The organism is Rhodococcus sp. NPDC003348, from assembly GCF_053589375.1.
On the sequence record NZ_JBSFRT010000050.1, the window covers coordinates 1 to 41,506 of the forward strand.

Sequence of the window (41,506 nt, forward strand, 5' to 3'; positions counted from 1 at the left end):
CCCGCCGTCGCGAGTGCGACGGCGGGCCGTGTCGGTACCCGGTGGTGCGGGCTACTTGCCCTGGAACTTCGGGGCACGCTTCTCGACGAACGAGCGCGGGCCCTCCTTGGCGTCGTCGCTCGCGAACACACCTGCGCCGATCTCGGCCTCGAGCTTGAAGGCATCCTCCTCGTGCATGCCCTCGGTGACCCGGATGGTCTTGAGGATCGCCTGCACCGCGACCGGTCCGTTGGCTGCGATCCGGTCGGCGATCTCGAGCGCCTTGGTCAGCGCCGCGCCGTCCGGGACGAGGTACCCGATCAGGCCGAGGTCCTTCGCCTCGGCGGCCGGGACGGTGCGGCCGGTGAGCAGGATGTCGGCGGCGACGGTGTACGGAATCTGCCGGACCAGGCGCACCGCGGACCCGCCGAGCGGGAACAGGCCCAGCTTGGCCTCGGACACTCCGAACCGGGCGCTCTCGCCGGCGACCCGGATGTCGGTGCCCTGCAGGATCTCGGTGCCGCCGGCGATGGCCGCACCCTCGACCGCGGCGATCAGCGGCTTGGTCAGGCGCCGACCCTTGAGCAGGGCGGGGAGCTTGGTCAGGTCCCAGCCGCCGCCGGCGAACTTGTCGCCGGGGGCGTTCTTGTTCATGTCCTTGAGGTCCATGCCCGCGCAGAACGTGCCGCCGGCTCCGGTCAGGATCGCGACGCGGATCTCGGGATCGTTGTCGACCTGGTCCCAGGCCTGCGTCATGATCGCCATCATCTCCTGGGAGAGCGCGTTGCGCGCCTCGGGACGGTTCATCGTGACGATCAGGACGTGACCACGCTTCTCCACGAGGCAGGGTGCGGACTTGTCCGAAACGTCGGAAATTTCGGCTGTGGTGGAGGACACTTGTAGCTCCCGAATGCGTGTGAGTTGGGTCTCAAATTGACTCTTGCATGAAACGGTAACACGTTCTACTTTGTTGGGCGTGGCCCTTCATATCGCAGACTTTGTCGAGCACTCCATCGACCTGAACCCCGAGCGTGTGGCGCTGCTGGACAGCGACCGCGAGATCACCTACGCGCAGTTGGAGGAGCGGACCAACCGTCTGGCTCACTACCTGCAGGATCACGGCGTGAAGCCGGGCGACAAGGTGGGTATCTACAGCCGCAACACCATCGAGGCCATCGAGGCCATGGTTGCCGTGTTCAAGGCCCGCGCGGTGATGGTCAACGTGAACTACCGCTACGTCGAGAACGAGTTGCAGTACATCTTCGAGAACTCCGACATGGCCGCGCTCGTCGTCGAGCGCAGGTACGTGGACAAGGTCGCGAACGTGCTGCCGAACACGCCACTGGTCAAGTCCGTGCTCGTGGTCGAGGACGGCACCGACCTGGACTACTCGTCCTTCGGCGGCGTCGAGTACGAGCAGGCCCTGTCCGAGGGGTCGCCCGAGCGCGACTTCGGTGAGCGCAGCCCCGACGACATCTTCATGCTGTACACCGGCGGCACCACCGGCATGCCGAAGGGCGTCATGTGGCGTCACGAGGACTGGTGGCGGGTGCTCGGCGGCGGAGTCAACTTCGTCACCGGCGAACGCGTCGAGGACGAGTGGGAGCTGGCCAAGGTCGGTGCCGCGAGCCCGGCGATGGTGCGCTTCCCGATCCCGCCGATGATCCACGGCGGCTCGCAGTCCGCTGTGTTCCACAGTCTGTTCGGCGGCGGCACCCTGGTGATGCACCCCGAGTTCGACGGGCACGAGGTGTGGCAGGTCATCGACCGCCACAAGGTCAACCTCATCTTCATCACCGGTGACGCGATGGCCCGGCCGATGCTGGACGCGCTGAAGGCGGGCAACCCGGAGACCGGCGAGCCGTACGACCTCTCCAGCCTGTACGTGATGGCCTCCAGCGCGGCGCTGTTCTCGCCTGCGCTCAAGGACGAGTTCCTCGACCTGCTGCCCAACCGCTACATCACCGACTCCATCGGCTCCTCCGAGACCGGCTTCGGCGGTCTGAGCACTGTGACCAAGGGTGCCACCCACACCGGCGGCCCGCGGGTGAAGATCGACGCCGCGACCGTCGTCCTCGACGATGAGGGCAACGAGATCCAGCCCGGCTCGGGCAAGGTCGGCCTGCTCGCCCGGCACGGCCACATCCCGCTCGGCTACTACAAGGACGAGGCCAAGACCGCCGCGACCTTCAAGGTGTACAACGGCGTCCGGTACTCGATCCCCGGCGACTACGCCACCGTCGAGGAGGACGGCTCGGTCACGATGCTCGGCCGCGGCTCCGTCTCGATCAACAGTGGCGGCGAGAAGATCTACCCGGAGGAGGTCGAGGGCGCGATCAAGACGCATCCCGACGTCTTCGACTGCCTCGTCGTCGGTGTCCCGGACGAGCGTTTCGGCAACCGGGTCGCCGCGGTCGTGGCCACGCGTGACGGCGCCCGCCCGAGCCTGAACGACATCGTGGCCGCGGCCCGCAAGGAGATCGCCGGCTACAAGGTGCCGCGCAGCCTGTGGTTCGTCGACGAGATCAAGCGCTCGCCGGCAGGCAAGCCGGACTACAAGTGGGCCACCGCGCAGACCGAGTCCCGCGACGCGGACGATCACTACACGAACGGCAACGGAAACTCCTGATGCACAACGATCTTGCCGAGAAGTTCGGCATCAAGTACCCGATCTTCGCGTTCACCCCGTCCGAGCACGTGGCGGCGGCGGTGTCGCGGGCCGGCGGCCTCGGCGTGCTCGGCTGCGTCCGGTTCAACGATCCGGAGGAGCTCGAGGCCACCCTGAACTGGATGGACGAGAACACCGACGGCAAGCCGTACGGCGTCGACGTCGTGATGCCGGCCAAGGTGCCCACCGAGGGCACCGCCGTGGACCTGGACAAGCTGATCCCGGCCGAGCACCGCGCGTTCGTCAACCGCACCCTCGAGGAGCTGGGGGTGCCGCCCCTGTCCGACGACGTCGAGCACGCCACCGGGGTCCTCGGCTGGCTGCACTCGGTGGCCCGCGCGCAGCTCGACGTGGCGTTCAAGCACCGCCCCGCGTTGATCGCGAATGCGCTCGGTTCCCCGCCGAAGGACATCATCGACGAGGCGCACGAGCACGGGGTGCCGGTCGCCGCGCTGGCCGGCGCGGTCGGTCACGCCCGCAGCCACGTCGAGAACGGTGTCGACATCGTCATCGCGCAGGGCTACGAGGCCGGTGGGCACACGGGCGAGATCGCCTCGATGGTGCTGGTTCCCGAAATCGTCGACGCGGTGGGCGATTCCGCCACCGTCCTCGCGGCAGGCGGCATCGGCAGCGGCCGTCAGGTCGCCGCGGCGATGGCGCTCGGTGCACAGGGCGTGTGGATGGGCTCGTACTGGCTCACCGCCGCCGAGTACCGGCTCGGCAGCGCGGCGGACGGCACGTCCGCCACGCAGCGGGCGCTGCTGGCGGCGACGTCGAGCGACACAGTCCGGTCGCGGATCTACTCCGGCAAGCCGGCCCGGCTGCTCAAGACCAAGTGGACCGACGCCTGGTCGGCACCGGGTGCGCCCGACGCGCTGCCGATGCCGCTGCAGAACATCCTGGTCGCGGAGGCGCACCAGCGCATCGCCGCCGCCGAGAACCCGGACGTCGTCGCGATGCCCGCCGGTCAGATCGTCGGCCGGATGAACGAGATCCGCCCGGTCGCGGACACGATGGCCGATCTGGTCGCCGAGTTCGAGGCCACCGTCGCACGGCTGGACAAGCTGGGCGGCTGAACACCCGTAGGGCCACACACCGAGGGCCGGGCACGAGTATTCGTGCCCGGCCCTCGTCGTGGACACATCCGGGCGCGGCTGGGATGGTGGTTGGGGAGGCGAGCACATGGCGACGCACACTCTCGACACCGACTACCTCGTCATCGGAGCAGGCGCGGCGGGCATGGCGTTCACGGATGCGCTCACGGCGGACAGTTCCGCCCACGTCATCGTGGTGGACCGGCGGCACGCGCCGGGCGGGCACTGGCTCGACGCCTACCCGTTCGTGCGACTGCACCAGCCGTCTTCCTTCTACGGTGTGAACTCACTGCCGCTCGGTGGCGACGCCATCGACGTCACCGGCCTGAACGCGGGCATGTACGAGCGGGCGACCGGCCCCGAGATCTGCGGCTACTACGACCGGGTGATGCACTCGCACCTGGTGCCGTCCGGCGCGGTCCGCTACCACCCGCTGTGCGAGTACGACGGCGACCACGGATTCGTCTCGCGCGCGACGGGGGATCGGTACGAGGTCACCGTCCGCGCAGCGGTGGTCGACGCCAGGTACCTGTCGCCGTCCGTACCGGCAACGACTCCGCCGCCCTTCGACGTCGCACCCGGTGTTCGCTGCATCCCGGTGGGCGAGCTCGTGTCGGTGCAGGCACCACCCGGCCGGTACGTGATCGTCGGCGCGGGAAAGACCGCGATCGACGCGTGCGTGTGGCTGCTCGGAGTCGGCGTCGCGCCGGAGCTGATCCGGTGGGTCAAGCCACGCGAATCCTGGTTCGTGAACCGGTATTTCGTGCAGAACGGCGATCTGGTCGGGCGCATCGTCGACGGAGGGGCACGGCAGATGCAGGCCGCGGCGAACGCGACGTCGCTGGGGGAGTTGTTCACCGGGCTCGAGGAGCATGGGTTCCTCCTGCGCGTCGACCGGACGGTGACGCCGACGATGCTCAAGATGGCGACGACCAGCACCGCCGAGGTCGACGAGCTTCGCCGGATCGAGGAGGTCGTTCGGCTCGGTCACGTGCGCCGCGTCGACTCGCACGCCATCGAACTCGACGAGGGCACCGTCCCCGCCGATCCCGACGACCTGTACGTGCACTGCGCTGCCGCGGGCCTGAATCGGGCTCCGGCCCTACCGATCTTCGAGCCGGGCCGGATAACGTTGCAGCCGGTCCGTCCCGGACTGATCCCGTTCAATGCGGCGCTCGTCGGCTACGTCGAGGCGTCGGGTCGAGAGGTCGCGGAGAAGAACCGCCTCTGCCCGACGAACCGACTGCCCGACGTCCCGCTCGACTGGGTGCGAGGCAAGCTCACCGAGATGGCGGCCGAGCGGTCCTGGTCGAAGGAGCCGGATGTCGTGGACTGGCTGGAACGGTCCCGCCTCAACCATCAACGCGGCGTGCGAGGGCGCCGCGACGAACCCGAGATTCGGGATGCCCTGGCGCGCTACACCGACTGCGTGCGACCGGGGGTGGCGAGGCTGATGGAGCTGCTGTCCGGCGCGGTCGGCGACGGTGACGACACGGAACGTCCGCTCACAGCTCCGTGAGGTGCCCAGCGTCCCGGGCGGCCTGCCGGACCTCTTCGTCTGGCTTGGAAATTCCGTTCGTGGCGGTGACCGGGTTCCTCGAGACGTCGGGCATCACCCACAGCGACGACCCTCGGTCCCGATCAGCGGTCGAGTTCGGCGTCCAGTGCGGCCGCGAGGTCGGGGGTGACGGGGACGAAGGTGGTCGTGCCGGCTGCCCGGAACCAGGTGGGGTCGGACGAGTTCCAACGCTGTGCACTCAGGGACCGGCCCAGCACCTTGTACGTCGCGGTCTTCGGCAGGTCGTCGGTGACCCGCACGAAGCTCGGCAGCTGCTTCGGTCCGAGATCGCCTTGCTTGGCGAGGAATTCGGCGAACTCGTCGATGTCGAACCCGTCCGAGGCGACGACGGCCACCGCCACCCGGTCACCGACCTGCGGGTCGGGCACCGCGTACGCCGCGACCTCGACCACCCGCGGGTGCCGGGCGAGGATGTTCTCGATCGGTGCGGTGCCGAGGTTCTCGCCGTCCACCCGCATCCAGCCGGAGCTGCGGCCGGCGAAGTACACGTAGCCGTCGCCGTCGACGTACGCGAGGTCACCACTCCAGTACTGGCCGTCGCGGACCCGCTCGGCCTCGGCTTCGGGATTCTTGTAGTACCCGGCGAAGCTGCCGGTGCCGGTGGTGTTGACCAGCTCACCGGTGGCCTTGTCGGCGTTGGTGATGTGCCCTGCCGAATCGAATTCGGCTACCGGGCAGGGGGTTCCGGTTTCCGGATCGAGCACGGCGATACCCTCCGGCAGTGGGCCGAGGGCGCCGGGCGGGGTGCCGGGCAGCCGGGAGATCAGGACGCCGCCCTCGGTCGACCCGAACCCGTCGACGACCCGGACGTCGAACCGGCGGCCGAACTCGGCGATCGCCGACGGCGAGCCCTCGTTGCCATACACGATCTTCAGTGGATTGTCGGCGTCGTCGGACCGTTCGGGGGTGGCCAGCACATAGGCGAGCGGCTTGCCGACGTAGTGCGCGAACGTGGCTCCGAACCGGCGCACGTCGGGGAGGAATCCTGACGCCGAGAACTTGCGCCGCAGTGCGAAGTTCCCGCCCGCGGCGAGGGCGATCGCCCAGCACGCCATGACGGCGCCGGAGTGGAACAGCGGCATCGACGCATAGGTGGTGTCGGCGGAGGTCAGGCCGAAGCGCTGCGAGAGCATCACGCCCGGTCCGGCAACCATCTTGTGCGTCACGCGGACGGCCTTCGGGTTACCGCTCGTGCCGGAGGTGAAGATCAGCATGAACAGGTCGTCCAGTCCCGGCGTCACGTCCGGCACCGGGCTGCCGCGGTGTGCGGCGAGCAGGGCGTCCCACTCGGGGGTGTCCACGAGGAGCAGCCGGACATCCCCGAGGTCGAGGCCGTCGAGCAGCCGGGCCTTCTCGGAGTCCGTCACCACGACCTGACAGTCCGACCGGGCGATGTCCCCGGCCAGCGCGGCGCCGCGACGGGTCGGGTTCAGCCCGGCCAGCACGGTGCCACCGATCGCGGTGGCCCCGAGCAGGAGCGGAAACTCGGGGACGTTGTCCAGCAGCACCCCCACGTGCGGGGGTGCCGCGGGATCCAACAGCGATGCCAGGGCCGCGGCCGTGTCGACGCACTCGCCGACGTGCTTCGACCAGGGAATCACTGTGTCCTCGAACAGGATTCCGTTCTCCTGGTCGTCCCGGAGGCGCTGCAGCAGATCGGACACCGTGGGCGCGGGGTTGCTCATGTCCGCAGTGTAGGCAGCGGGAGGGCGGGCGACCAGGTGCCTGTCGCAGCCAGTGGGATCGCAACTCACGTGCTGCAGGTGCTCCCGGTCGGCCCGCCGGCGAACTGCTGGTCGAGCCACTGCAGGCCCTGCGCGGCGGAGGGGAGGAGCCCGACGGCGTGGCCGGTGGCGGTCTTCGGGAACAGCGGCGGCAGGTCGTAGCGCTGGTAGTCCACGTCAGCGCCTCCGGCGCACCACTTGGCAACCATTGTGTCGACGCCCGACCTGAGAACCAGGTCGTCGCTCACGTTCGAGCTGACGAAAACCGGAATCGTGGGTGTGATGTTGCCGAGTTCCTGTTGCTTCACGATCGAGGCCCAGGGCTCCTCCGACAGGTGCTCGGCGATGGGCCGGTCGTCACGGGTGTACCGGTTCGTGGGAAGGAACGGATTCAACATCGGGAAGTCGAACACGCACGAGCTCGCGGCACGGGCGAGGACGGCGCGGCCTTCGTCATCGAACACGGCCAGCATCGCGTCGGCGTGCTCGGGATGGGCGGCGGCGAAGCCGTTGACCACCCAGCCGATTCCGCCCGACAGCGTCGACCCGTCCCCGGCGACCGCGAGATCGGCCAGCGACGCCGGTGGGGCGCCGGCGACCGCGCCGACCACAGGGAGTTCCGGCGCGTAGCCGTCCTTCAGCTCCGCGGCGGCGGCGGAACTCATGCCGCCCTGGGAGTACCCCCAGAACCCGAAGCGGGTGCCCTCGTCGATGCCGTGGTCGGTCAACTGCTGTGCGGCACGGGCCAGATCGAGCATGGCACGGCCCTGCGATTCCCTGTTGAGGTACGTGTGCACGCCGGGCGTGCCGAGACCCTCGTAGTCGGTGACCGCCACGGCATAGCCACGAGTGAGCAGCGGGACGATGTGGAGGTACTCGTACTCCTGTCCGAAGGTCATCAGTTTCGACGGAGCGCACTGATCGCCTTGGCCCTGGGTGCCGGGGCCGAGCACGACCGTCGGCCGCGGGCCGTCACCGGACCAGGGGGCGGTCGGAACCAGCACGGTCCCGACGACGGCGACGGGTGTCCCCGCCGCCCCCACGCTGCGGTACATCACGCGGGTGACGGTCGCGTCGATCACGGCCGGCGTACCGGGAACGACGGCCGCCACGGACGGTTCGACGCGCAGGACGTCTCCCGGCTCGCCTGCCGGCAGTGGGTTCGGCGGGTCATAGAGGTCGGTGTGGGTTCCGGGGTCTTCACGGGGTGCGGCGGCGGCCGGAGGTCCGAACGTCAGGGCGGCCGCGGCGACGGCAGCCACCGCCGCGGTGATCCTGCGGCCGTTCACCGTTCGTCCGCGCGGGTGTCGAGGCATTCGACTGCTCCTGTCCTCATCGCCCGAGCGCGGCTTCGAGGGCCGCAGGATCGTCGGGTAGTGCGAAGTGCGAGATGCAGTGGTCCAGAACGATCAGCGTGACGCCCTCCACGGCGACGGGCGGCGCCAGCTCGTCGCAGTGCGTGGCGATGTCCGTGTAGTGCACGCCCGGGGTCGGGACGCCGATGCGATGGAGGTCCCGGAGCAGATCGGAACCGCGGATCAGCTCGCGGCAGCCGGCGCAGAGCGGGTCGACGACGGGCTTCTCCAGCCCGAGCACGAGGTCGTACGTGCCGAGCGCGCGACTCGCATCCTCGGCGGCGGCCAGCCCGCCCATCTCGGTACCGTTCCAGAGCGGCCCGAGAGTGGTGAGTGACCGGATCGCGGCCGCCCCGTACTTCTGCAGATAGCGCTGCACCACAAGAGAACCCGCGCCGTGGGCGATCACGTCGTACGGTCCGTCTCCGGTGCGGGTGACGGTCCGGGCCAGGTCGTCGGCGCCCGCGTCGGCTCCGCGCAACCCCGCGACGGGCAGCGGCACGTCCGTGTCCTCCGGTGCGCCCCACGTCACGGGAACCGCGCACCTGCCGTGATCACGGAGCCGATCCGCGGCGGTGTGCCAGGACGCGGCGTCCCGGCCGATGTCGTGAACGAGCAGCACGCATGGCGCGGCGCCCGCCGGGGTGGCTGCCGCCGGGACGCCGGACATCGCCGCCCCGAGTGTCACCGTCGCCAACAGTGCATGCATTGCACGGATCGACCCGATCACGGCACTCCTCCCGACGCCTCCATACCGAACCGAATGGTATGGGCGCGCGGTCGAATCGACCGGCGAATCGACGAGAACGCCCGCGCTGCTCCGAGCGGCGCGGGCGTTCTCGTCGATGTGGCTCAGGCCGGAACGTCCGCCAGGGCCTGTCCCAGTCGACGGAGCTGCTCGGTCGCGGAGCCGAGCGCGAACTCGTTGTGCTTGGCGGCCAGGAAGTAACGGTGCACCGGGTGATCCCGGTCGAGGCCGACTCCGCCGTGCACGTGGATCACCGTGTGCGAGACGCGGTGACCGGCGTCCGCGGCCCAGAACTTCGCGGTCCGGATCTCCGCCTCGGCCGGCAGGTTCTCGCTGAGCCTCCACGCCGCCTGCCACAGCGTCGATCGCACGCCCTTGACGTCGATGAACGCATCGGCGAGGCGCTGCGCGACGGCCTGGAAGCTGCCGATCGGCCGGTCGAACTGCACCCGCTCGCGGGCGTACTCGGCGACCAGTTCGAGCGCGCGCTCGAGGGTGCCGAGCTGCTGGGCGGCCAGCCCGACCGCGGCGCGGTCGAGGATCCAGCCCACGACCTCGGAGCCGCGCTCGACGCCGCCGAGCACCTGGCTGGTGACGACACCGGACAGGTCGACGATCGACTCGGCGCTGTAGTCGGTGGTGGACTGCCGGTCGATCTGCACGCCCGCCGCGGACGGGTCGACGACGAACACCGCGACCCCCTCGGGGGTTGTGGCGGGCACGAGGATCGCGTCCGCGAACGCGGCCGCGGGGACGGTGATCTTGGTGCCGGTGATCGCCCAGCCGTCGCCACTGCGATCGGCACGGGTGACCGGCTGTGCCGGGTCGTAGTTCAGTTCCTCGGCGAGCGCGACGGTCAGCAACGCGGTGCCCTCGCCGGCCCGCCGGGCCAGATCCCGCTGGCCCTCGTCGCCGAACTCGGCGAGCGCGGAGGCGGCGAGCACGATCGAGCTGAGGTAGGGCACGGGGGAGAGGGGGCGACCGATCTCACGCAGCACTGTGCACTGCTCGAGGATGCCGAATCCGCCGCCGCCCACCGACTCCGGAAGGGCCGCCGCGAGCACGCCGGCGTCGGCGAGGGCCTGCCAGAGCTTGTCGTCGAAGCGGTCCTCGGCGGCGTCAAGCTCGCGCAGGCGGTCGTTGGTGGTGAGCTTCTCGGCGATGCTCCGGGTGAGTTTTTCGAGGTCGTGCTGGGCCTCGGTAGGTGTGAAGTCCACGATGATTCCTTCGGGTGCTGTCGTGGGGATGGGGGCGGGTCAGCGCTTGGCCGGTGGCTGTCCCAGCGCGGTCATGGCGAGGATGTCGCGCTGCACCTCGTTGGTGCCGCCGCCGAAGGTGAGGATCAGCGAGGAGCGGTGCATTCGCTCGACCCGGCCCCGCAGGACCGAGCCCTTCGAGTCCTGGCGCAGGTACGCCAGCGGCCCGAGGACCTCCATCAGCATCCGGTACGCCTCGGTGGCGAACTCGGTGCCGAAGACCTTGCACGCGGACGCATCGCCCTTGCTCGGGGCATCCACGGAGGACACCTCCCAGTTCAGGAGCTTGAGGTACTCGACCTTGGCGTGCACCCGGGCGAGGTTGATCTGCACCCACTCCTGGTCGATGACGCGACGGCCGTCGGCCAGCTTGGTGTTCTGCGCCCACTCGATGGTGTCGCGCAGCGCGCCCTGGATCGGGGCGGCCGAGACCAGCGCGACCCGCTCGTGGTTGAGCTGGTTGGTCATCAGACCCCAGCCGCCGTTCTCCTCGCCGACCAGTGCGGACGAGGGGACCCGGACGTCCTGGTAGTAGGTGGCGCTGGTGTCCGGGCCCGCCATCGTGTGCACCGGGGTGTAGGAGAAGCCCTCGGCGGTGGTCGGGACGATCAGCATGCTGATGCCCTTGTGCTTCTTGGCGTTCGGGTCGGTCCGGACGGCGAGCCACACGTAGTCGGCGTAGGCGATCAGCGAGGTCCACATCTTCTGGCCGTTGATGATGTAGTCGTCGCCGTCCTTGACCGCCGTGGTGCGCAGGCTGGCGAGGTCGGTACCCGCGCCGGGCTCGGAGTAGCCGATCGAGAAGTGCAGCTCGCCCGACGAGATCTTGGGCAGGAAGAACTTTTTCTGCTCCTCGGAGCCGTAGTGCATGATCGTCGGCGCGACGGAGTTGATCGTGAGGAACGGCACCGGGGCGCCGGCGATGGATGCCTCGTCGGTGAAGATCAGCTGGTCGATCGGCGACCGCTCCTGTCCGCCGTACTCCTTCGGCCATCCCAGGGTGAGCCACCCGTCGCGGCCCATCTCGCGGACGACGTCCCGGTAGACGGTGCCGGAGCCGTACTCGCCGGTCTGGGCGGCCAGTGCTTCGCGGCGTTCGGGAGTGATCAGCTTCGCGAAGTACGCACGCAGCTCCTCCCGCAGCTTCTGCTGCTCCGCGGTGTAGGTGATGTGCATCTATCCCTCTCCGGTCTGACACAGGTTCTAGTGGTTGATATCCGAGGCCGGCGCGTTCTGATGACGCGGTCGGCGCCGGCGGGTCTTTTGGCCCGTCACGGCGGGTTTTCCGCATCATTGCACAGGAGTGGAACGGGTTCTAGTCTAATGGTGGATATGACCGGGGACACAGCCCGCGGTTCACGGTTGCAGGCATTCGAATCCCATCAGAGAAGAGGTTCATCAATGGAGGTCAAGGTTGATTTCGACCGGTGTGAGGCCAACGGGGTGTGCGTCGGTATCGCGCCCGACGTCTTCGATCTGGACGACGACGAGAACCTGATCGTCACGCAGCCCGTCGGCGACGATCCGGAGACTGTCGCGCTGATGGAGGAAGCGGTCTCCCAGTGCCCGCGAGCGGCTCTCAAGCTCGAGCTCTGATCATCGAACCTTGCCGCAAACGAGAACACGTTCTAAGGTGACTGCCGTCACGTATGGGGCGGGTGCTCGAGGACGGCCTCGCCGCCGGTTCCGCATCGATTCACGAAGGCAGTGGTGAGATTGGCTAGTCGCGAGGTAGCTCTGGACGGCAAGGTTGCGATCGTCACCGGTGGGGCCTCGGGTCTCGGCAAGGCCGAGGCCCTCGGCCTCGTCCGGGCCGGCGCGAATGTCGTCGTGAACGACCTCGCCGCCGGCGAGCAGGCGGACGCGCTGCTCGACGAGATCCAGGCCCTCGGGGGCAAGGGGGTGTTCGTCCCCGGCGACATCGGCGAGCGCGCCACCGCAGACGCCCTGATGGCGGCCGCCCAGGAACTGGGTGGCGTCGACATCGTCGTCAACAACGCGGGCATCGTCCGCGACAAGATGCTGTTCTCCATGTCCGACGAGGAATGGGACCTGGTGCTCAAGGTCCACCTGCGCGGACACTTCCTGCTGTGCCGCAACGCGGCGGTGCACTGGCGCGCCGCGTCCAAGGCCGCAGGCGCCCCGGTCTACGGCCGGCTCATCAACACCTCGTCCGAGGCGGGGTTGCTCGGCCCGGCCGGGCAGCCCAACTACGGGGCGGCGAAGGCCGGAATCACCGCGCTGACGCTGTCCGCTGCACGCGGACTCGAGCGGTACGGCGTCCGCGCCAACGCCATCTGCCCCCGCGCCCGGACCGCGATGACCGAGAACGTCTTCGGTGACGCCCCGGAAGGTGATGTCGACCCGCTCTCGCCCGAGCACGTCGTCAACCTCGTCTCCTACCTGGCCTCGCCTGCCGCCGAGGCGATCAACGGCCAGGTGTTCATCGTGTACGGCCCGATGGTCGCCCTGATGGCCGCTCCCGTCGTGGAGCAGAAGTTCGATGCGCCGGGTGCCGAGTGGAGCCCGGAGGGCCTGGCCGAGTCGCTCGGAGACTACTTCGACGGCCGTGACCCGGGCCGGATGTTTGCTGCGACCGAGGCCGTCAAGTCGCTCGGCTGACGTATCGCGTCGCGCCGGACCACTGGTACGGCCATTTCGTTCGCGGTTAAAAGTACTCTGAGGGTTTCCGCATTGTGCGGTGTGACCGGCGCTGATATGTCGCAATTGACGCAGTCTCGACCCCGGTGTGCGCACGTGTCCGACGGACGCATGCGCGGCCGGGGTCGAGGGAGCTGCTGTCCGGCGGCGTGAGCTCGGAGTTTGCGGCGGGTGGGGCGGTGCCGTCAGGCGCTCGCCCGCCGTTGTTGTTCTGGGTCGGCGTGTCGGACGCCGGCCGTCCCACCCGGTGAAAGGTGAAGGCAGGCAACGTGAGTCGTTCGAGGATGCGTCGGAGAGTGGCCAATGCGGCCGCCGTGCTCGGTCTCGTGAATGTCGACGACCGACCCTTCGCGGGTGTGGAGGATTCGATGAACACGCATTCGTCCGCGAACCGGTCCCGCCTGGCTGGATCTGCTCTGACCAGCGGTAATGGTCTGGGCGGAGGGCAACTTTGACACGTGAACGTGTTCTATTTAGTATGACCTGGATCACAGACTCCGGGGGGAATCTACACGTCTCTCCGAACCTCGCGTGCGCGAACCGCGGCACGCGTCCGACTTCTGACGAGGAGGAGCGATGAACGACCTCCTTGCCGTGCCGTTGCGGGCCGTCGGCGGCTTCTTCCAGATGTCCGCGCAGGTGTTTCGCGCCATGGTCCAGCGCCCGTTCCAAGGGCGCGAGTTCGTCGACCAGGCCTGGTTCGTCGCGCGGGTATCGATGGTGCCGACCGTGCTCGTCGCAATTCCCTTCACCGTTCTGGTGAGCTTCACCCTCAACATCCTGCTGCGCGAGATCGGCGCCGCCGACCTGTCGGGCGCCGGCGCTGCCCTGGGCGCGGTCACGCAGGTCGGGCCGATGGTGACGGTGCTGATCGTCGCGGGCGCAGGCGCGACCGCGATCTGCGCGGACCTCGCGGCGAGAACGATCCGCGAGGAGATCGACGCGATGCGGGTACTCGGCATCGACCCGATCCAGCGGCTGGTGGTGCCGCGCGTGCTCGCGTCGACCGTGATCGCGCTCCTGCTCAACGGACTGGTCAGCACCATCGGCATCGTCGGCGGCTTCGCGTTCTCGGTGCTGCTGCAGGACGTCAATCCCGGCGCCTTCGTCAACGGCATCACGCTGCTCACCGGTTTCGGGGAGCTGATGATCTCGCAGCTCAAGGCCGGACTTTTCGGCATGATCGCCGGCCTGGTGGCGTGCTACCTCGGCCTCAACGTGAAGGGTGGTGCCAAGAGCGTGGGTGACGCCGTGAACCAGACCGTCGTCTTCGCCTTCATGGCCCTGTTCGTCGTCAACGTCCTGGTGACCGCCGTCGGCATCAAGATGACGGCGGGGTGAGGGCATGGCATTCGCACTGACCGGAAAGTTCCGGGGCACGAGGCGGCGCATCCACAAGCTGGGTCTTGGCGTCGACAGCATCGGTGAGCAGGCGCTGTTCTTCTGGCGGGCGCTGGTGTGGGCGCCGCGCGCGCTCATCCACTACCGCAAGGAGACGATCCGGCTGATCGCCGAGATCAGCATGGGCACCGGCGCGCTCGCCGTCATCGGCGGCACCGTCGTCATCGTCGCATTCCTGACACTGTTCTCCGGCGCCGTGATCGCCGTGCAGGGCTACAGCTCGCTCGGCAACATCGGTGTCGAGGCGCTCACGGGCTTCTTCGCCGCGTTCATCAACGTCCGCATCGCCGCGCCGGTGATCGCAGGCATCGGCCTGGCCGCCACCATCGGCGCCGGTTCCACTGCCCAGCTGGGTGCGATGCGGGTGTCCGAAGAGATCGACGCGCTCGAGGTGATGGCGATCCCGTCCATCCCGTACCTCGTCAGCACCCGGGTCATGGCCGGGATGATCGCGATCATCCCGCTGTACTCGCTGGCCGTCGTCGCGTCGTTCATGGCCAGCCGCTTTGCCACCGTCGTGATGAACGGGCAGTCGCCCGGCGTCTACGACCATTACTTCTCGACGTTCCTGATGCCGACGGACATTCTGTGGTCGTTCGCGCAGGCCATCGTCATGGGAGTCGCGGTCATGCTGATCCACACCTACTACGGCTACAACGCCGGTGGTGGCCCGGTCGGCGTCGGTGTGGCCGTCGGTAACGCGGTGCGTACTTCGCTGATCGCGGTCGTGACCGTGACCCTGCTCATCTCGCTCGCCGTCTACGGCGGGTCCGGCAACTTCAACCTCTCGGGATAGCGCGCATGACCGATTCCACGTGGAAGAAGAAGCTCGCCGCGCTGATCCTGGTTGGCAGCCTTGTCGCAATTGTGGCCGTGGCCCTGACTATGTTCGCCGGCGGTTTCAAGGAAACCGAGCCGGTGACGGTGACCGCAGAACGTTCCGGTCTGGTGATGGACCCCCAGGCCAAGGTGAAGCTGCGCGGCGTCGAGGTGGGCCGGGTCGGTTCCATCGACGAGGTGGACGGCCAGGCCGTCCTGCACCTGGACATGGATCCCTCTCAGCTGCACCTGATTCCGTCGAACTCGACGGTGGAGATCAAGTCCACCACCGTGTTCGGTGCGAAATACGTCAACTTCGTGGTGCCCGAGAACCCGTCGTCGCAGTCGTTGTCGCCAGGAACCAACATTGAGGCGACCTCGGTGACCGTCGAGTTCAACACCCTGTTCCAGCACCTGTCGACGCTGCTGCAGCAGATCGAACCGGAGAAGCTCAACGCCACCCTCGGGGCGATCTCGTCGGCGCTCAACGGTCGCGGTGACGAACTCGGTCAGCTGCTCGAGGAGACCGATTCGTACCTCAAGACGATGAATCCTGTTCTGCCGCAGCTGCAGAAGGACCTCGAGTCGGCGGCGACCGTGACCAACACGTTCGCGGACGTCACCCCGAACCTGATGACGCTGCTCGGCAACGCGACCGCCACCAGCGGCAGCATCGTCGAGGAACAGGCCAACCTGAACCTGCTGCTGATGAACGTCACCGGACTGGCGAACACCGGCAACCAGGTGCTCACCGAGAACGAGGCGAACCTGACGAAGTCCCTGTCGCTGCTCGTACCGACAACATCACTGCTTGCCGAATACTCGCCGAGCCTGGCCTGCGTGATCGTCGGACTGAACAACGTCCGGCCGATCGCCGAAGAACTCGAGGGCGGTAACCAGCCGGGCGTCGCCCTGAGCGCGAGCTTCCTCCCGGGCGCCGCGCCGTACACCTACCCGAACGATCTGCCGAAGGTGAACGCCTCGGGCGGACCGAACTGCTGGGGTCTGCCGGACTTCGATCCGAAGCGGGACGGCAACGCCCCGTTCGTCGTCACCGACACCGGGACCGTCCCGTACGTCCCGTCGACGAAGGCATCGCTCAACGTGCCCAAGATGTTCCAGTGGCTGTATGCGGGCGTCGCGCCGCAGGGAGGGCAGAACTGATGCGGCCCACCACGATCAAGCTGCTCGCCTTCACCACGGTGATGGTGCTGATCTTCGCCGGCCTGGCGGTCGTCTTCAGCCAGTTCCGATTCAGCAGTGCCGACGGATACAACGCCGAGTTCACCAGCGCCTCCGGGCTCAAGTCGGGTGACAAGGTTCGCATCGCGGGTGTTCCTGTGGGCACTGTCAAGGGCGTCGAGGTAGGCGACGACAACCTCGCCGAGGTGAGCTTCGACGTCGACACCAAGTACCCGCTGCTCCAGAGCACCCGGGCCACGGTGCGCTACGAGAACCTGGTCGGCGACCGCTATCTGGAACTGCTCGAGGGGGCCGGGTCGTCCGACACCCTCTCCGACGGCGGCACCATCCCGGAGTCGCAGACCTCTCCGGCGCTCGATCTGGACCTGCTGCTCGGCGGATTCAAGCCGCTGCTGCGCGGCCTGAACGCGGACCAGGTCAACGACCTCACGGGCGCGCTGCTGCAGGTCCTGCAGGGGCAGGGCGGGACCCTGGTGTCGTTGCTCGGCAGCACCAGCTCGTTCACGTCCACCCTCGCGGACCGCGACCAGCTGATCGGTGACGTGATCACCAACCTCAACACCACGCTGAACACGATCAACGACCGGGGCGACCAGTTCTCGTCCACGCTGGACCATCTGCAGCAACTGGTCAGCGGGCTGGCACAGGACCGCGATCCGATCGGTGCGGCGATCCCGAAGATCGCCACCGCCACGGGCGATCTCGCGCAGCTGCTGGAGGGCACCCGGCCCGATCTGCAGGCCACGATCACCGAGGCGAACCGGGTGGCCACACAGCTCGTCGCCGGTCAGGACCAGGTCGACTGGGTGCTCGAGCGACTGCCCGAGGCATACCGCAAGCTGATCCGCACCGGCACCTACGGCAGCATGTTCCAGTTCTACACGTGTTCGGTCAAGTTCAAGTTCTCCGGGCCGGACGGCCAGGAGTTGCACGTGGAGAACCCGTTGACCCCGACTCAGACGACAGGGAGGTGCGCGTTCCGATGAGCAAGCGTGAACGAAACCCCGTGCAGATCGGCGTCATCGGGCTCGTCGTCGCGGCCTCCCTCGTGGTGGCCGGCCTGCAGTACGATCGGCTGCCGTTCATCGCCGGTGGTGTCCGCTACCAGGCGTACTTCGAGGACGCCGGTGGCCTGCTCACGGGCGACTACGTGACCGTCGCCGGGGTGAACGTCGGCAAGGTGGAGAAGGTCGAACTCGACGGCACCGACGTGCGGGTCGGCTTCTCGATGGACGAGGGCATCCGGCTCGGCGACAGCACGCGAGCCGACATCAAGACCAACACCATCCTCGGGCGCAAGTCGCTGCAGGTGACGCCGGAAGGCTCCGATGTCATGCCGGTCGGCAGCTCGATCCCGTTGGACCGCACCAATTCGCCGTATTCGCTCAACGATGCGCTCGGCGACCTGACGACGTCGGTGTCGGAGCTGAACACCGAGCAGCTCAACGATTCGCTCAACGCGGCATCCGACGCGCTGGCCGACACACCGCCGGAGCTGCGGACCGCGCTGACCGGCATCAGCCGGCTCTCGGAAAGCCTCAACTCGCGTGACGAGTCCCTCAAGGACCTGCTCGCCCGGGCCGAAAGCGTGACGGGCATCCTGTCCCAGCGCAGCGACCAGATCAACTCGCTCGTCGTGGACGGCAACCAGCTGCTCGGCGAACTGGACCGGCGCCGCAACGCGATCAGCGAGCTGATCACCAACATCTCGTACGTCTCGCGCCAGCTCACCGGCGTGGTGCAGGACAACGAGCAGCAGATGAAGCCGACCCTCGACAAGCTCAACGAGACGGTCGAGATCCTGCAACGCAACAAGGACAACATCGGCCGCGGGCTCGACGGACTCGCCCCGTACGCGACCGCGCTCGGCGAAGCCGTCAGCAGCGGGCCGTTCTTCATGGCGTACGTCGCGAACTTCCAAGTCAGTCCGATGGTGCAGACACTGGTCGACCAACTGGTCTGGCCGGAGCACGTGCCACAGGACCTCCAACAGTTCCCGCCGCTCAAGACCGAGCTCAAGGACCCGAACCGATGAGCGCCCAGATGAACTCGAAGAAGAAGTGGCTGATCGGCGGTGGGGCCGCCGTCGTGGTCGCGGCTCTGGTCGCCGGAGTGCTGTATTTCTTCCCCGGAATCGGCAAGACCACGATCACCGCCGAGTTCCCGTCCACCACGGGCCTCTACGCGGGCGACGACGTGCGCGTTCTCGGCGTGAAGGTCGGCACGATCGGTAGCATCGATCCGAACGGCACCGGTGCGACCGTGGTGATGAATGTCGATCGCTCCGTGGATATTCCGGCGGACGCGAAGGCGATCATCGTCGCCCCGAGCCTCGTCGCGGCGCGTTTCGTCCAGCTCACCCCCGTGTACGACGGCGGTGACACGATGTCGGACGGCGCCGAGATTCCGGTGGAGCGCACCGCCGTTCCGGTCGAGTGGGACGAGATCAAGACCGAGCTGACCAGGCTGTCCGATGCACTCGGGCCGCAGGGGGCCGCGGACCAGGGTTCGCTGGGGCGATTCATCGACACCGCCGCCGCGAACCTCGACGGCAACGGGGATTCGCTGCGTGCCACCCTGCGCGAGCTGTCCGACACGATGAAGCTGCTCTCGGACGGTCGCACCGACCTGTTCGGGACCATCCGGAACCTGCAGGCGTTCGTGTCGACGCTGTCGGCCAGCAACGAGCAGATCGTGCAGTTCGGTGGTCGTCTGGCGTCGGTGTCCTCGCTGCTCGCCGACACGAGTGACGAACTCGGTGTGGCTCTCACCGACCTGGACGTCGCGATGAATGACGTGCAGCGCTTCGTCTCCGAGAACCGGGATTCACTGAGCGAGCAGGTGGGTCGTCTCGCCGATGCCACCACCGTGCTGGTGGAGAAGCGGCCGCAGCTCGAACAGGTGCTGCACGTGGCGCCGAACGCGCTGGCCAACTTCAACAACATCTACAGTCCGGCGACGGGTTCGATCAACGGTGCCATCGCGCTGAGCAACGCCAACAACCCGATCAACGCGGTGTGCGGCCTGATCGAGGGTCTCGGCACCAATGATTCGGACCGCAGTGGCGAGCTGTGCGCGCAATACCTCGGACCGGTGCTGAACTCGGTCGCGATGAACTACCCGGGTTTCCTGACCAACCCGGCGATCGCCGCTGTCGCCCGGCCGGACCAGATCGCGTTCTCCCCGCCGAGCCTGGCGGGTGAGGTTCCGGCCCGCACGGCCATGACTCCGGCCTCAGGTCCGCTCGCGAACATGCCCACGATCAACGTGCCCAAGGATCTTGGCGCACTGCTCAACCCGGGAGGCGGACGATGACCGCGCGTTGGCCACGCCGTCGCCGGGCGGCGCTTGCCGCGGTGGCGATGGGGCTGACCCTCACCCTCACCGGGTGCGAGTGGAACGGACTCAACTCGATTCCGCTGCCCGGCACCGAGGGCGGCGAGGAGGGCTCCTACACCGTCACGATCGAGATGCCGAACGTGACGACGTTGTCGCAGAACTCGCCGGTCCGGGTGAACGACGTGACGGTGGGGACCGTCAGCGGTATCGAGGTACAGGACTGGCACGCCCTCGTCACCGTGTCGATCAATCCCGGCGTGGAGCTGCCGGCCAACGCGACCGCGAAGATCGGCCAGACCAGCCTGCTCGGTTCTCAGCACCTGGAGCTCGCACCGCCGCCCGGTGTCGCGCCGAAGGGCACGCTGCAGGACGGAGACGTGATCCCGCTCGATCGGGCCGGGGCGTACCCGACCACCGAGCAGACGCTGTCCTCGTTGTCGGTGGTGCTCAACGGAGGCGGGCTCGCGCAGATCAACGACATCACCCGTGAGCTGAACGCGGCGCTCGGCGGCCGCGAGGAATCGATCCGGGATCTGCTGCCGCAGCTCGACCAGCTCGTCGGCAGCCTCGACGCGCAGCGCGGCGAGATCATCTCCGCGATGGAAGGGATCGACCGGCTGGCAGGCACGGTGAACCAGCAGAGTGAGATCCTCACCGCCGCCCTGGACGGGATCCCGCCGGCGCTGGAGGTGCTGGTGGGTCAGCGGCAGAACCTCACCAATGCTCTTGTCGCACTGGGCAACTTCAGTGATACCGCCACCCGCGTGATCAACGAGAGCGGCGACGACCTGAAGGCGAACCTGCAGTCACTCGTCCCGTTGCTGAACCAGTTGGCCGGCACCGGCAACGCGCTGACCGAGGTGCTCTCGCTGATGCTCACGTTCCCGTTCGCGATGAAGAACCTGGACCAGGTGTTCCGCGGCGACTACGCCAACCTGATGATGATGATCGACTTGACCAACCAGCGGCTGGACACGAACTTCCTCGGCGGGACGAGCACGGGTACCCGGCTCGCCGGTGTGGAAGGTGCGCTGGGAGCGTTCGCCGGCGTCGCCGGTGAGGCGGCCAACCCGCTGCAGACTCCCGCGCCGAAGGCCCCGAATCCCGTCCAGGCGGAGCCGAAGCCCGCACCCGCACCGTTGATTCCGGGGCTGCCGCAGATTCAGATTCCCGGCCTGCCGCAGCTAGGAGCGCCGACACCATGATGCTCACGAAGTTCGTCCGCACCCAGCTGGTGATCTTCTCGATCCTCACCGTGATCGGGCTGGCCGTGATGGCCACGCAGTACGTGCGCCTGCCCGCGCTGTTCGGGATCGGGCAGTTCGGGGTGACGGTGCAGCTGCCGTCCACCGGTGGTTTGTACCCGAACGCCAACGTCGCGTTCCGCGGCACCAACATCGGCAAGGTCGAGGACGTGGTGCTCACCGAGGACGGTGTCGACGCGAAGCTCTCGATCGGCAGCGGCTACGACATCCCCGCCGACGTCGATGCCGCGGTCAAGAGCGTGTCCGCGATCGGTGAGCAGTACGTGGACCTGATCCCGCGCTCCGACTCCGAGCCGTACCTGTCCGACGGTGATGTGATTCCGATGGACCGGACCTCGACGCCGCAGGACGTCGGTGCGATGCTCGACCAGGCCGACACCCTGGTCAAGAGCATTTCGAACACCCAGTTGCGCACCGTGGTCGACGAGTCGTTCAAGGCGTTCAACGGCGCCGGGCCGGACCTGCAGCGGCTGATCGACTCCGCGCGACTGTTCGTGCAGGAGGCCAACGCCAACGTCGACGCCACCAAGACCCTGATCGACCAGGCCGGCGCACTGCTCGACACCCAGGTGGTCACGAGCGATGCGATCCGCTCCTGGACAGCCGATCTGGTGACCTTCAGCAACCAGTTGCGGGCCAGCGACCCGCAGATCCGGGACCTGCTCGAGAAGGGGCCGGAGGCCGCGGCGGAGGCCACCGAACTGTTCCAGGAGTTGCAGCCCACCCTCCCGGTGCTGCTGGCGAACCTCGTCAGCGTGGGTGAGGTCGGCGTGATCTACAACAAGAGCATCGAGCAGGTCATGGTGATCTACCCGCCGCTGGTCACCGGGCTGATGACCGCTGCGCTCAGTGGACCGCGCGAGGACGGCGCGATCGCGAACTTCTACCTGCAGGCCAACGATCCGCCGCCGTGCACCACCGGCTTCCTCCCGCCCGACCAGTGGCGTTCCGGCGACGAAGTATCTGTCCCCGACACGCCGCCCGACCTGTTCTGCAAGGTGGCACCGGACGACCCCACCGCGGTCCGCGGTGCGCGCAACTACCCGTGCCAGGAGTTCCCCGGCCGCCGCGCAGGCACGGTCGAGGAGTGCCGCACGGGATACGTTCCGCAGGGCAACAACCCGCCGAGCGGTCCGGTCCAGGATCCGTCTGTACCCTCGTACACGACGGCTCCGGCGTCGTACGACGGAGCCTCGGGAGTGCCCGCCACGGCGCGCCCGTACGACCCGACAACCGGTAAATACGTCGGGCCCGACGGCCGCCTGTACGCCCAGCCCGCGCTGGCGTCGGGTGGAAAAGCAAGAGAGGACACGACGTGGCAGACGATGATGACACGTCAGCAGGGCTGACGCCCGAGAGCAATCCGGCTCCACGCCGGCGGGCCAGCCGCAGCGCCGGTCCTCCGAAGGAGGCTCCGGCGCCCGCGGTCACCGAGCCCGAGGGCAAGGAGGCGCTCGCTCCGGCCGCGACTGCGTTGCGGGACACCGGCGCTGCCGCGACCGGAGGGGAGGCACCCGAGGCCGCTGCGCCGCAGGCCTCGGCCGCCGCACAGGAGCAGACCGCGCACGAGCAGACGGTGGCCGACGTGCCGGCCGTGGGCGAGGACGTCGCCGACGAGGCCGAGCCCGAGGCGGCCCGGTCGCGCCGCGGCCGTCTCGGGTGGGTGCTCGCGGGCCTGCTCGTGGTGGCCCTGGTTGGGTCCGCGGTGTGGCTGTTGATTGAGCGAAACGCCGCGAACGACCGGGACGCACAACGAAATGCGTTCGTGCAGACAGCCCGTCAGACCGTGCTCAACCTGACCACGATCAAGCCGGACACCGCCAAGGAGGACGTGGAGCGCATCCTGGCCGGCGCCAGCGGCGAATTCCGGTCCGAGTTCGACGGACGCGAGGATCCCTTCGTCAGCGTCGTGCAGGAGGCCGGCGTGACCACCGTCGGCAAGATCCTCGAGGCCGGGTTCGAGAGCCAGGACGGCAACACCGGCAAGGTGCTGGTCGCCGCCCGCGCCGACGTCAGCACCCCGGACGGCACGCAGAACGGCCCGCGGGACTTCCGCATGCGGGTCACCGTCACCGATGACGGTGGCACCATGACGGCCTCGAAGGTGGAGTTCGTGCCATGAACGAAGACGAGAAGAAGACGAACGGGTCGACGGTGACGGAGCCCACGGCGACCGGCACGACCGGTGCGGAGCAGTCGGTTACCGAGACTGCGGTTGGTGAGTCGGCGGAAACCGTTGTCGGGAAGTCGGGCTCGACCGCCAAGGCACTCGCTGCCGTGGCCGCCGTGCTGGTGCTCGCGCTCGCGGTCGGCGTCGGCATCCTGTTTACGGGATACCTGAAGGACCGGGCCACCGAGCAGGCCCGCATCGACGCGGTGGCGGCGGCGAGTGACCAGGCCGCGAAGATGCTGTCCTACAACTACAACGAGGTCGATCAGCAGCTGGCCGCCGCGGCCGACGGCCTGACCGGTGACTTCCGGGACGAGTACAACACCCTGGTGCAGGAGACCATCGCGCCGGGTGCGAAGGACAAGAAGCTGACCGTGCAGGCCACCGTGCAGGCCGGGTCCGTCGTCTCCGCTACCCCCGACGACGCGGTGGTGCTGCTGTTCGTCAACCAGATCACCACCAGCTCCGACGCTCCCGATGCGGCCACCACCGGCAGCCGGGTTCGCATGGAGATGCACAAGGACGGTGATCGCTGGCTGACCGGGCGGCTCACCCCGGTGTAGATCCCAGGGACACGAAAGTGGGGCGCCGCAGGAAATATCCTGCGGCGCCCCATTTTTCGTACCCGGGTCAGTCGGTCGGGTCGGTCGACATCAGGGCCTGGCCGGCGACCGAGTCGCGGGACAGAGCGGTGAGGAACGCCTTCGCCCAGCGGTCGACGTCGTGGGCGAGGACCTGGCGACGCAGGGCGCGCATGTGCCGGCGACCGTCCTCGCGCGGCTGGGTGAGCGCCGCCTCCATCTTGTCCTTCACGTCTTCGAGATCGTGCGGGTTGCACAGGAACGCCTGGCGCAGTTCGGCGGCGGCACCGGTGAACTCGCTGAGCACCAGCGCGCCACCGAGGTCGCTGCGGCAGGCCACGTACTCCTTGGCCACCAGGTTCATGCCGTCGCGCAGCGGCGTCACCAGCATCACGTCAGCGGCGACGAAGAACGCGATCAGCTCGTCGCGGGCGATCGGACGGTGGATGTAGTGGACGACCGGCCGGCCGACCTCCGCGTACTCGCCGTTGATCCGGCTGACCGTCATCTCGATCTCGCCGCGCATCTGCACGTACGACTCGACGCGTTCCCGGCTCGGGGTCGCCAGCTGGACCATCACGGTCTCCGCGGGATCGACCCGGCCTTCGGCAATGAGCTCGTGCAGGGCGTCGAGCCTGACGTCGATGCCTTTCGTGTAGTCGAGACGGTCGACGCCGAGCATGATCTTCTTCGGGTTGCCGAGTTCCTTGCGGATCTGCCGGGCGCGGTCGCGGATCGCCTTGGTGCGGGACTGCACGTCGAGCGCGCCGGAGTCGATGGAGATCGGGAAGGCGCCGACCCGGACGGTGCGGAAACCGACCTGCACGACACCGAGTTTCGACCGCACCCCGACGGTGCCGCGGGAGGTCTGGTGACCCAGCAGGCGACGGGCGAGGAACAGGAAGTTCTCCGCCCCGCCGGGCAGGTGGAAGCCGATCAGGTCGGCGCCGAGCAGACCTTCGACGATCTCCGTTCGCCACGGCATCTGCATGAACAGTTCAACCGGGGGGAACGGGATGTGCAGGAAGAACCCGATGGTCAGATCGGGCCGGAGCATCCGCAGCATCTTCGGGACCAGCTGCAGCTGGTAGTCCTGGATCCAGACGGTCGCGCCCTCGGCGGCCGCCTCGGCCGTCTGCTCCGCGAAACGGCGATTGACCTCGACATAGGCGTTCCACCATTCGCGCCGGTACTCCGGGCGGACGATCACGTCGTGGTAGAGCGGCCACAGGGTGGCGTTCGAGAAGCCCTCGTAGTAGTCCGCGACCTCCTGGGAGCTCAGCGCGACCGGGTGCATCTCGATGCCGTCCTCGACGATCGGCTCGAGGTCGGTGTCGGGGACGCCGGGCCAGCCCACCCATGCTCCGCTGTTGCCGCGGAGGATGGGTTCGAGGGCGGTGACCAGTCCGCCGGGGCTGCGCTTCCAGCGGGTGCTGCCGTCCGGCAGCTTCTCCAGATCGACGGGCAGCCGGTTGGCGACGACGACGAATTCCGAAGCGGCTGAGCCCACTGTGATCCTGTTCCATAAGCCGCGCTGCCGGACCGGCAGCGTCGGCGACCTAGTCGATCTTGGCCGAGGGGCCGATGCCGAGCATAGACAGCAACATGCGGCATTCGTCGGCGTCTGCGGCATATGCGGCGACGACGCGCTGCGCCTGTCGCGCGGTTTCGTCGGTGACGGGTTCGAGTTCCTCGTCGGGGATGTCGTTCTCGGTGGTCGTCTTGGTGGCCATGATGCCGGTTCCTCCAGGGGGAAGCTGCGGGACGCGCAGCCGGGGATTTCTGCCCGCGACTCTAAGAGAACGGGGCCCCTCGGCGCCAGTTCCGTCTGGTTTAGGGTTCACTCACTTCTCGGGCCCGGGCGGGCGATGACCACCGTGTCCGGGCGCGGTCAGACGAGCAGCTTGGCGCGCAGTGTGTCGATCGTCGCCTGGTCGATGTCCAGTCCCTCGCGAATGTAGGCGTCCATGCTGCCGTAGATCCGCTCGGCCTGGTCGTAGGCGGCGTTCAGCCAGGACAGTTCGACGGCGTCGTCGCGGCCGAGATAGGCGTTGGATGCCATGAAGTCGGCGCTGATCACGTCGCGGGGCACGCCGAGGATGCTCAGCAGGATCGCGGTGCTCCAGCCGGTGCGGTCCTTGCCCGCGCTGCAGTGGTAGACGGTGGCGCCGTCGGGGTTGTTCGCGATCGCCGTGATCAGGTCGTGGAACGCGACGTCCGATCCGCGGTAGTTGACCATGAACGGATAGCCGATGGTTTGTCCGATGTCCGACGAGCCGCTGGTCGCGGCGTCGATCAGGGCGCGCCCGAGGGTCAGTGGCACGGCCTCGTGGAAGCCGATGCCGTTCTCGAGGCTGACGACGTCCGCGACCTGGTAGCGGATGCCGGCGGGGATCCGGTCCGGGGCCTCCTTGCGTTCGGACGCATTGCGCAGGTCGACGTCGAGGGTGAGGTTCGCGGCGGTCAGCTTGGCCTGGTCGGAGTCGCTGAGGGAACTGAGCTTGTTCGATCGGAACACCAGGCCGGTGCGGACGGTCTGGCCGTCGGAGGTGCGGTAGCCACCGATGTCGCGGAAGTTCCTGGCCTCGTCCAGCCGGATCGCGGCCGCGGAGGGCGGCGGGATCTCGGGAAGTGTCGGCTGTTCGCCGGATGATCCGAAGTTGCTCGATCCCGACTTCAGGTCGCCCCAGTCCACCGAGGCCGCGGAGGCGGTGCCGACCAGCGTTGCGGAGGCGGTGCCGGCGAGCGCGGGGATCGCTGCGATCGCGGCGGCGAGGGTGAAGCCCATCGCGCGTGAGTACCTACGGGTCGAGCGTGCTGAACTCATCGTGCTCCTCGTGGACCGGGAAACTCGGTGCGAGGCTACAAGGGCGCGGGTCCGCCCGAAGGCGTTTCTGGTCGATCGTTCAGCATGCCTTCGCGTGCACCATGCACTGGGTTCGGGCGGGCCGCCGCAGGGTACGGTGACCAGCGTCGTTGCCGTCCTCGGAAAGGTCTGTTCATGCCGCTCGCCACGATCAACGGGATTCAGCTGAATTACCAGGTCAAGGGCTCCGGTGATCTGGTCGTGCTGATCATGGGCACGGGCAGCCCCGGCCGGGTGTGGGACCTTCACCAGGTGCCTGCGCTGGTCGCCGCGGGCTACCGGGTGTGCACGTTCGACAATCGCGGCATCGCGCCGACCGACGAATGCGCGGACGGTTTCACGATCGAGGATCTGGTGGCGGACACCGCCGCGCTGATCGAGCACCTCGGCGGCCCGGCCTACGTCGTCGGCACCTCTCTCGGCGCCCGGATCGCCCAGGAACTGGCACTTTCCCGACCGGAACTGGTTCGCAAGGCCGTCTTCCTCGCCGCGCACGGCCGCCGGGACACGCTGCAGAAGGCGTTGTCCGAGGGTGAGCGGGAACTGGATCGGCAGGGCATCGTCCTGCCCGATTCGTACCGGGCGGCGATCACGGCCGTGCTGAACCTGTCGCCGGCCTCGCTGGTCGACCCGATGGCCGCGCAGGACTGGCTCGACATCTTCGCGTTCTCGAAGGGCGAGTCCTCGCCCGGTGTCCGGGCGCAGAAGAACCTCGACGACTTCGGGGACCGGCTGTCCGTGTACGGCAGGATCACGGTGCCGTGCCTGGCGATCGGATTCGCTGACGACCGCCTGCTGGCGCCGACCCTGGCCGCGGAGGTCGCGAAGGCCATCCCGGGTGCCCAGTACGTCGAGTTGGAAGACTGCGGTCACTACGGCTACCTCGAGCGCCCGGACGCGGTGAACTCCGCGATCCTCGACTTCCTCAAGGGCTAGGTCCGGTTCCGCACGGGCTGGTTCAGGTTCCTCGAGGGCTGGTTCCGGCCCGCGCCTCGCACACGGAACCCGTTGAGTATTAGGGTAGGCTGCGCTACTAATACGGGGGCCTCGGATCGACCGCGGGGCGCTGGGAACAACGGGACCGCCGCGCACCACGGCGAGGATGGACTGCTGCCATGACTTCGACTCGGACGGCCGGGGATTCCCGGTCCGAAGTGTTGGACATCGTCGGGGTCGGGTTCGGGCCCTCGAACCTCGCACTCGCCATCGCGATCGAGGAACACAACGCGACCTGCGCACCCGAGGACCGGGTGCGGGCGCGCTTCGTCGAGCGGCAGGACCGGTTCGTCTGGCATCCGGGCATGCTCCTCGACGGAGCCACCATGCAGATCGCGTTCCCGAAGGATCTGGTGACCTTCCGCAACCCGGCGAGCACCTACAGCTTCTTCTCCTACCTCTTCGATCGGGGTCGGCTGGTCGACTTCGTCAACCACCAGACGTTCTTCCCGACCCGGCACGAGTTCAACGACTACCTGCAGTGGGCGGCCGAGCGCGTCGACGCCGACGTCCGGTACGGGGTGGCGGTCACCGGGATCGGCGGGGTCCGCTCCGGTGACGGCACCGTCGACGAATTCGCCATTGACACCGCCGACGGCCAGACCCTGTACGCCCGAAACATTGCGGTCGGCGCAGGCCTGCGCGAGCGGCTGCCGGAATGGGCAACGCCGTCGCCGCGCTGCTTCCACAATCACAAGTTCCTGTTCCACCTCGAGCAGATGCCCGAGGTCCGGCACCAGAGGTTCGCGGTGCTCGGCGCCGGACAGAGCGCCGCCGAGGTGGTGCAGTACCTGCATCGGAACTACCCGCAGGCCGAGGTGCACAGCGTGTTCTCGCGGTACGGGTACAGTCCCGCCGACGACAGCCCGTACGCCAACCGGATCTTCGATCCGTCCACCGTCGACGAGTTCCACGGCGCCAGCCCCCTCGAACGGGAGCGGCTGCTCGGCCTGCACAAGGGCACCAACTACTCCGTCGTCGACATCGACCTGATCAACGAGCTGTACACCGCCGAGTACCAGGAACTGGTCAGCGGGAAGCGGCGGCTGTTCATGCATCGGGCGTCGGACGTCGTGTCCGTGCAGGACGGTGAGGACGCCATCGAGGTGGGGATCCGGAGCAACCTCGACGGACTCACCGACACGCTGACCTGCGACGCGCTCGTTCTGGCCACCGGCTTCGCGCCTGCGCCGCTCCGCGAGCTGCTCGGGGAATTCGCACCGGCCGGTGACGTGGTCACCGGGGTCGCCCGCGACTACCGTCTCGACACCCCGGCCGACGTGCGCGCCGGCATCTACCTTCAGGGCGGGACCGAGAAGACCCACGGCTTGACGGCCTCGCTGCTGTCGAACGTGGCGGTCCGCGCGGGAGAGATCTTGAATTCCATCGTGATAAATCGATCAGCGGACTTCGACCTTGATAGGGTCGAGACTTCCACAGGGGTGGAGAGCACCACGAACGAGTTTGCGACAAGCGAGGCCAAATGAGCACGAATCCCTTTGACGACGAAGACGGCCGCTTCTATGTGCTCGTCAACGACGAGGACCAGCACTCGTTGTGGCCCACCTTCTCCGACGTGCCGCAGGGCTGGCGCGTGGTTTTCGGTGAGGACACCCGCCAGGCCTGCGTCGAGTACGTAGAGAAGAACTGGACCGACATGCGGCCGAAGAGCCTGCGTGAGGCGATGGAGAAGGACAAGGCCGCCGGAAACGGCTAGTCACCGCGCCGGCGGTGACGGCAGATCAACACGCCGGCGGTGCCGGCGGATCAACACGCCGGCGGTGCCGGCGGATCAACACGCCGGCGGTGCCGGCGGATCAACACGCCGGCGGTGCCGGCAGATCAACGCCGAAACCAGAGGTTCCGCGCTCCGGGCCCGTTCTGCATTCTCTGCAGGATCGGGTGCCGGAGCGCTTCCGTTCTGCGCATCATGCGCGGCCGCCGCAGGGTGCGGGCCATCCACTCACCGAGCGTGACCCCGGCCGCGAGTGCGACGCCGATGCCGAACGCCGACAGCAGGGCACTGATGCCGAGTAGCAACTCGTCGCTCAGCAGTGCGTAGAGAGCGCGGTACAGGGCGAGTCCCGGCAGCAGCGGGGTGATGCCCGCGACCGCGATCACCTGCGGCGGCGTCAGTGCCCGCCGGGCGAGCAGGCCGCCGACGAACCCGACCACCGTCGCCGCGATGGCCGTGCCGACCACCGGTCCGATCGACAGGATCAGCCGCACGGAGTAGTAGACGAGGATGCCCGCGGCGCCGCTGAGCCCTGCCACCAGGAGCGCCCGGCGCTCGGCGTAGCAGGCGAGGGCGAAGAACAACGCCGTGAACGCACCCGCGGCGACCTGCACGGGCGTTTCGCTGAAACTGGGTGAGATCGGTGCCGGGGTGGTGTCCGGCAGCGGAGTCCCCAGTGCCGCTGCGATCCGCAGCGAGATCGCCACGCCGGCGATGATCCCGCCGGTCATCATCAGCACCTCGAAGAACCGTGCCACTGCCGTGACCGGGGAGCCGGTGATCGCGTCCTGCACCGATCCGACCAGCGCCAGGCCGGACAGCAGCACGGTCACACCTGCCGCGATGACCAGCGACGGTTTGACGTCGAGATCGAGTGGATCGCGCAGCGCGTACAGCACTCCGGCCGGGGCGGCCGCCACGAAACCGCCCGCCACCTGCTGGAAGAAGAACGGCAGCCCGATCCGGTTCAGTCCCAGGTTCATCAGGTAGATGACCGCGGTCGTCAGGAAGCTGATCAGTGCGACGAGCGCGCCGCCGCCCAGCAGCACGGACACCGAGGCGGCCATGGCGGACCAGCCGAATGTCGCGACCCAGCGGTTGTAGGGGTGGGGTGCCCGGTTGATCGCGCTGATCTCCGCCAGCGCGATCGCCGGGTCGATCGCCTCGGTGCGCAGCTGACGGGTCAGTTTGTCGACCGCGGCGAGGCGGGTGAAGTCGTGCGATCGGTAGTGCACGATCCGCATGCTGGTGGCAGGGGGCATCGTCGGACCCCGGTGCGCGCTGACGCGGATCGAGTTGTATGTGACGTCGACGTCGCAGCGGGCCAGCCCGTAGGTCGCGGCGACGAACTGGATCTGGGTGGTGGTGTCGGCGACGGACGTCCCGGCCGCGAGTAGCACCTCGCCCGAGCGCACCGCCAGATCGAGCACCTCGGCGACCCGTGCATCGTCGGTGAGGTCGATCGGCCGCAGGGGAGTGGGCGCGGCGACCGGTTCGTCGACGACAGCGCGTTCTCCGACGAGGTTGCTCAGTGTGTCGAGGACACTGCGCCACCTCGACACGTCAGGACACCAGGTCCGCTTCCGTCAGGTCGGTCGCTTCGAACGCGGCGGCCAGGTCGTCGTGCCGGAAGACCGAGGTGACCTGGTCGTGCACGACCCGGAAGGCCATGGCCATGGTGGTCGTCTCGCCGGGGCGGGCCGCGACCTTGGTCGCCTCCTCGACGACCACCACTCCCTCGTGCACGAACATGCGGCCGGGATCGAGCGTCAGCCCGGCGGTCGATGCCCATTCCCGCAGCGCGCCGAGGCCCTGGCCCGCCCCCTCCGCGTCGGCGATCTCGATGTCGTCGCTGGAGAGCGCCAGCAGGGTGTCGAGGTCGGAGGCGTTCAGCGCGTCGTGCCACGCGAGGACCGTGGCGATCTCGGAGGTACTCATGGCCTTCACGCTATCGGTTCCCGGGCGACGGGGCGTGGACGCGCGGGGCGCGGCGTCGCCCGCCTTACGGTGCGGTGCCCTAGGCATACCGCCCGGCCAGTTCGGTGCCGATCCGCGCCAGCTCGTCTCGTACGGTCTGCGGTTCGAGCACCTCGACCGCCGCGCCCCAGCCGGCGAGGTTGCGGGCGATGTCCAGCGGGGTCGGGGCGGCCAGGCGGACACGGGCGCGGCCGTCGTCGGTGTCGCCGTCGGCGTGGCAGTGGCGGCCGAAGTGGTCACGCAGGATCGGTACGAATCGCGGTTCGATCAGCACGGTCGCCCAGGTGGTCGATCGCCGCTCCTCCATCTTCCCGACCACCTCCTCCCAGGTCGCGGCGAGTTCGAAGTCGTCGGGTCGCCCGGCGGGATGGTCGGTGGTCTGCGCCTCGGCGATCCGATCCACCCGGAACGTGCGTCGGCCACGGTCGGTCCCCGCGATCAGGTACCAGGTGTCGTCCTTGGTGACCAGGCCCCACGGCTCGACGAGCCGCTCGCTGCGCGATCTCGCGCCGTTGACGTAGGCGAGCCGGACCTTGCGCCGGCGGACCACGGCGTCCTGTAGCAGTGCGACCACCTCCGGCCGGTCGCGTTCGCGTTCGCCCCAGCGGGTCGGGTCGATCATCACGGCCTCTGCGGCGGCCTCGGCGTCGGCCCGGAACGTCTGGGGCAGCGCACGGACGAGCTTGCGCAGCGCGGCCTTCGCCTCGGACGACACGGCCGCCGCCGGGCCGACGAGCAGGAACAGGGCCTGCGCTTCGGTCGCGGACAGACCGGACAGGTCCGTGCGGGCACCGCCGACGAGGGACCAGCCGCCGCCTCGCCCAGCCTGCGGGTACACCGGGATGCCCGCCGCGGACAGGGCCTCCAGGTCGCGGCGGGCCGTCGCGACGGACACCTCGAGTTCGTCGGCGACCTCGGCCGCGGTGACCCGTCCGCGGGACTGCATCAGCAGGAGGGTGGCGACGAGACGGTCTGCGCGCATGTCGTCGAGTTTCCCAAACAAAGTGCTCAGTTGATGAGCGCTTTGACCGTGAGGATGGATCTCGTCATCAACCGAACAGGCCACTGCAGGCAGAACCGAAGGGAATCACCGATGTTGCGAGGACTCACCACTGTCAGCTTCTTCGCCGACGACGTCGCGGCCGCCAAGGACTGGTACACCGAGGTGCTCGGAATCGAGCCCTACTTCGCCCGCGACGTCGACGGGCGCACCGCGTACGTCGAGTTCCGTATCGGCGACCTCCAGCACGAACTCGGCATCGTCGACGCCCGGTTCGCGCCGCACGCCCGCACCGAGCAGCCCGCAGGCCAGATCGTCTACTGGCACGTGGATGACGCCACGGCCGCCTTCGAGCGACTGCTCTCGCTGGGGGCCAGCGTCCACGACAAGCCCCTGGAACGCGGACCGGGATTCGTCACCGCCTCGGTCGTCGACCCCTTCGGCAACGTCCTCGGTGTCATGTACAACCAGCACTACCTCGACGTCCTCGCTTCGAAGGTTGGGTGAGGTGCGCGGCGAGGAGGACGTTTGCCGCGCCGGTTTTCAGTGTCCGTGAGGCGGATGGATATGATGGGCGCGCTTTGTCCGCCTCCTTAGCTCAGTGGTAGAGCACTCGCCTTGTAAGCGAAAGGTCGTCGGTTCAATCCCGACAGGGGGCTCCATCAAGGCCCTGAATTGCGAACCGCAGTTCAGGGCCTTTTTCATGCCGCCGAGTTGGGGCTGTGGCCCACCGGCCGAATTGGGGGCTCGGTCCGGTGGGCCTGCGTCGTTCGCCGGGGAGGGCAAGAACGACGTGAAGGAACGGTAGCGCGAATCGGGGTTGCTGATGCGTAGCCGCCGCGCGGATTCGGGGGTGAACCTGGGGTGAATTTCGTGGCTGCACCGACGCCCTCGCCTGTCGTCACGGCTCGATTCCGGTCAGCAACTCGATGGCGCGCCACATGCGCCCGTCGAGATCGGTCGACGAGCGCGAACGGGGAGCGACGATGGTGTCCGTGGTGGGAGACCAGATCACGGCGCTGTCTACCACCGCGGTCATCACCTCCGACAGTTGACCGGCCCATCCGGTGAGCTCCGTGCGATCGAGCAGCGGATCCCAAGCGAGCGCCCATCGGGACAGCGCCTCCCGCCGCAGGGCGGGGTTGTTCACTGTCCGCGCTTCCATTTTGCCAATTGTATGCTCGCGGTTTGGTCGGTCTTTTCCTCGAGCGGGGATGACCGCGGTCCCTGCCTCCGACGCAGCGCGCCCCCGCGACCGGAGTCGTCGGGGGCGCGTGGGCCGGTGGACGCTCAGCAGCTACCGGCGACCGCGGCCTTCACTCCACGTTCGAAGTCCGCCTTGTCCTGCTCGGACTTGCCCGCCCAGTCCGGCTCTGCCTTCGCCAGCGTGATGAACTCCTCGCCGATCGCCTCCGGCGAGTTCTCCTCGGCGGTGAGCCCGGATTCCTTGAGTGTCTGGATGTAGGCGGACACGCCGTTGCAGGTGTCGACGTAGACGTCGCCGGTGGCAGCGGTTTCCGCGAAATCGTCCGACGACGATGCGGCCGTCGTGGCGTCCGCCGACGTGTCGGTCGAGTCGGTGTCCGACCCGCAGCCGACGGCGAGCAGGGACACGGAGGCGGCCGCGATTGCGGCGAAAACGATGCGCTTCATGACCGGTATCTGTATCAGACCGTCCGGGGAAACCTGACATCGGTCGGACTGTTGCAATCGGTCCGCGGGAGGACGAGCGTGGAATTGTTCATTCGTGGGGGCCGCCCCACGCGAGGCCGCCCCGACGATCGACTCGACGAGAGCCTTGGAGGAATCATGCTTGGACTCGCGATCGGCCTCGGCGCGGCAGCGGTGAGTATCGGAATCAGCCTGCTCGGAGCCGGCATCGGGATTCTGCTCAGCGACGTCAGAGCAAAGCATCACATCCGCCCGCTGCGGCCCTGACCGTCCGGTGAGTGACCGGGACGGCCGCCAATCGACGGTGGTTGTCCACCATCCCCTCGCGTGGCTGCGGTCCCACGCGGCCCGGCGCCGTGGCGTCGCGGCCGAATCCGGAGTTCCGGAGGGGGCGAACGAGGTGCTCGAACGCCTGGCCGGCCTCCCGCTCAGTGTGTGGACCTACCGGTTCGACCACGAATCGGTCCGGCACCTCGGGCCGATGGCGCAGGATTTCGCCCAGACCTTCGGGCTGGGGTCCTCGGACCGCAGCATCGCCCAGGTCGACGCGAACGGCGTCTGCATGGCCGCCGTCCAGGCGCTGTACCGGCGACTGGTCGCGGTGGAGGCGGAGCTCGACCGACTGCGGGACGCGAATGAGGCCGAGGCGCCAACCGATCCGCGGTGAGGCGGCTATCCTGACCCGACGCCCTATCCGGCCCGGAGGTCAGCGATGCCAGCACTCACCATCGACACTCCGGACGGCGCGATCGACGCGGTACTCGAACGGCCGGACGGCGACGGCCCGCACCCGGGCGTCGTGGTGGTGCACGACGCGCTCGGCCTCGGCGCCGATATCCGCGGCATCGCACGGGACATCGCCGACCACGGCTACCTGGCGCTGGCTCCGGACCTCTACTCGCGCGGCGGCGTCGCGCGCTGCATGACGGGCGTGTTCCGCGACCTGATCCGCCGGCGGGGGCGGGCGTTCACGGACCTGCTCGCCGCCCGCGATCACCTGCGGGCGAGCTCGGACTGCACGGGCGCGGTCGCGGTGGTCGGATTCTGTATGGGCGGTGGATTCGCGTTGGCGTTGTCGCCCATGGGTTTCGATGCGTCCGCTCCCTTCTACGGCCCGTTGCCGCGGCACCTGGACGAGGCGCTCGGCGGGGCCTGCCCGATCGTCGCCAGCTACGGTTCCCGCGACCCGATCCTGCCGCGGGCAGGCGCGAAACTGTCCGCCGCCCTCGACCGGCAGCGAATTCCGCACGACGTCAAGACGTATTCCGGGGTCGGGCACAGTTTCGCCAACCACCTGCCCGCCGGTCCCGCGGCACCGCTGTTGCGGGTCGTCGGGTTCGCGTACGGCGAGGAGCAGACCCGGGACGCCTGGCGCCGGGTCTACGGATTCCTCGACGAGCACCTGACGACGACGAGCACCTGACGACGGGGCCGTTGGGGGCTAGTGCAATTCGGTCGCGTTCGGCCGGCCGCTCTTGAGCCAGCGGCCGGGCAGTCTGCCCGCGAGTTCACCGAGCGGCCCCACGGCGGCGCTGAGGACACCGACGGTCTCCCGGAGCATTTCGATGCTGTCGCCCATCTGTTCCAGGTTCGGGGCGAGGGAGGTGAGGGTCTCCGACAGCGACACGATCTGGTCGAGTGGACCGCCCTCGGCGATGATCCGTTCCAGCGGGCCATCCTTGGCGAGCAGGGACTCGAGCACGCCGCCCTCCTCGAGGGCACGGTCGATGATGCCGCCCTCCTTGGTGAGGGTTTCGAGTGGTCCGGCGGTCGCGGTGAGTCGTTCGAGCGGGCCGTCCTCGGCCGTGAGCCGATCCAGCAGGCCGCCGGGGGCGAGGAGCCGCTCGACGGGGCCGTCCTCGTCGAGCAGGCGCTCCACCGGCCCGCCCGGGGCGAGGAGGCGTTCGAGGGGGCCGCCCGGTTCGATGATCCGTTCCAGGGTGCCCCCGGGCGCGGTGAGCCGGTCGACGACGCCGCCCGGTTCGAGGAGCCGGTCGACAGGACCGCCCGGGCGCATCGCCTGCCCGAGCGGACGCTGATCGGAGGCGAGTTCGGCGACCTGCTGCAGCAGCTTGAGCGGGCCGGACGGGTTCGCGGCGGCAAGGCCGCCGAGGCCCGCCACGTCGCCGGTCACCGACGCGGACACCACCACGCGCGCCGCACCCAGGGCCGACTCGGCCACGCCCAGCGCGGTGTCGGTGAGCAGGAGGCCCACCCTCGCCGGCAGTGTGACCATCGCCACCAGGTTCATGCGATCACTGTAACCGCCGATTACGGACGCCGACCGGATCCGTCGCGGGTCAGTGCAGGGCCTTGAGGCCGACCACACAGCCGACGATGCCGAGCATGAGCAGCACCTTCATCACCGACGCGGATTCGCTGCCGGTGACCATCGCATATCCAACGGTCAGTGCGGCACCGATGCCGACCCACACCGCGTAGGCCGTGCCCACAGGCAGCGTCCGCATCGCGTACGCCAGGCCCGCCATGCTCGCGACGATCGCGACGCCGAACACGACGGAGGGGGCCAGCCGGGTGAAGCCGTCGGACTTGCCGAGGGCGGTCGCCCACACGGCTTCGAGGACACCTGAGATGACGAGAACAATCCAGGCCATGACGAAATCCCTCCCAGGCACCGTCTTTTCGCTGGCCGGGTACGGTGCGCTCGTCCGGATGTCGTCGTTGACGCTTCCACCGTAGCAACGGCTCACACGGGGGGAGTAGCGGATGTGAGCGATCTGACCAGAGGCTCACAGGAAACTCCCAGATGGCGATCAGCGACCGGACAGGGATCGGGGTGATGATGGCGTAGTGACTGTCACCAAACCCGATGCAAAGATCCTGATCGTCGACGACGAGCCGAACATCGTCGAGTTGCTGTCGGTGAGTCTGCGCTTCCAGGGTTTCGAGGTGGAGACCGCGTCCGCGGGGGCCGAGGGACTCGACAAGGCGAAGGCGTTCCGGCCCGACGCGATGATCCTCGACGTGATGATGCCCGGCATGGACGGCTTCGGCCTGCTGCGCCGGCTGCGTGCCGACGGCATCGACGCCCCGGTCCTGTTCCTCACCGCGAAGGACGCCGTCGAGGACAAGGTGACAGGGCTGACCCTCGGCGCCGACGACTACGTCACCAAGCCGTTCAGCCTCGAGGAGGTCGTGGCCCGGCTGCGGGTGATCCTGCGCCGCGTGACCCGGGACCCGAACGTCGTCGAATCGTCCCGGATCACGTTCGCGGACATCGAGCTCGACGACGACACCCACGAGGTGTGGAAGGCGGGGGAGCAGGTGTCGCTGTCGCCGACCGAGTTCACCCTGCTGCGCTACTTCATGGTCAACGCCGGTGTGGTGCTGAGCAAACCCCGCATCCTCGACCACGTCTGGCACTACGACTTCGGCGGCGAGGTCGGTGTCGTCGAGTCCTACGTGTCGTACCTGCGCCGCAAGGTGGACACCACCGAGCCGCGCCTGATCCACACCCTGCGTGGCGTCGGGTACGTCATGCGTGAGCCGAGGTAGCGCGGATGCGCGGAGTGCGCCGGCCGCCTCTGCGGGTGACGCTGGTGGCGGCGCTGCTGGTGCTGGCTGCGCTGGGCCTGCTCGCGTCCGGGGTGGCGGTGACCTCGGCGATGAAGAACTCGCTGATCTCCCGGATCGACACCTCGCTGCGGGACGCGTCGCACACCTGGGCGAAACCCCGCCTGCACCCGCTGCCGCCACCGGACTCGGAGCCGGGGCCGTCACGCCCTCCGAGCCAGTTCTACGTGCGCAGCGAAACCCCGGACGGGGCCACCCGTGAGATCAACGACCTGCCGGTCGATCCGGATCTCACCGGGTACACCGGGTCGGGACCGGCGACGGTCGGCTCGATCGGCGACCCGGACAAGCACTGGCGGGTGCTGACGTCGACGACGCCGGACGGCGCCGTCACGGTCGCGGTGCGACTCGGCGACGTCGACGCGACCGTGGAACGGCTGATCGGTCTGCAGATCGGAATCGGTGTCGTGGTCCTCGTCGCGCTGGGGGTGATCGGGTACTTCGTGGTCCGCCGCAGCCTGCGACCACTCGTGGAGGTCGAGGAGACCGCGGCCGCGATCGCGGAAGGGCGTCTGCACCAACGGATCCCGATCCGTGAGGACCGCACGGAGGTCGGTCGGCTGACGGTCGCGCTGAACGGGATGCTCGAGCAGATCCAGACGGCGTTCGCCGCGACCGAGGCGTCCGAGGAGTCGGCCCGCCGCTCCGAGGAGAAGATGCGGCGGTTCGTCGCCGACGCCAGCCACGAACTGCGCACCCCGCTCACCACGATCCGCGGATTCGCGGAACTTTATCGGCAGGGTGCGATTCCCGATGCCGGTCAGGCGATGTCGCGGATCGAGTCCGAGGCGTCCCGGATGGGCCTGCTCGTCGAGGACCTGCTGATGCTGGCCCGGCTCGACGCGCAGCGTCCACTCGAACAGGTCCCGGTCGATCTGCTGACGGTCGCGGCCGACGGCGTTCACGCGGCCCGGGCCATCGCCCCCGAGCGGTCCATCGCGCTGGAGGTCGTCGACGGCCCGGGGCGGCCGGAGGTGCTCGGCGACGACGCCCGGATCCGTCAGGTGCTGACGAACCTCGTGGGCAACGCTCTCGGCCACACGCCCGCCGACGCCGCGATAACGGTGCGGGTCGGCACCGTCGGCGAGCACGCGTTGCTCGAGGTCGCCGACACCGGGCCGGGCCTCGACGCCGAAGCGCGCGACCGCGTGTTCGAGCGGTTCTACCGGGCCGACTCGTCCCGCACCCGGCAGTCCGGCGGCAGCGGGCTGGGCCTGTCCATCGTCGCTGCCCTCGTCGCCGCGCACGGTGGCACCGTGACCGTGGAGTCCCCCGACAGCGGGGGAGCGGTGTTCCGGGTGTTGCTTCCGCGTGCCAGCGGGGACGAGTAGCCGGTTCTGCGAACCGGTTCCACGCCGGCGCTCGACACCCACTTCTCCTCCGACCTCGGTGGGTAGGGTGGGTCCGTGACGTTACGGCGACCTCTGCTGCCCTCCACCCGATGTGCCCGGACACTGATCGTCAGCGCGATGATCGCGATGCCGATGGCGTCCGGATTCTCGGCGCCGGCGCTCGCATCGGCTCCCGCGGCGCCGGTGGCTCCCGCTACTCCCGAGCGGCAACCCGTCAGCGAGCGCTACGCGGCCACCGGCATGCACGCCGTCACATCGGTTGCGGTGCCCGGATATCAGGTGTTCCATCCCGCCGACATCGCCACCGGTCCCGACCGCCATCCGGTGGTCACCTTCGGCAACGGAAGCTACGCGACGTACAGGCAGTACGAGGAATTGCTACGCCACCTGGCATCCTGGGGCTTCGTCGTCGTGGTCGCCGACAGCAGCGTCACCGGCGACGGGACCGAGATCCTGGCGGCAGCGCGCTACATCCTGGCGCAGAACGACAACCCGGCGAGCGTCTTTCACGATCGCATCGACATCGCTCACGTCGCCGCGGTCGGACATTCGCAGGGCGCCGGGGGTTCGATCAACGCCAGCACCGACTCCGACGGGCTCATCACCTCCACCGCCGTGCTCGACCTGCCCGACCCCTGGTGGGCCACTCGGCCCGTCGACGTGATCGACGTGACTCGCCTGACCGGTCCGGTGTTCTATCTGACCGGGGCCGAGGATCCGGTCTCGACGGCCATTCCGCAGGCCGCCTACCAGGGCCTGAGCCCGGGTCCCGCGGCCCGCGGCCGCCTGCTGGGGGTGGGGCACAACTGGCCGACCGACGGAGGTGGATTCCGCGGGTACCTCACCGCGTGGTTGCGCTTCACCCTCGCTGGTGACAACGACGCCGCGCGCGCCTTCGTCGGTCCGGCACCGGAGCTGTTGGCGGATCCGGGGTGGGACGGGACCGCGGTCAAGGGTTGGTGAATCGACGGACCCGAGGGGGCGTCGAAGAATCGCCAGGACTCGAAGAACCGGAGGACCCGAAATCGGTTACCCGTGAGGGTGCGGCGGTCCTCCGGGCGCACCGAGAACGGGGCGGGTGGAGCGGTGGCGGAAGACGGTGCCGGGCGGAATGAGGGGCCGCCCGGCACCGTCGACTAGGTGAGGACGGCCTCGTGGACGCGGCGGTCGAACTCGGGCAGCGGACCGCCTGCGCGCAGCGTCTCCGCGATGCGCGGGTCGGCGAGGTGCAGGCGCCCGATCGCGGCGAGGTCGAATTCGTCTGCGGCCAGGCGTCGTTCGAGCTCGTCGAGATTGTCGACGGACTCCACCGTCGGCCCGGCCAGGCGGCCGTCGCGCAGCGACTTGCCGAGTCCGACGCAACCGACGGCCATCGTGATCGCACCGGTGGTGCGCTTGGCCCAGCCGGCCAGCGACAGGTCGCTACCCTCGAACGCCGGGGCGTCGAATCGGCGGGAGCTGGCGTCGAGAACATCCGCCCCGGCATCGACGAGGGCACCGAGGATGGCGCCCAGCTCTTCGGGCGTCTCGGCGAGGCGCGCGGCGAAGTCCTGCTGCTTGTGCTGCGAGAAACGGTAGATGATCGGCAGGTCCTCGCCGATCGCCTCGCGGATCGCCCGCAGCACGGCGACGGGGAACGCGGTGCGCCGCTGCAGGTCTCCGCCCCACGCGTCGTCCCGCAGGTTCGTCGAGGCCCACAGGAACGAGTCCAGCAGGTAGCCGTGGCCGCCGTGGATTGCGATCGCGTCGAAGCCGATCTCGGCGGCCGTGATCGCCGCGTCGGCGTACGCGGCGATCACGGCCTCGATGTCCGACTCGGTCATCGCGGCGGTCGGCACGACGGCGCGCTCGACGTAGTCCTGCGAGTAGGAGGTCACGCCCGGCTCGCCCCACACGCCCGACGGGCGCATCGGCGTCACGTCGTCGATGCGGCGCATCGCACCGAACAGCGGGCCGACGTGCCACAGCTGCGGCGCGATCCGGCCGCCCGCCTCGTGCACCTGGTCGACCACTCGCCGCCACCCGTCGACGGCCGCAGGCTCGTAAATGTTCGGCACGTCCGGGTGATCCACCGCGCTCGGATGACCGATCGCGACACCCTCGGTCACGATCAGTCCGGTGCCGCCCTCGGCACGCCGCCGGTAGTACTGCGCGACGTCCTCGGTCGGCACACCGCCCGGGGAGTGGGTGCGCGTCATCGGGGACATCACGATGCGGTTCGGCAGCTCGAGCCCGCGAACGCGCAACGGACGGTACAGCGGGGAATCGGTGGCGGTCACGATGGCGGTCACAACTCCTGAAGGGGACGGGCAGGGAACCCCAATCAACCCCGTCGACCCGTTGCCGTGCACGTCATGTCCCGCTCGCCGGGACCTTCCCGGCCGGCCCCGCCAAAGCCCCGCCACAGCCCGCCCCCCCCCCGCGGCATTTAAGGGTTCCTTGAGGGGTGGTGAACGGAGGGATGGTTGCGGTG

The 41,506-nt window shown here is 68.6% G+C and carries 42 protein-coding genes, 1 tRNA gene and 1 riboswitch; of the genes, 26 read left to right on the plus strand and 17 right to left on the minus strand.

Annotation, left to right across the window (positions count from 1 at the left end; translation table 11 throughout):
- Positions 1 to 51 precede the first annotated feature (51 nt).
- The gene (locus ACWDU4_RS24590) at positions 52 to 876 is read right to left on the minus strand and encodes a crotonase/enoyl-CoA hydratase family protein (RefSeq protein ID WP_450116559.1); all 825 of its coding nucleotides are present in this window, start codon (positions 874 to 876) and stop codon (positions 52 to 54) included.
- Between the two features lie 79 nt (positions 877 to 955).
- Between ACWDU4_RS24590 and ACWDU4_RS24595 the strand changes: the two genes are divergently transcribed.
- From ACWDU4_RS24595 to ACWDU4_RS24605, 3 genes are all read left to right on the plus strand, one after another.
- The gene (locus ACWDU4_RS24595; protein WP_450116560.1) at positions 956 to 2,608 is read left to right on the plus strand and encodes an acyl-CoA synthetase; all 1,653 of its coding nucleotides are present in this window, start codon (positions 956 to 958) and stop codon (positions 2,606 to 2,608) included.
- Positions 2,608 to 3,723 (plus strand): NAD(P)H-dependent flavin oxidoreductase, encoded by a 1,116-nt coding sequence (locus ACWDU4_RS24600; RefSeq protein ID WP_450116561.1) that lies wholly within the window; start codon positions 2,608 to 2,610, stop codon positions 3,721 to 3,723. Before ACWDU4_RS24595 ends, ACWDU4_RS24600 begins: the two co-directional genes overlap by 1 nt.
- A 106-nt stretch (positions 3,724 to 3,829) precedes the next feature.
- Entirely contained in the window at positions 3,830 to 5,260 is a 1,431-nt protein-coding gene (locus ACWDU4_RS24605) for an NAD(P)-binding protein (RefSeq protein ID WP_450116562.1), read from the plus strand.
- A gap of 122 nt (positions 5,261 to 5,382) precedes the next feature.
- On the opposite strand, the gene ACWDU4_RS24610 is transcribed toward ACWDU4_RS24605, so the two are convergent.
- From ACWDU4_RS24610 to ACWDU4_RS24630, 5 genes are all read right to left on the minus strand, one after another.
- On the minus strand, positions 5,383 to 7,005 hold the full coding sequence (locus tag ACWDU4_RS24610) for a long-chain-fatty-acid--CoA ligase (protein WP_450116563.1): 1,623 nt from the start codon (positions 7,003 to 7,005) through the stop codon (positions 5,383 to 5,385).
- Positions 7,006 to 7,070: 65 nt separating this feature from the next.
- The gene (locus tag ACWDU4_RS24615) at positions 7,071 to 8,360 is read right to left on the minus strand and encodes a lipase family protein (RefSeq protein ID WP_450116564.1); all 1,290 of its coding nucleotides are present in this window, start codon (positions 8,358 to 8,360) and stop codon (positions 7,071 to 7,073) included.
- A gap of 16 nt (positions 8,361 to 8,376) precedes the next feature.
- Entirely contained in the window at positions 8,377 to 9,108 is a 732-nt protein-coding gene (locus ACWDU4_RS24620) for an esterase/lipase family protein (protein WP_450116565.1), read from the minus strand.
- A gap of 143 nt (positions 9,109 to 9,251) precedes the next feature.
- Positions 9,252 to 10,364, minus strand: coding sequence for an acyl-CoA dehydrogenase family protein (locus ACWDU4_RS24625; RefSeq protein ID WP_450116566.1), 1,113 nt, complete (start codon positions 10,362 to 10,364; stop codon positions 9,252 to 9,254).
- 39 nt (positions 10,365 to 10,403) lie between these two features.
- Positions 10,404 to 11,579 (minus strand): acyl-CoA dehydrogenase family protein, encoded by a 1,176-nt coding sequence (locus ACWDU4_RS24630; protein ID WP_450116567.1) that lies wholly within the window; start codon positions 11,577 to 11,579, stop codon positions 10,404 to 10,406.
- 225 nt (positions 11,580 to 11,804) lie between these two features.
- Between ACWDU4_RS24630 and ACWDU4_RS24635 the strand changes: the two genes are divergently transcribed.
- The 12 genes from ACWDU4_RS24635 (at position 11,805) to ACWDU4_RS24690 (ending at position 23,824) form a co-directional block, all read left to right on the plus strand.
- On the plus strand, positions 11,805 to 11,999 hold the full coding sequence (locus ACWDU4_RS24635; RefSeq protein WP_450116568.1) for a ferredoxin: 195 nt from the start codon (positions 11,805 to 11,807) through the stop codon (positions 11,997 to 11,999).
- A gap of 120 nt (positions 12,000 to 12,119) precedes the next feature.
- Complete coding sequence (locus ACWDU4_RS24640; RefSeq protein ID WP_450116600.1) at positions 12,120 to 13,025, plus strand: 3-oxoacyl-ACP reductase; 906 nt, start codon at positions 12,120 to 12,122, stop codon at positions 13,023 to 13,025.
- 615 nt (positions 13,026 to 13,640) lie between these two features.
- Positions 13,641 to 14,405 (plus strand): MlaE family ABC transporter permease, encoded by a 765-nt coding sequence (locus ACWDU4_RS24645; protein ID WP_450116569.1) that lies wholly within the window; start codon positions 13,641 to 13,643, stop codon positions 14,403 to 14,405.
- Between the two features lie 4 nt (positions 14,406 to 14,409).
- Entirely contained in the window at positions 14,410 to 15,261 is an 852-nt protein-coding gene (locus ACWDU4_RS24650; RefSeq protein ID WP_450116570.1) for an MlaE family ABC transporter permease, read from the plus strand.
- 5 nt (positions 15,262 to 15,266) lie between these two features.
- Entirely contained in the window at positions 15,267 to 16,448 is a 1,182-nt protein-coding gene (locus ACWDU4_RS24655; protein ID WP_450116571.1) for an MCE family protein, read from the plus strand.
- Positions 16,448 to 17,473 carry an MCE family protein gene (locus ACWDU4_RS24660; protein ID WP_450116572.1) on the plus strand — a complete coding sequence of 342 codons (1,026 nt, stop codon included), beginning with the start codon at positions 16,448 to 16,450 and terminating at the stop codon, positions 17,471 to 17,473. The genes ACWDU4_RS24655 and ACWDU4_RS24660 overlap by 1 nt, the downstream gene beginning before the upstream one ends.
- Positions 17,470 to 18,522 carry an MCE family protein gene (locus tag ACWDU4_RS24665; protein ID WP_450116573.1) on the plus strand — a complete coding sequence of 351 codons (1,053 nt, stop codon included), beginning with the start codon at positions 17,470 to 17,472 and terminating at the stop codon, positions 18,520 to 18,522. Before ACWDU4_RS24660 ends, ACWDU4_RS24665 begins: the two co-directional genes overlap by 4 nt.
- Entirely contained in the window at positions 18,519 to 19,802 is a 1,284-nt protein-coding gene (locus tag ACWDU4_RS24670; protein WP_450116574.1) for an MCE family protein, read from the plus strand. Before ACWDU4_RS24665 ends, ACWDU4_RS24670 begins: the two co-directional genes overlap by 4 nt.
- Entirely contained in the window at positions 19,799 to 21,031 is a 1,233-nt protein-coding gene (locus ACWDU4_RS24675; RefSeq protein ID WP_450116575.1) for an MCE family protein, read from the plus strand. Before ACWDU4_RS24670 ends, ACWDU4_RS24675 begins: the two co-directional genes overlap by 4 nt.
- On the plus strand, positions 21,028 to 22,440 hold the full coding sequence (locus tag ACWDU4_RS24680) for an MCE family protein (protein ID WP_450116576.1): 1,413 nt from the start codon (positions 21,028 to 21,030) through the stop codon (positions 22,438 to 22,440). Before ACWDU4_RS24675 ends, ACWDU4_RS24680 begins: the two co-directional genes overlap by 4 nt.
- Positions 22,407 to 23,213, plus strand: coding sequence for a hypothetical protein (locus ACWDU4_RS24685; RefSeq protein ID WP_450116577.1), 807 nt, complete (start codon positions 22,407 to 22,409; stop codon positions 23,211 to 23,213). Before ACWDU4_RS24680 ends, ACWDU4_RS24685 begins: the two co-directional genes overlap by 34 nt.
- Entirely contained in the window at positions 23,210 to 23,824 is a 615-nt protein-coding gene (locus tag ACWDU4_RS24690; protein WP_450116578.1) for a h domain protein, read from the plus strand. The genes ACWDU4_RS24685 and ACWDU4_RS24690 overlap by 4 nt, the downstream gene beginning before the upstream one ends.
- 67 nt (positions 23,825 to 23,891) lie before the next feature.
- Here ACWDU4_RS24690 and ACWDU4_RS24695 read toward each other — a convergent pair whose 3' ends face one another.
- The 3 genes from ACWDU4_RS24695 to ACWDU4_RS24705 all read right to left on the minus strand — a co-directional run bounded on the left by ACWDU4_RS24695 (position 23,892) and on the right by ACWDU4_RS24705 (position 26,669).
- On the minus strand, positions 23,892 to 25,475 hold the full coding sequence (locus tag ACWDU4_RS24695) for an alpha,alpha-trehalose-phosphate synthase (UDP-forming) (RefSeq protein WP_450116579.1): 1,584 nt from the start codon (positions 25,473 to 25,475) through the stop codon (positions 23,892 to 23,894).
- Positions 25,402 to 25,575 (minus strand): hypothetical protein, encoded by a 174-nt coding sequence (locus ACWDU4_RS24700; RefSeq protein WP_450116580.1) that lies wholly within the window; start codon positions 25,573 to 25,575, stop codon positions 25,402 to 25,404. The genes ACWDU4_RS24695 and ACWDU4_RS24700 overlap by 74 nt, the downstream gene beginning before the upstream one ends.
- 158 nt (positions 25,576 to 25,733) lie before the next feature.
- Complete coding sequence (locus tag ACWDU4_RS24705; RefSeq protein WP_450116581.1) at positions 25,734 to 26,669, minus strand: tyrosine-protein phosphatase; 936 nt, start codon at positions 26,667 to 26,669, stop codon at positions 25,734 to 25,736.
- 174 nt (positions 26,670 to 26,843) lie between these two features.
- Between ACWDU4_RS24705 and ACWDU4_RS24710 the strand changes: the two genes are divergently transcribed.
- The 3 genes from ACWDU4_RS24710 to ACWDU4_RS24720 all read left to right on the plus strand — a co-directional run bounded on the left by ACWDU4_RS24710 (position 26,844) and on the right by ACWDU4_RS24720 (position 29,421).
- A complete protein-coding gene (locus ACWDU4_RS24710; protein ID WP_450116582.1) occupies positions 26,844 to 27,644 on the plus strand; it encodes an alpha/beta fold hydrolase in 801 nt (266 codons plus the stop codon).
- A 179-nt stretch (positions 27,645 to 27,823) separates the two neighbouring features.
- The gene (locus tag ACWDU4_RS24715; RefSeq protein WP_450116583.1) at positions 27,824 to 29,191 is read left to right on the plus strand and encodes a lysine N(6)-hydroxylase/L-ornithine N(5)-oxygenase family protein; all 1,368 of its coding nucleotides are present in this window, start codon (positions 27,824 to 27,826) and stop codon (positions 29,189 to 29,191) included.
- Positions 29,188 to 29,421, plus strand: a complete 234-nt coding sequence (locus tag ACWDU4_RS24720; RefSeq protein WP_450116584.1) for an MbtH family protein — start codon at positions 29,188 to 29,190, stop codon at positions 29,419 to 29,421. The genes ACWDU4_RS24715 and ACWDU4_RS24720 overlap by 4 nt, the downstream gene beginning before the upstream one ends.
- Positions 29,422 to 29,546: 125 nt before the next feature.
- On the opposite strand, the gene ACWDU4_RS24725 is transcribed toward ACWDU4_RS24720, so the two are convergent.
- From ACWDU4_RS24725 to ACWDU4_RS24735, 3 genes are all read right to left on the minus strand, one after another.
- Positions 29,547 to 31,001, minus strand: a complete 1,455-nt coding sequence (locus tag ACWDU4_RS24725; protein ID WP_450116585.1) for a threonine/serine ThrE exporter family protein — start codon at positions 30,999 to 31,001, stop codon at positions 29,547 to 29,549.
- Position 31,002: 1 nt separating this feature from the next.
- Positions 31,003 to 31,377 carry a nuclear transport factor 2 family protein gene (locus ACWDU4_RS24730; protein ID WP_450116586.1) on the minus strand — a complete coding sequence of 125 codons (375 nt, stop codon included), beginning with the start codon at positions 31,375 to 31,377 and terminating at the stop codon, positions 31,003 to 31,005.
- A gap of 79 nt (positions 31,378 to 31,456) precedes the next feature.
- Positions 31,457 to 32,398: a helix-turn-helix transcriptional regulator gene (locus ACWDU4_RS24735; RefSeq protein ID WP_450116587.1), complete on the minus strand. Its 942-nt coding sequence runs from the start codon at positions 32,396 to 32,398 to the stop codon at positions 31,457 to 31,459.
- Positions 32,399 to 32,509: 111 nt separating this feature from the next.
- On the opposite strand from ACWDU4_RS24735, the gene ACWDU4_RS24740 reads away from it, so the two are divergent.
- Positions 32,510 to 32,923 (plus strand): VOC family protein, encoded by a 414-nt coding sequence (locus ACWDU4_RS24740; protein WP_450116588.1) that lies wholly within the window; start codon positions 32,510 to 32,512, stop codon positions 32,921 to 32,923.
- An 80-nt stretch (positions 32,924 to 33,003) separates the two neighbouring features.
- Positions 33,004 to 33,078 (plus strand) — tRNA-Thr (locus ACWDU4_RS24745).
- A gap of 239 nt (positions 33,079 to 33,317) precedes the next feature.
- Here the strand turns inward: ACWDU4_RS24745 and ACWDU4_RS24750 are convergent.
- Complete coding sequence (locus ACWDU4_RS24750) at positions 33,318 to 33,581, minus strand: hypothetical protein (RefSeq protein WP_450116589.1); 264 nt, start codon at positions 33,579 to 33,581, stop codon at positions 33,318 to 33,320.
- Between the two features lie 125 nt (positions 33,582 to 33,706).
- Positions 33,707 to 34,069: a hypothetical protein gene (locus ACWDU4_RS24755; RefSeq protein ID WP_450116590.1), complete on the minus strand. Its 363-nt coding sequence runs from the start codon at positions 34,067 to 34,069 to the stop codon at positions 33,707 to 33,709.
- 156 nt (positions 34,070 to 34,225) lie between these two features.
- On the opposite strand from ACWDU4_RS24755, the gene ACWDU4_RS24760 reads away from it, so the two are divergent.
- From ACWDU4_RS24760 to ACWDU4_RS24770, 3 genes are read left to right on the plus strand one after another with little or no spacing between them, the layout of a single operon-like run.
- The gene (locus ACWDU4_RS24760; RefSeq protein ID WP_450116591.1) at positions 34,226 to 34,354 is read left to right on the plus strand and encodes a hypothetical protein; all 129 of its coding nucleotides are present in this window, start codon (positions 34,226 to 34,228) and stop codon (positions 34,352 to 34,354) included.
- Positions 34,355 to 34,361: 7 nt separating this feature from the next.
- Positions 34,362 to 34,754: a tail fiber domain-containing protein gene (locus tag ACWDU4_RS24765; protein ID WP_450116592.1), complete on the plus strand. Its 393-nt coding sequence runs from the start codon at positions 34,362 to 34,364 to the stop codon at positions 34,752 to 34,754.
- Positions 34,755 to 34,799: 45 nt separating this feature from the next.
- Positions 34,800 to 35,510: a dienelactone hydrolase family protein gene (locus tag ACWDU4_RS24770; RefSeq protein WP_450116593.1), complete on the plus strand. Its 711-nt coding sequence runs from the start codon at positions 34,800 to 34,802 to the stop codon at positions 35,508 to 35,510.
- 18 nt (positions 35,511 to 35,528) lie between these two features.
- Here ACWDU4_RS24770 and ACWDU4_RS24775 read toward each other — a convergent pair whose 3' ends face one another.
- Together ACWDU4_RS24775 and ACWDU4_RS24780 are read right to left on the minus strand one after the other, a co-directional pair.
- On the minus strand, positions 35,529 to 36,338 hold the full coding sequence (locus ACWDU4_RS24775) for an ABC transporter (protein ID WP_450116594.1): 810 nt from the start codon (positions 36,336 to 36,338) through the stop codon (positions 35,529 to 35,531).
- A 49-nt stretch (positions 36,339 to 36,387) separates the two neighbouring features.
- Positions 36,388 to 36,702, minus strand: a complete 315-nt coding sequence (locus tag ACWDU4_RS24780; RefSeq protein ID WP_450116595.1) for a DMT family transporter — start codon at positions 36,700 to 36,702, stop codon at positions 36,388 to 36,390.
- A gap of 14 nt (positions 36,703 to 36,716) precedes the next feature.
- Positions 36,717 to 36,779, minus strand: a riboswitch (guanidine-III (ykkC-III) riboswitch).
- A 119-nt stretch (positions 36,780 to 36,898) separates the two neighbouring features.
- Here ACWDU4_RS24780 and ACWDU4_RS24785 point away from each other — a divergent pair.
- The 3 genes from ACWDU4_RS24785 (at position 36,899) to ACWDU4_RS24795 (ending at position 39,996) form a co-directional block, all read left to right on the plus strand.
- Positions 36,899 to 37,603, plus strand: a complete 705-nt coding sequence (locus tag ACWDU4_RS24785) for a response regulator transcription factor (protein ID WP_450116596.1) — start codon at positions 36,899 to 36,901, stop codon at positions 37,601 to 37,603.
- Between the two features lie 5 nt (positions 37,604 to 37,608).
- The gene (locus tag ACWDU4_RS24790; protein ID WP_450116597.1) at positions 37,609 to 39,012 is read left to right on the plus strand and encodes a sensor histidine kinase; all 1,404 of its coding nucleotides are present in this window, start codon (positions 37,609 to 37,611) and stop codon (positions 39,010 to 39,012) included.
- A gap of 75 nt (positions 39,013 to 39,087) precedes the next feature.
- Positions 39,088 to 39,996, plus strand: a complete 909-nt coding sequence (locus ACWDU4_RS24795; protein WP_450116598.1) for a poly(ethylene terephthalate) hydrolase family protein — start codon at positions 39,088 to 39,090, stop codon at positions 39,994 to 39,996.
- A gap of 173 nt (positions 39,997 to 40,169) precedes the next feature.
- Here ACWDU4_RS24795 and ACWDU4_RS24800 read toward each other — a convergent pair whose 3' ends face one another.
- Positions 40,170 to 41,312, minus strand: coding sequence for an oxidoreductase (locus tag ACWDU4_RS24800; protein WP_450116599.1), 1,143 nt, complete (start codon positions 41,310 to 41,312; stop codon positions 40,170 to 40,172).
- Positions 41,313 to 41,506: the final 194 nt, after the last annotated feature.

Bases quoted from the DNA above. Each gene is read 5' to 3' on its own strand.
- ACWDU4_RS24600 (WP_450116561.1), top strand. From the start codon at position 2,608: ATGCACAACGATCTTGCCGAGAAGTTCGGCATCAAGTACCCGATCTTC.
- ACWDU4_RS24650 (WP_450116570.1), top strand. From the start codon at position 14,410: ATGGCATTCGCACTGACCGGAAAGTTCCGGGGCACGAGGCGGCGCATC.
- ACWDU4_RS24665 (WP_450116573.1), top strand. From the start codon at position 17,470: ATGAGCAAGCGTGAACGAAACCCCGTGCAGATCGGCGTCATCGGGCTC.
- ACWDU4_RS24695 (WP_450116579.1), bottom strand. From the start codon at position 25,475: ATGCCGCAGACGCCGACGAATGCCGCATGTTGCTGTCTATGCTCGGCA.
- ACWDU4_RS24635 (WP_450116568.1), top strand. From the start codon at position 11,805: ATGGAGGTCAAGGTTGATTTCGACCGGTGTGAGGCCAACGGGGTGTGC.
- ACWDU4_RS24610 (WP_450116563.1), bottom strand. From the start codon at position 7,005: ATGAGCAACCCCGCGCCCACGGTGTCCGATCTGCTGCAGCGCCTCCGG.
- ACWDU4_RS24755 (WP_450116590.1), bottom strand. From the start codon at position 34,069: ATGAAGCGCATCGTTTTCGCCGCAATCGCGGCCGCCTCCGTGTCCCTG.
- ACWDU4_RS24675 (WP_450116575.1), top strand. From the start codon at position 19,799: ATGACCGCGCGTTGGCCACGCCGTCGCCGGGCGGCGCTTGCCGCGGTG.
- ACWDU4_RS24790 (WP_450116597.1), top strand. From the start codon at position 37,609: ATGCGCGGAGTGCGCCGGCCGCCTCTGCGGGTGACGCTGGTGGCGGCG.
- ACWDU4_RS24760 (WP_450116591.1), top strand. From the start codon at position 34,226: ATGCTTGGACTCGCGATCGGCCTCGGCGCGGCAGCGGTGAGTATCGGA.
- ACWDU4_RS24705 (WP_450116581.1), bottom strand. From the start codon at position 26,669: ATGAGTTCAGCACGCTCGACCCGTAGGTACTCACGCGCGATGGGCTTC.
- ACWDU4_RS24720 (WP_450116584.1), top strand. From the start codon at position 29,188: ATGAGCACGAATCCCTTTGACGACGAAGACGGCCGCTTCTATGTGCTC.
- ACWDU4_RS24730 (WP_450116586.1), bottom strand. From the start codon at position 31,377: ATGAGTACCTCCGAGATCGCCACGGTCCTCGCGTGGCACGACGCGCTG.
- ACWDU4_RS24620 (WP_450116565.1), bottom strand. From the start codon at position 9,108: ATGCATGCACTGTTGGCGACGGTGACACTCGGGGCGGCGATGTCCGGC.
- ACWDU4_RS24700 (WP_450116580.1), bottom strand. From the start codon at position 25,575: ATGGCCACCAAGACGACCACCGAGAACGACATCCCCGACGAGGAACTC.
- ACWDU4_RS24780 (WP_450116595.1), bottom strand. From the start codon at position 36,702: ATGGCCTGGATTGTTCTCGTCATCTCAGGTGTCCTCGAAGCCGTGTGG.
- ACWDU4_RS24710 (WP_450116582.1), top strand. From the start codon at position 26,844: ATGCCGCTCGCCACGATCAACGGGATTCAGCTGAATTACCAGGTCAAG.
- ACWDU4_RS24645 (WP_450116569.1), top strand. From the start codon at position 13,641: ATGAACGACCTCCTTGCCGTGCCGTTGCGGGCCGTCGGCGGCTTCTTC.
- ACWDU4_RS24660 (WP_450116572.1), top strand. From the start codon at position 16,448: ATGCGGCCCACCACGATCAAGCTGCTCGCCTTCACCACGGTGATGGTG.
- ACWDU4_RS24630 (WP_450116567.1), bottom strand. From the start codon at position 11,579: ATGCACATCACCTACACCGCGGAGCAGCAGAAGCTGCGGGAGGAGCTG.
- ACWDU4_RS24740 (WP_450116588.1), top strand. From the start codon at position 32,510: ATGTTGCGAGGACTCACCACTGTCAGCTTCTTCGCCGACGACGTCGCG.
- ACWDU4_RS24750 (WP_450116589.1), bottom strand. From the start codon at position 33,581: ATGGAAGCGCGGACAGTGAACAACCCCGCCCTGCGGCGGGAGGCGCTG.
- ACWDU4_RS24655 (WP_450116571.1), top strand. From the start codon at position 15,267: ATGACCGATTCCACGTGGAAGAAGAAGCTCGCCGCGCTGATCCTGGTT.
- ACWDU4_RS24775 (WP_450116594.1), bottom strand. From the start codon at position 36,338: ATGAACCTGGTGGCGATGGTCACACTGCCGGCGAGGGTGGGCCTCCTG.
- ACWDU4_RS24715 (WP_450116583.1), top strand. From the start codon at position 27,824: ATGACTTCGACTCGGACGGCCGGGGATTCCCGGTCCGAAGTGTTGGAC.
- ACWDU4_RS24605 (WP_450116562.1), top strand. From the start codon at position 3,830: ATGGCGACGCACACTCTCGACACCGACTACCTCGTCATCGGAGCAGGC.
- ACWDU4_RS24690 (WP_450116578.1), top strand. From the start codon at position 23,210: ATGAACGAAGACGAGAAGAAGACGAACGGGTCGACGGTGACGGAGCCC.
- ACWDU4_RS24680 (WP_450116576.1), top strand. From the start codon at position 21,028: ATGATGCTCACGAAGTTCGTCCGCACCCAGCTGGTGATCTTCTCGATC.
- ACWDU4_RS24670 (WP_450116574.1), top strand. From the start codon at position 18,519: ATGAGCGCCCAGATGAACTCGAAGAAGAAGTGGCTGATCGGCGGTGGG.
- ACWDU4_RS24735 (WP_450116587.1), bottom strand. From the start codon at position 32,398: ATGCGCGCAGACCGTCTCGTCGCCACCCTCCTGCTGATGCAGTCCCGC.
- ACWDU4_RS24615 (WP_450116564.1), bottom strand. From the start codon at position 8,360: ATGCCTCGACACCCGCGCGGACGAACGGTGAACGGCCGCAGGATCACC.
- ACWDU4_RS24770 (WP_450116593.1), top strand. From the start codon at position 34,800: ATGCCAGCACTCACCATCGACACTCCGGACGGCGCGATCGACGCGGTA.